Here is a 54726-nt window from a genome sequence, read left to right on the forward strand (position 1 = left end):
CTGCTCGTGCGCGACGACGCGGCGTGCGCGGCGTTGCCGCCGCTCGACGAGCTGTGGCGCGGGCTGCTGGCCGAATCGCCGGGTCACGTGGCCGAGCTGACGCTGCTCGCGCATTGCGGCGCGGCGTTGCCGGACGTGCTGAATGGCGCGAAGGACGGCGCCCGCCTGCTGTCGCCGACCGGCCACAGCCTGGTCGAACAACTCCTTGCCGCATCGCCGACGTGGCAGCACGTGCACGCGTTGCTGACCGCAAGCGTCGAGCAGGCAGTCGGCGCATGGCAACCGGCACGCCGGTTGCGTGTGCTCGAGCTGGGCGCGACGGACGGTGACGTGCTGCAGACGCTCGGCATGCATCTCGCGGCCGCGCGCTGCGATCACACAATTGCGGCGACTGCCGGTCAACTCGCCGGGTTCGACGCCGATGCGGAAGCGGCGGTGCGCACGGTTGCGTTGCAGTCGGGCGAGCGGTTGTCGCTGGCGGCTGACGAAGCCGGCCCTTACGACCTGATCGTCGCGAACCGCGCGTTGAGCGGCCGGCACGATGTGGCCGACGCGCTGAATGCAATGCGGTCATGGCTGGCGCCTGGCGGATTGCTGCTGCTGGCCGAATCGCGTCGCGGCCGTTTCTCCGACATCGTATTCGGCGCGCAGGCTTCGTCGACGGAAGCCGATGCGCCCGTGCCGCTGGTGCCCGCGGATCTCGATGCGGCGCTCGAACGCGCGGGCTTCGTCGACATCGTGCGGCACGTCGAGCAATCGCTCGATCTGGACGGCACGCCGACGTTCGTCATCGCGCGCAACCCCGCGAGCGCCGTTGTCGCGCAACGCGGCGAGGAACCGAGCGATCTCGATACGCTTGCACGCAGCGAGCAATGGCTCGTCGTGCACGCACCGGATGCCGCCGGCAGTTTCGGCGGGCGGCTCGCCGATGCACTGGCGCGCGCGGGCTATCCGGCCGATATCGTCGACGTCACGCACGCGGCCGATGCGATCGCGTCGTTGCCGGCCGGGCGGCCGGCGCATGTCGTGTTCTGCGCGCCGGAAACGCCGCTCGCCGAATCGGCGACGGGCGATGGCCTGATGGCCGCGCAGCGTAACGGCGTGATCGCTCTTGCGGAACTCGTTCGCACGCTCGGTGCGCAGCCGAACGCGGCCACGCGGCTGACCGTCGTCACGCGTGGCGGCGCGCCGTTCGCCGGGACCGCGAATGCGCATCCGGAACAGGCCACGCTGTGGGGTCTCGGTCGCGTGCTGGCGAACGAGCATCCCGAACTCGCGTGCCGCCTGATCGACGTCGATCGAGCGGCGGACCGGATCCCTGACGCGCTGATTCGCGAGCTGACCGGCGCGGCGGTCGAGGAAGAAGTCGTCCTGGGTGCACACGGGCGGCAGGTGCCGCGTATGTTGACGGCCGCGCAGGCCGCGGCCCGCAACGATGGCGCGATCGCGCGTGCGGCCGTGCTCGCGTTCGACGCGCCGGGTTCGTTGCGCAATCTCGAATGGTTCGCGTTGCCGGAAAGCCCGCTGGGCGATGACGAGGTGGAGATCGAGCCCGTTGCCACCGGCCTCAATTTCCGCGACGTGATGTATGCGATGGGGCTCTTGTCCGATGAAGCAGTCGAGACCGGCTTCGCGGGCGCGACGATCGGGATGGAACTGTCCGGCCGCGTCGTGCGGGTGGGCAACGCCGTGACGGCATTCGCGCCGGGCGACGCGATGCTCGGCTTCGCGCCGGCTTCGTTCGCGACGCGCGTCAGGACGCGCGCGCAAGCAATTGCACTGAAACCCGAGCGGCTGTCGTTCGAGGAAGCGGCGACCGTGCCGACCACGTTCTTCACCGCGTACTACGCACTCGTCGAGCTTGCGCGGCTGCGTCGCGGCGAGCGTGTGCTCGTGCACGGCGGCGCGGGTGGAGTCGGGATCGCCGCGATCCAGCTCGCGCGCCACTTCGGCGCGGAAGTGTTCGCGACGGCCGGCAGCGACGAGAAGCGCGAGTTCGTGCGTCTGCTCGGCGCGGACCACGTGCTCGATTCGCGCAGCCTCGCGTTCGCGGACGAGATTCGTGCGCTGACGGGCGGCCAGGGCATCGACATCGTGCTGAATTCGCTCGCCGGCGAAGCAATGGTGCGCAGCATCGATACGCTGCGGCCGTTCGGTCGTTTCCTCGAGCTCGGCAAGCGCGATTTCTACGAAAACAGCCATATCGGGCTGCGGCCGTTCCGCAACAACATCAGCTATTTCGGCATCGACGCCGACCAGCTGATGGGGGCGCTCCCGGAGCTGACCGCGCGCCTGTTCGGCGAAGTGATGGCGCTGTTCGAGGCAGGCGTGCTGCATCCGCTGCCGTATCGCGCGTTTCCGGCCGAACGGGCGGAAGATGCGTTCCGCTACATGCAGCAGGCGCGCCAGATCGGCAAGGTGCTCGTGACCTATCCGTCCGGCACGCCGGCCCCGACGCGCGGCGTCACGCGCGCGGGTTCGCTCGCGCTCGATCCGCTTGGCACGTACCTGGTGGTCGGCGGCACGGGCGGGCTAGGTTTCGCGAGCGCGCGCTGGATGGTCGAGCGCGGCGCACGCCGGCTGACGCTGGCGAGCCGTTCCGGCGAGCTCGCTGCGGCCGCACGCGAGGAAGTCGAGCGCTGGCGCACGACGCTCGGCGTTACGGTCGATGTCGTGTCGTGCGATGTGACCGACGCCGCGGCGGTCGACGCGATGATCGATGCGATCGTCCGGCGCGGCAGTCCGCTCAAGGGCGTGCTGCATTCCGCGATGTCGATCGATGACGGCCTCGTGCGCAATCTCGACGATGCGCGCATGGCCGCGGTGCTCGCACCGAAGGTGGCCGGCGCGTGGAACCTGCATCGCGCGACGCGCGCGTTGTCGCTTGACCTGTTCGTGGTCTATTCGTCGGCGACGACCTATCTCGGCAATCCGGGGCAGTCGAACTACGTCGCGGCCAACACCTTCCTCGAGGCGCTCGTCGAACATCGTCGCGCGGCGGGATTGCCGGGCACGTTCATGGCCTGGGGGCCGCTCGAGGACGTCGGCTTCCTCGCACGCCACGCGGATACGCGCGAGGCGCTGCAGTCGCGGATCGGCGGTGCGTCGATCACCTCCGACGAGGCGATGGTCGCGCTCGAACGCACGCTGGTCGCGGGCGCGGCCGGCGAGGCCGTGGTCCGGCTCGACTGGCACGCGGTAGCGCGCGGGATGCCGGCCGCGAAGGCGCGCCGGTATTCGCTGCTGCAATCGCACGCGAGCGGCGGCGATGCGCGCGATGGCGGCACGCAGTTGCGGGAAGAAGTGCTGGCGTTGCCGCGCGACGAGGCGATCGCGCTGGTGGCGCGGACGCTGCAGGCGCAGATCGCGCGGATTTTGCACATGACGCCGGACCGCATCGCGCTCGACAAGTCGGTGCTCGACATGGGCATGGATTCGCTGATGGGGATGGAACTCGGTCTCGCGGTCGAGGAAGCGTTCGAGGTCAAGCTGTCGGTGATGGCGATTGCCGAAGGCGCGTCGGTGACGACGCTGGCCGGACGTATCGTCGATTCGATCGGCGCGTCGACCGATGCGGATGCCGGTTCCGCGACGGATGCCGCGCAGGAGGCCGTCGCGGCGCTCGCGGCGAAGCATGCGATCGACGGCGAAGCGCGCGCGATGCTCGATGCGCGGCAGGCGCCCGTGGCGGGCCAGGCGTCGCCGACGCTGGAGGTCGCGCGATGAGCGCGCCGTCCGGGTGGGCGACGCGTCAGGGCACGCTGGCACGGCCGCTGGCGATCGACGGTCACGGGCTGCACACGGGGCGCCGGGTGGGTGTGCGGATCCTGCCCGGGCGTCCGGAAGAGGGCGTGACGGGCATCGCGTTCCGTCGCGTCGCGCAGGGGCGCACGCTCGCGACGCTGCCGGTCGATCCCGCGCTGCGCCGCGCGCAGCCGCTGTGCACGATGCTGCGCAATGCCGACGGCGTCGGCGTTCGCACGATCGAGCACCTGCTCGCGTCGCTGCTTGCATGCGAGATCGATCACGCGATCGTCGAGATCGATGCGGAAGAAGTGCCGATTCTCGATGGCAGCGCCGCGCCGTGGGTGGACGCCATCCGCGCGTGCGGCCGTGTCGCGCTCGATGCGCCGAAGCGCTTCATCCGCGTGCTGCGGCCAGTCGTCGTCACGGACGGCGACGGCGACCAGCGGCGCGAAATGCGGATCGAACCGGCGCCGCGTTATGAGTTGAGCGTGCGCAACGACCTGCGCGGCTTCGGCGACATGCACTGGGACGGGGCGCTGACGCCGGCCGCATTCGCGACCGAAATTGCGCCGTCGCGCTCGTATGGCCGCGTGAAGTGGGCGGTACCCGCGATCGTCGCCGGCTATCTGCGCGGGGTGCCGATCCTGCGCGGCGCGCGGCCGTCGTGCACGGCGTCCATCGTCGGCAATCGCGTGCTGGGCGGGATGCGGCTGCCGGAAGAGTTCGTCCGGCATCGCGTGCTCGACCTGGTCGGCGATCTCGCGCTGGCCGGCGCGCCGCTGCTGGCGCGCGTGAGCGCACTGCGGCCGAGCCACGAGATGAATTTCCGGCTGGTGGACGCGCTGCTGGCCGAACCCGATGCGTGGCAGTGGGCCGAGTTTCCCGACGCGTGACACCACGCTTTTTCATGATGCGCGGCGTAACATAGCGCCTTTTCGAGATACAGCGAAGGAAGCAATGGCACTGGGAGAGCATCTTCGCCAGCAACTGGCGGCGAAAGCGCTGAAACGGCAACTGGAGCGCGCGACCGATGCGGCTGCGGCACCGGGCGTGCCCGGCACGCTGGCCGCGCAGACCGCATCGGCGCGCAGCCGCTTCGAATCGATGCCGCAGTATCAGCAGGTCCGGATCATGCGCGAGATGGGCGAGAAGCTGCGCGTCGACTCGCCGTTTTTCCGCGTGCATGAAGGCGTGGCCGGTGCGACGACGCAGATCGGCGGCCGCGAGTACCTGAACTTCGCGAACTACAACTACCTCGGCCTGGCCGGCGATCCGGCCGTGTCGTCGCGCGCGAAAGCCGCGATCGACCGTTACGGCACGTCGGCCTCCGCCAGCCGGATGGTCGCGGGCGAACGTCCGGTGCAGCGCGATCTCGAGCGCGCGCTGGCCGCGTTCTACGAGACCGACGATTGCGTCGCGTTCGTGAGCGGCCATGCGACGAACGTGACCGTGATCGGCGCGCTGTTCGGCCCGGGCGATCTGGTCGTGCACGATTCGCTCGCGCACAACAGCATCGTGCAGGGCGCGCAGCTGAGCGGCGCGAAGCGGCTGAGCTTCGCGCACAACGACTGGCAGGCGCTCGACGAACTGCTGTCGCGCGTGCGCCGCGAATACCGGCACGTGCTGATCGCGATCGAAGGGCTGTACAGCATGGACGGCGATTTCCCCGACCTGCAGCGTTTCGTCGACGTGAAGACGCGCCACGGCGCATTCCTGCTGGTCGACGAGGCGCATTCGCTCGGTGTGCTCGGCGCGACCGGCAAGGGCATCCGCGAGCACTGCGGCGTCGCGCCCGACCGGGTCGACATGTGGATGGGCACGATGAGCAAGACGCTGGCCGGCTGCGGCGGTTTCATCGCCGGCTGCCAGCCGCTGGTCGACATGCTGCGGCACCTGGCGCCGGGCTTTCTGTACAGCGTCGGGCTCGCGCCGACGCTCGCCGAAGCGTCGCTGGCCGCGCTCGAGCGTCTGCAGGCCGAGCCGGAGCGCGTCGCGCAACTGCAGGCGCGCGGGCGGCAGTTCCTGACCGAGGCGCGCGCCGCCGGGTTGAACACGGGCACGAGCGCCGGGTTCGCGGTCGTGCCGGTGATCACGGGGAGCTCGCTGAAAGCCGCGCAATGGGCCAATGCGATGTTCGACGAAGGGATCAACGTGCAGCCGATCTTCTATCCGGCCGTCGAGGAAAAGGCCGCGCGCCTGCGCTTCTTCATCTGCTCGACGCATGAGCCGGAGCAGATCAGCCGGACGGTCGCCGTGTTGTCGCGTCTCGCGGGGCGCAGCGCGTGACGCTGGCCGGTGCGTTCGCGCACGCGGTGCCGCGCGCCGGTGAGCGCGTGCGGTTTCGCGCGGCGGATGCGGATGATGCGGTTGCGTGCGGGCCGCTCGTGTTTGCGTCCGGCGTGGCCGAATTCGGGTTCTTTCTCGGCGAAAGCGATGCACGCGGCGTTGCGTTTTTGCAGCAGGCGTTTCGGTCGCGTTACGGGCGCTTCTCGTGGCGCCGGCATCGCGTCGCAGTCGCCGACGACGGCACCGTGCTCGCCGTGATGGCGATCCACGACGGACAGCAGACGATGTTCGACGATTTGCATGTCGTGTGGGCACTCTCGCGCTTTTTCGGCGTGCGCCGCACCATCGGCCAGTTGCTGCGCGGGCTGATCCTCGAAACGGAAATTCCGGCGCCGAAGCGTTCGCAGATCCTCGTCGCGCATTGCGCGACCGATGAGCGTCAGCGCGGCACGGGGATCTTCAGCGCACTGTTTCGCGATGCGCTGGACACCGGCGCATTGCCCGCCAACGGCAGCCGCGACGTCGTGCTCGACGTGCTGACGCGCAATGTGCGGGCCCGGGCGCTGTACGAGCGGTTGGGGTTCACTGCACTGCCGCGGCCGCGCGCCCGTTCGCGCCGGCTGCCCGCCGAACTCGATTCGATCCGGATGCGATTGTCGCGCCGCGCCTGACGGCGCGAGTGACAGCCCGCCGCGCTACTTGTGCCGCGGACTGAACGGCCGGCGGTGGGTATGTTGGTATCTTGTGCGAGCGTGGTTGCCATTCGCACGAACAGCACACCGACGCGCGTGGGATGACGTTCGATCGCGACGGCGTCAGCCGCCCAGCGGCAGTTTCCGGATGATCGCGTCCACACACTCCGAGGGACTTGCCTCGGCCGTCCTGACATGAACGTCAGGGGACTGCGGTGGCTCATAGACGGAATCGATGCCGGTAAATTGGCGAATCGCGCCTTGCCTTGCCAACGCATAGAGTCCCTTCGGGTCGCGAGCCTCTGCGACTTCGAGTGCAGTATCGACAAAGACCTCGATGAACGTACCGGCCGCAAAGCGCGCCCGCGCTTTGGCGCGCGCCTCCTGGAATGGTGAGATCAGCGCAGCGATGACGACGAATCCAGCATCCACAAGCAGCCTCGCCACCTCGGCGGTTCGCCGGATATTTTCATGGCGATCGGCATCGCTGAATCCGAGATCCCGGTTCAGCCCCTCGCGCAGGCGGTCGGCATCCAGCAGATAGGTGCGAAGTCCGCGGCCATCGAGGTGTTCCTGTAGCAAAGTCGCCAGCGTCGATTTGCCTGCGCCGGAGATACCGGTCAGCCACACCACGAAGGCGCGATCCTGTTTTCCGTCCGGACTGGTGGAGCAACCGTTCGTCGGCGTGGCGGGTGACAAATTCTTGAAATCCTGGGGCATTTCCGATGTGAGGTGCGGGCGACCGTGAAGTTGCATTCTTGGGTTCGGTTTACTCCTGGGGCGGATTGTAACGCGACGGAAAGTTTGTAATCCCTTCCTTTTTTAACGAATTGCTTCGTGCGCGTGTGTCTGATACCGCCGTCTCGATGCGGTCAACGGTATCAATGCGCTACTTGTGCCGCGGCCCGAACGGCCGCTGCTGCACATCGGCCCCCTGCGCAACGATCGCCGTGCTCTCCGGTACTTCCTCCCACGCGCCCCGCAAGTCGACGAGCGGCTCGGACACGACCATGAACGCGTCGTCGCCGGCTTCGGCGATGCGCGGGTTATGCGGATACAGCTCGTGCAGGTGCTTGAACGACGTACTGTGGAACAGCGAGCGCGACTGCCGTTCGCTCGAATAGCGCACCGCGATGATCCGTTCGCCGTCGGTCGCGCAGATCGTCATGTTGAGTGGGGCGGCCACGCGATGCCGCGCGGCGCTTTCCTCGACCACGCCGACCATCCGCTCGAGCGCCGGCAGCGGCGTCTGCTCGAGGCCGTAGGTCAGCGCAAGGCGGAACATCAGTTCGGAGTCGGTCGAGCCTTCGAGCGTCGGGAACAGCGCGGGATCGACCTTCATCGTCAGGTCGCGGCGCAGCTTGTGGAAATCGCGGATCAGCCCGTTGTGCGCGAACAGCCAGCGGCCGTGGCGGAACGGGTGGCAGTTGGTTTCCTGCACGGGGGTGTCGGTGGCCGCGCGGATGTGCGCGATGAACATCCGCGAGCGGATCGCGCGCGCGGCTTCGCGCAGGTTGCGGTCGTTCCACGCGGGATGCACGGAGCGGTAGCGGAACGGGAGTTCGTCGGGGCGCCCGTACCAGCCGATGCCGAAGCCGTCGCCGTTGGTGGTCGTCGCCCCCAGCTCTGAATGCAGGCTCTGGTCGATCAGCGAATGCTTCGCGCGGAACAGGACGGTCTCGAGATGAAGCGGATTACCCGTATAAGCGAGCCAGCGGCACATGGAGCGCTCCTTCACGATGGATCGTTCGCAGCATGGTAGCCGACTTCGCGGCGCATCCGTGCCTGGGCGCACGCGGCCGGTCATTCGGGCAGGTAGGCTGGCCAATCTTCATACATCGGGTGCTTCCCCGGATGCGCGATGCGCAAGCGCGCGGCCATGCAGCCCATGCGGCCAATGCGGCCGGGCGCCACCGCCTGACGGCGGCGCCGCGGCCGCCAGGTTCACTCGCCGAGCGCGTCCATCACCCGCGCCGAATAGACGAGCGCCGCACCCGCGTTCAGCGCAATCGCGACGCCGAGCGCTTCCGCCACTTCCTCCTTGGTCGCGCCATGCTTGGCCGCTTCCGCGGTGTGCACGGCGATACAGCCGTCGCAGCGCGTCGTGACGGCGACCGCGAGTGCGATCAGTTCGCGCGTCTTCGCGTCGAGATGGCCCGTCTTGGCGCCGGCGCCCGACAGCGCCTTGTAGCCGGCCAGCGTATCGGGCGACAGCTTGGCGATCTCGCCGATGCGCGTCGAGAGTTCCTTCCGGTATTCGTTCCAGTTCAGCATGATGCGTCCTTTCGAGTAGGGGTGAGGAGGGCGGCGGGGGCCGCGATCTCGGGCGATGCAGGGCTATTCTGATCGCTCGCGCTGAGGGTTTCGATACGCTAGAGTGTCAATTTTTAGCGCAATCGTCTCATGGACGCGTTGAGTCAACTCCTGTCGCTGGGCCGCAGCCATGTCGAGCTCGACGTGCGCTGCCTGCTCGACGGGCCGTTCGCGATGCCGCACGACCCGCTGCCGTCCGGCGAGGCGGCGTTTCACCTGGTGCTGGCCGGAACCTGCCGGCTGCGTACCGCGGACGGGCGCACGCTGCAGCTCGCCGACGGCGATTTCGTGCTGCTGCCCGCGGGGGGCGCGCACGACCTGCTCGACGCAGGGGCCGGCCGATCGCGGCCGGCTGCGGCGCTGCGTGAACAGGGCGCCGGCGGCGGCGCGGTGCTGCCGGTCAAGTCGAATCTCGATCCGGCCGAACCGGGCGGCGCGAGCGTGGACCTGCTGTGCGGGCGGTTCGTCTATGCGCGCGGCGCGGGCGAACTGCTGATGCGCACGCTGCCGCACGTGCTGCATGTCGGGTTGCGCGAGGCGTCGGGGTTCGCGCCGCTGCAACTGCTGACGAGCGTGCTGCGCACCGAGGCGTCGAACGGGCAGCCGGGCGCCGGCGCGATCGTGAACGCGCTCGGCCAGGCGCTGCTCGCGTACGCGTTGCGCGCATACGGGCGGGGTGCGCGCGTGTCGTCCGGCTGGCTGGCACTGGCGGCCGACGCGCGGCTCGGCCCGTCGGTCCAGGCCGTGCTGCAGGCGCCGGAAAAACCGTGGACGGTCGAGTCGCTCGGCGACGCCTCCGCGATGTCGCGCGCGACGTACGCACGCCATTTCCGCGAGCGGGCCGGGATGAGCGTCGGCGCGTTCGTCGCGCAGATCCGGATGATGCACGCGTGCGCGCTGCTGCAGGATACGCAGCGCGGGCAGGCGGAAATCGGTCAGGCGGTCGGCTACCAGTCCGAGGCTGCGTTCGGCAAGGCGTTTCGCGCGGTGCTCGGCACGACGCCGGGACGCTGGCGGCGGGCGCAGCGCGGCATGTAAGACTGCAAGCGACGCTGTCGTGGCACGCGCCAAAGCTGCTACCATGCGCGAAACGCAGTTCAACGAAAACGATTTCGAACAAAAAGAAAGAGAGGGCAAAGCAATGAACCAGACCACCATCCAGCAGCCGTCGTTCGCGTTCGTGGCCGCGTCGTGGGCCGCGCTGCTCGCCGGTTTCGCGGCATTCCTGATCGGTCTCTGGAACGCGGGCATGCAGCTCAACGAGAAGGGCTACTACTTCACCGTGCTGGTGTTCGGTCTCTATGCGGCAATCTCGCTGCAGAAGAGCGTCCGCGACCGCGCGGAAGGCATTCCCGTCACCGGCATCTACTACGGCCTCAGCTGGATCGCGCTGCTGCTGTCGATCGCGCTGCTGGTCGTCGGCCTCTTCAACGCGACGCTGCAGTTGAGCGAGAAGGGCTTCTACGCGATGTCGTTCGTGCTCGCGCTGTTCGGCTCGGTGGCCGTGCAGAAGAACACGCGTGACTTGCAGAACGCGAAGCCGCGCTATCCCGACGCCGAATCGGCACCGTCCGTCCAGGAGTGATGTCACGCGAAGCGGGCGCCTTCGAGGGCGCCCGTTTTGCGACGACGGTCGCGAGCGACCCGCATTCGCCGATGCGCGGCGGGCTCCCCGCCCATTCGTTTCATCCATGCCGGTGCGCATGACGATGGAGATATTCCGGATGCCAGACTTCACAGAAACCACGCGGCATACCCGCGCGGCTGCCCGTGCCGTGGCGGCGCGGGCCGCGCTCGTGCTGGAGACGAACAACCTGCGCGGCGGCGCGGGGCTCGTGCAGGCCGTCGACAGCCTGAAGCGCCTCGTCTCGGCGCTGTCGAAGCAGACCGTGCCACCCGCGGCACTCGCGCAATGGATCATCACGCATGACGGGCTGCCGGCCGATGCGTGCGCGGAGATCGCCGCGCTGGCCGGCCGCCCGATCGACTTCGTCGAGATCGGCGCAAGCACCGGCTACTACGATGCGAAGAACGACGGGTTCGACCGCGTCGACGCGGCCCGTTGCGACATCGTCGTGTTCGGCGATGCCGATTGCAGGCCGGCCGACGACTGGCTCGAGCACCTGCTCGCACCGTTCGCGCGCGAAGCCGACGATGCGCCCGTCGCGGTGGCGGGGCGCACCAGCTATGCGCCGAACGTGCTCGGCATCGCGCTGACGTCGATCGATTTCATGTATTTCCCGAGCCCGCTGCGTGACGGTGCGACACGCAATTTCTACGCGAACAACGTCGCGTTCCGGCGCGACGTGTTCGCGCAATTCCGCTACGAGCCGCTCGACGGCGTCTATCGCGCGCATTGCCAGGTGATGGGGCTGCGGATGCAGGCAGCCGGCGTGGCCGTCGAGTTCGCACCGGCCGCGCACACCGAACATCGGCTGCCGGACACGCAACGCGAATCGCTGAAGCTGCGCTGGATGCGCGGCGAGGACAGCGTCGGGCTGACGCCGTATCTCGTGAACGCGTACCTGCCGCGCGGCTGGCAGTGGCTCGGTCGCAGCGGCCCGCTCGGCCCGTTCTGCGTGATGGCGATGCGGCTCGGCTACAGCCTGCGTGCGCTGAATCACCAGCAGTTGCCGCAGCTTGGCGTCGTCCGCTATCTCGCGGCCGTCGGCGTTACGATCGCGGCGTCCGCCGTCGATACGCTCGGCGCACTCGCACGCGGTTTCGGTCTCGCCGGGCGTGCATCGGCCCGGCGCGATCTCGACGCGCTGTCCTATCACCGTCATTGAGCCGGCGCCGCGCATCACGCGCGGCCACGACACGCCGACACCCAGCATCCATCCTGACAACGACCATGCCCACGCTCGCCACCCGTGTTGCCTGCCTCGCCCTGTTTGCCGCCAGCGTTGGCGCCCATGCCGCGCCGGTCGACCATGCGGGGCGCGGGATCTACCACTTCGCATCGCAAAGCGGCTGCCCGTTCATGAACGCGGCAGCCGCGGACTGCAATCGCGTCGCGCTCGATGCGCCGGACGTTCACGCGAGCATCGATACCGATGCGCACGCGATCGTCTTCTCGAGCGATGCGACGCGCCGCACGAAGGACGTGCTCGGCGACGTGCTGCTGCAGGGCACGGGCGTCGACGGCGAAGGCCGGCGCGTGCCGCTGAGCGTGCACGTGCTGCTGCGTCGCGACGGCGCGAAATGGGACCGCGACGTGTATGTCCATGCGCCCGTGCACGGCACGTTCACGGAGGTCCGGATCGATCCGTATCGCGTGCGGGTGAAGGAGGGTGAGGGCGAGCGCGACGTGCTCACGCCGGACGAAACGCTGGCACTGTTCGCGCATCCGTCGCTGGCATCGCGTCTCGCGCGGCATCTCGTGAAGGTGAGCGCGACCGATCCGAAGCAGCCGTTCGCGGACGACATCACGATTGGGCTCGGCGTCGGCGGACTGACGAAGTCGGTCGCGCGTGCGAGCTTTGCATCGAACGCGCCGCACGATGCCGACGTCGATCGCGCACTCGCATCCGGCACGTGGACGATTCGCTTCGATGCACTGAGCAATCACATTCCGGTGTGGGTCGCCCGGCGCGAGCTGTTCCTGTTCGGCCTGGACGGCAGCGCGCTGGTGAAGGACATGCTTACGCGCGGCTTCAGGAAGAACGACCGGATCGAGTTCGGTGCGCGTGACGGTAATGGCTATCTGCGCGTCAACGGCCGCGAGGAAGCATTTGCGGGTGCAGCCGCATCCGCGCACGCGTTCATGCAGGAAAGCTTCATCGGCCTGATCCTCGGATGGCGTCGCGATCCGGCTGGCGCCGCGGCGGCTGCGACGAAATCCGCGTCTGCACGAGGCGAGCCGGCATGAGCGCGGCAGGCGAACTGCCGGCGTCGCCGCAGGCAGCGCACGATGCACGCTTCGATTGTCTCGAGGCGCCCGTGCCGCGCGGGGCGGCGCGGGTGCGCGCGTACCTCGTCGATCGCCTCAAGCGGGCGGCGATCCGGCAGTTGCATCGCAGTGTGCATGGCGAGCGCTGGGTGCTGCGCATGTACCTGATCGGCGAGGAAGCGACCGAGTGCGCGTTGCACGAGGACTGGACCGGACAGCCGCCGGACTGGCTTGCACCGCGGATCGAGCAGCACCTCGCGGACGAGCGTCGCCACGCAGCGGCGTTCGCCGATGCGCTGCGCGAGCGCGGCGTCGCGCCGTCGACTGCACCGCATGAGCCCGACTGGTTGAGCCGGCGCAAGATCATGCGATGGCGCCGGCTTGCGCAGCGTCATGCACCGCATTTCTCGCAAGGCGTGCTCGTGCCGGCCTATGCGACGGGCCTGTGCGCGGAACAGATGGCGATGCGCGTGCTCGCGCGTCACTGCGCGACGATCGGCGATGCCCATCCGTTGTACCCGCTGCTCTCGCGCGTGCTCGCCGACGAGACGCGGCATGTCCGGCTCTGCTCGGACACGCTGCGCCGTCTGGTTGCGCCGTCCGAGGCAGCGCATCTCGCCGCGTTGCTAAACGAGATCCGCGCGATCGAGGCCGGTTTCGGCGTGACGGGCGCGCTGGCGATGGTCGCGGCCGGCTGGTTCCAGTCGCTTCGTCCGCGCGCATGATGCCGCGGATCGTCTATCTCGCGACGGCCGACGCACGCGGCCACCTGATGCGCGCGCAACTGCTCGTGCATGCGCTGCGTGCGGCCGGCGCCCAGGTCGACGTGCTGACGACATCCGATGCGGGGCAGGCGTTCCTGGCTGCGTTCGACATCGACGCGGCCGTGCTGTCCCGTCACTACGCGGTGCAGTTCGACGAACGACAGAACATGCTGCGCGACGCGACCGATCGCAATGTCGCGCACTACGTGTTCAGGCCGACGCGCATGCTGCGAGACATCGCGCGGCTGCGTGCGATCGTCCGCGATGCCGATCTCGTGGTCAACGACTCGTTTCATCCGGCGCTGCTGTTCATGGGGGCGATGCCGGGCTGGCGGCGCCGCATCGTCCACGTGTATGGCGGCAGCCTGCGCCGCGCGTTGACCGAGAATTTCGATGCACGGCTGCCGCGCGCACTGGCGCGTGCATTTGCACGGATCGTCGACTGGCAAATCGATTCGGCGCGGTGCTGCATCGAACACGACTTTGCGTACGATGCCGCCGATGCCGTCCGGCGATCGTGCGCGCATTACCGTCTGCCGACGCCGGTGCCGATCGTCGCCGGGCAACCCGCTTCGGAACCGGCTGCAGCCGCCATTTATCTGAACCCGCACTTTCGCGATATCGCGCTCGCCGATGCGTTGTCCGCCGGCATGCGCGACGCGGGGCTCGCCGCCCATCGTGTCGGCGAGGGCTATGCCGGACACGACGGCTGGACCGGGGTCGACGCCGACTGGGTGACGCGCGCCGCCCATGCACCGCTGATCGTGTCGGCGCCCGGCATGGCTGCGCTGTCGATCGCACGCGTGTATCACCGCCCGATCCTGCTTGTTCAGTCAGACCAGCCCGAGCAGGCGAGCAACGCCGCGCGCGCCGCGCAACTGCAACTCCTGCATCGCGTCGTCACGTGGCGCGGCGATGCGGGCGCGTTCCGGCGGGACGTCGGGCAGGCTGCAGCCGAACTGATGCGCCATCCCGGTACGCAGGCAGGAACGATCGCCGGCCGCGAGCATGCGCGTGCGCGCGTCGACGCGTGGACGTCGCGCCTCCTCGCGCTGCGTTCGCATGTGCAGGTGGCCGATGCGGATACGCGATGCGAGGCGCCGGCACCACGATGAATTCGCTGTCGCTTCGAGACGATCGCCGGCCCGATATCCGGCAGATGCTGGCCGCGACGTTCGGCATGGCAGCCGGCCTCGCGATCTTCTTTCTGCTGGAGCGTAGCGTCACGCCGCGCTACGTGTTTGCCACGTCGATCGATGCGCGGATTCCGTTCATCGCATGGTCGTGGTTCGTCTATGTCGGCTTCTTTCCGTTCGTGATTGCGCTTGCCGCGTATGCGCGGCCGCTTGCGTTCGCCGCATTCAAGGAGGCCGTGTTGATCGCGTTCGTGCTCGGTGTCGTGTGCTTCCTGCTGTTTCCGGAAGCCGTGCCGCGGCCCGACGTCGCGGAGATCGGCAATACGTTCGTACGCCACCGTCTCGCGCGCATGTGGCAGCTCGATCTCGCGGCCAATGGCTTTCCGAGCCTGCATGTCGCTGTAACGTGCCTCGCCTGCCGGATGCTGGTGGATCGGCGACGGCTCGTGACTGTGGCGGTCGGCCTGCTGATCTGCGCGTCGACGCTGACGCTCAAGCAGCATACGGTTGTCGACGTGCTGGGTGGCGTGGCGCTCGCGATGGTCAGTGCGCTCTGGGTCGAGCGGCGATCGCTGCGCGGGAGGCTCGCGTGACGGATGCCCATGTTCATCATGCCGGGCCGGATGCCGAGCTTGCGCGGTTCGTGCCCGATCCCGCGCTGTTTCGCGTGAGCGCGTTGCGTGTGGGCGCAGCGTTGGCAGGCGACTGGCTGATGATTGCCGTCGCGTTCGCGGTTGCAATCGCGTTTGCGCATCCGCTCGTGTACGCGTTGGCCGCGATCGTGATCGCGCGCAGCCAGCTTGCGCTCGCGGTCATGATGCACGAAGGCGCGCATGGTCTGCTGGCGCGGAACCGGCGCGTCAACGATGCGCTGGGCCAACTGTTCGCGGCCGGCCCGCTATGGCTGTCGCTGCGGACGTATCGTGCCGGCCATCTGAAGCACCATCGCGCACCGATGGCGGCGGACGATCCCGTCGCGCTGCTGTTCGGCGTGCACGACTATCCGGTGACGCGCCGGCGGCTGATCGGCCGCCTGCTCGCGTACGCATGCGGGATCGGCTACGTGACGAGTGTCGTGAAGCTCGCCCGCGGCGAGTTCGCGCATGCGTTGCCGAAGGTCGGGAAGTCGCGCGCGTACGCCGCGTGGGAAGTCGCGTCGATGCTGGCCGGCAACGGTGTGCTGTTCGGCGCGCTCGCATGGGCCGGGCATCCGCTGCTGTACGTCACGTTGTGGATCGTGCCGTCCGTCACGCTGCTGCCGCTGGCCGGGCAGGTGCGCGCGATCTTCGAGCATGCGGGGCTGCCGGCCGCTGCCGACCAGAGCCGCAACGCGCGCACGATCGTCCGGCGTTCGTGGCAGACGTTCCTGTTCGGCCCGCACGCGATTCATTTTCATATCGAACATCACCTGTTCGCGCGGATGCCTTTCCATCACCTGCCGGTCGTGCATCGGCAGCTTGCGCAGCGGCAGTTGCTGCCCGACGGCAATCTGTACACGGGATATGGTGGCGTGCTGCGCGACGTGAGCGTGCGCTGACGCACGGGCGGGGCAGGGTGCGTGCGCTGTCTGGTGGCGGAGTGGAGAGAGTGCGGCCGAGTGTGTCGCAGACATCACCGGGATGCCGCGCTTCGATACGGATGCGGCAGACGCAAAAAAGCCTCCGCTTGGGAGGCTTTAATTTGCACTATCAAAGATAGTTGGTAGGGTGGGAGGGACTCGAACCCTCGACTCTCTGATTAAAAGTCAGATACTCTAACCAACTGAGTTACCACCCCACGTTCTTGAAACCTGTTGGTTCGTTGCTTCAACAACTTGGGCAACGACCCAAAGAGCAAAAGATTATAGCGACGGGTTGTCAGGCTGTCAACAACCCGCCGCGATAATTATTTGATCGTCTCGAGCTTGCCCTGCGCGGTCTGCGCTGCGTTCGACCCGGCGTACTGCGACACGACCTGCTCGAACGTCTTCTTCGCGGCCGCCTTCTGGCCTTGTTCGAGCTGGTTCGTGCCGATTGCCACCAGGGCGTCGGCTGCGCGCGGATGTTGCGGGAACTTGCTGACGATCCCTTGCCACGTTGCAGTCGAACCGCGGTAGTCGCGCAGCGCGTATTGCGCATTGCCGTACCAGTACTGCGCGGTCGGCTGGTAGGGGCTCTGCGGATACTTCGCGATGAACGCGCGGAACGAAGCCGCGGCCGCCTTGAAGTTGCCGTTGCGGAACTGCTGCTGCGCCGCGCTGAGCGCATCCGTTTCACCCGGCTGCACGGTGCCTTCGACACCATCGATCGTCGCCTGCTGCGGCTCGAACTTCTTGAGCCGCGTGTCGAGATCCTGGTAGTACTCCTTCTGCTGCCGCTCGAGCGTCGTCAGCCGGTTCGTCAGGTCCTCGTTCTCGCCGCGCAGCGTCGCGACCTGCTGGTTCAGCTGGTCGAGACGGCCGGATTGATCGAGGATCGTACGCTGGGCGGCGGACAACTGGCTCGCCAGGTTGTCGGTTTTGCTGCGCAGATCGAGCACGGCGCGGCGCGCTTCGTTGTCGTCGAACACGCCGGCGTGCGCCGGCGCGGCCGACCACGCCGCGCCGGCGACGCAGAATGCTGCGGCAACGCGCAGCAGGGATACACGGTGCGTCATACGGCGATTCTTCCGTTACTTACTGTTGGTAGACGAGGTCGGCGCGACGGTTCTGCGCCCACGATGCTTCGTCGTGACCCGCTGCCTGCGGCTTTTCCTTGCCGAGGCTCACGGCTTCCATTTGCGAATCGTTCACGCCGAGCAGTGCCATCGCGCGACGGACGGCTTCCGCACGCTTCTGGCCCAGCGCGAGGTTGTACTCGCTCGTGCCGCGTTCGTCGGTGTTGCCCTGGATCAGCACGTGGCGCTGCGGGTGGCTCTTCAGGTACTGAGCGTGCTGCTGCATCAGCGGCTGGTACTCGTCCTTCACCGAATAGCTGTCGAAGTCGAAGTAGATGCTGCGCTTCGCGAGCGGGCTGTTCGGGTCGTTCAGCGGATCGACGTTCACTTGCGCGACGTTGTCGGCGCTCGGTTGCGTGCTGACCGCACCGCCGGCATTCGCCTTGTCGTCGAGCTTCACGCCCGACTTGCACGCTGCGAGCGCGCTGATCATCATCACGGCCAGGGCCAGACGAGCTTTATTCGACATCATGTTTACTCTCCTTGTGGTCATTGCATGAAGGGCCCCCACGACGGCTCACGTACGGAGCCGCCCTGGACGGACAGGATTTGCGGCGGCGCGCTGCCGTCCGAGGGCACTGCTGCCAGAACATTGCGACCACCCGACTGGGTAGCGTACAGAAGGTACTGGCCGTTTGCCGCGAAGCTCGGCGATTCGTCGCGATTCGTATTCGTGATGGCGTTCGCCGCGCCGGACTGAAGATCCTGAACGTACAGCTTGAAGCCCCCACCCGTGCGGGAGATGTAAGCGAGCAGCTTGCCGTCCGGGCTGATACGCGGACTCGTGTTGTAGCTGCCGGTGAAAGTCACGCGCTGCGCGGCACCGGCGCTTTCACCCTGTGCCGGCATCCGGTAGATCTGCGGCGCGCCGCCGCGATCGCTCGTGAAGTAGATCCAGCGGCCGTCCGGCGAGTAGAACGGCTCGGTGTCGATCGAGCTGCTCTGCGTGAGGCGGCGCAGGCCGCCGCCCGTCGAGTTGACCGTGTAGATTTGCGTGTTGCCCGTCAGCGACAGCGCGACGGCCAGCGTGTTGCTGTCCGGCGACCAGGCCGGTGCGCTGTTGTTGCCCTTCTGGTCGGAGACGATGTAGCGACGGCCGGTCGGCAGGTCGTGGATGTAGACGATCGGCTTCTTGCGCTCGAACGAGACATACGCGACCTTCGTGCCGCTCGGCGACCAGGACGGCGAGATGATCGGTTCGGTGCTTGACAGCGCGATGCGCGCGTTCTGGCCGTCCGAATCCGAGATCTGCAACTGGTAGCGGTTGCCGGTCTTGATCACGTACGACAGGCGCGTGGCGAACACGCCGCGCACGCCGAGCAGCTTCTGGTAGATGTAGTCGGCGATTTTGTGGCCGGCCGTGCGCAGCGTGGTGTCGGTGGCCGTCAGGGACAGGCCGCCGAGGCTTTGCTGCTTCACGGTGTCGTACAGGATGAAGTTGACCTTGTACTGGCCGTTCGCCTCGCGGTTCACGCTGCCGGCGACGAACGCATTCGCGCCCTTGGCCTTCCATGCGCCGAGGTCGACCGATGCGCTCTCCGGCACGGGCGTGCTGCCGGCGTCGATGTTGGTGAATTTGCCGCTGCGGGCGAGGTCGGCGCGGACGATCGACGTGACCTGCTGCGGCAGGTTCGCCTCATTCGCGAAATTCGCCGTGGCGATGGGGAACTGGGTCGACCCGACACCGGTGATCAGCACGTTGACCTGGGCGTTAGCGGCGCTGCCCGCCGTAATCAGACACGAGGCCACGAGTGCCCTGAAACCTAGCTTTGTCATCAAACTCATGCTTCTTGCTTCCCGTATGGCTTGGATCGCTGCGCAACGGCAGAGACAGTAAAAATACCCGATTCGTTCCCGTCCGACAGCGACGCCCGGAGTGTAAGCGCAATTCTTTTCACTCCGCCGCCTTGAAGGTAATCGTAATGTCAGACGGGGTACGACCGTTAGAATCGGGCGGCAACGGGACCGATGCGTGGATTGCACTCACCACGGCTTGATCCCACCCCGAATTCCCGCTGGAGCGGGAAACCGATGCGCTCAATACGTCACCGGACGGCGTGCACCGAATCTTGACGACGGTGGTCAGGCCTGCTCGCTCGCCGCCCCAAACGATGTTCGGCTTGACGCGGCGGCGCACCTTGTCGGCATAGCCGGGCGTCGCGGCATTGCCGCCTGAGCCCGTGCCCGTGCCGCTTTTCGCGAGGCCTTCGCCGCCGCCTTCACCGGCGCCGGACAGGCCCTGCATCTGTGCCAGGCGTGCGCTGCGCTCGCGGTCGAGCTTCGCGTTCGCTGCCGCATTGGCCTTCGCGCGCGCCGTGGCTTCGGCCTTCGCCTTGGCCTGGGCTTCCGCCTTTGCCTTCGCGGCCGCGTCGGCCTTCGCCTTCGCCGCCTGCTGCGCTTCGAGCTGCGCCTGCTTTTGCTGCTGGAGTTTCTGCTGCTCGAGCTTCTGCTGCTCGGCGAGCTGCTGTTGCTTGAGCTTGTCGGCCTGCTTCTGCTTGTCGCGTTCCGCGGCCTTTTGCGCGGCGAGTGCGGCTGCCTGCTGCGCCGCGAGCTGCGCGCGCCGGGCTTGCTCTTCCTGCTGGGCCTTCAGTTGCTGCGCGCGACGCTGCTGCTCGAGCAGTGCTTCACGCGCGGCCGCTTCCTGCTGCCGCTTCTTCTGCTGCAGCGCGATGTCGGCCTGCTCGTCGCGCACCGGGGGAGGGGGCGGCGCGACCTTCACGGGCGGTGCGGGTGTGACAACGGGCCGCGGCGCGGGGACATCGGGCACCTCGGTCCACAGCTCGGCTTCGGCGCCGGCCGGCGTGCTGTTCTGCCACTGCACGCCGTGATACAGGAACAGCGCGAGCAGCACGTGCATCAGCGCGGCGAGCGCGAATGCGCGCCAGGTGCCGCGCTCGCGGGGAGGCTGAGGCGGGTAGGCGGAGCTGCGCGTGGATTGCTGCCGGTTCATTGCGATTTGACGAGGAGGCCGACGCGCTTGACGCCGCGCGCCTTCAGATCGGACATCACGGTCATGACGGCATCGTACTGCACCGTCTTGTCGGCCGCGATCACGACCGGCTGGTCGGGATGGTCAGCCTGCCGGGCCACGATGAAGCTGTCGAGCTCGGCCTTCGTCATCGTGTCTTCCTGGGTCGCGCCCGAGTCGCCCTTGTACTTGACGCTCATCGTGCGGTCGGCCTTGATATTGACGACGACGGGCGGTGTCTGCTCCTGCGGCGCGGCGTTGCCGACGGTCGGCAGGTTGATGATCGACGGGGCGACGAGCGGTGCGGTGACCATGAAGATCACGAGCAGCACCAGCATCACGTCGATGTACGGCACGACGTTGATGTCGGCCATTGCGCGGCGCGAGCGGCCGCCGCGCATGCTGGATCGGATGGGGCTTCCTGCCATGGCGCGCTCCTTACTGGGCCTGACGCTGCAGGATGTTCGAGAACTCTTCGATGAAGGTCTCGAAGCGGATCGCGAGGCGGTCGATGTCGTGCGCGTAGCGGTTGTACGCGACCACCGCCGGAATCGCGGCGAACAGGCCGATCGCGGTGGCGACGAGCGCCTCGGCGATGCCCGGTGCGACGTTGGCGAGCGTGGCCTGCTGCACGTTCGCGAGGCCGCGGAACGAGTTCATGATCCCCCAGACCGTGCCGAACAGACCGATGTACGGGCTGACCGAGCCGACCGATGCGAGGAACGCGAGGTTCGCTTCGAGCACGTCCATTTCACGCTGGAACGACGCGCGCATCGCGCGGCGCGCACCGTCGAGCACGAGGCCCGGATCGCTGATGCGCTTTTCCTTCGCCTTCAGGAATTCGCGCATGCCCGACTCGAAGATCCGCTCGAGCGCGCCGATCGTGTGGCGGTTGTTGGCTGCGCTCTGGTACAGCGCCTGCAGGTCGCCACCCGACCAGAAATCCTTCTCGAAGCGTTCGGTCTGCGCGCGCGCACGGCGGATCGCAAACCACTTGCGGAAGATGAAGGTCCACGACATCAGCGACAGCAGCAGCAGCAGCCCCATCACGGCCTGGGCCAGCACGCTCGCGTTGAGGACGAGGGAAATGATCGACAGGTCTTGAGAAGTGTTCATAGAGGTTTGAGTAACGTCCCTTCGGGGCGCCCGGTATGCGTGTGGCGCGGCGCGCCGGCCATGCCTGGCGCCGAACCTTGCTTAGTATCGAATCAGAAAGGCAAGTTCATAGGCTTTGTCTAAACGGCGCTCATGCGAGCTTCGTTGACAGTGCAGTCTGCCCGTCGTCGATGACGGGCCCGCGCTGCAGCGCGTCGAGCACGGCCGGCGGGATGGCCGCGGGCCGGATGCCGGTACGGTCGACGCAGCCGAGACGGATGTGCCCGGATACGAGCAGCGTGTCTCCGCACCAGGCTTCCTGCGCGAATTCCACCGACGCGCGGCCGATGCGTCCGGGCCGGCTCGTGATCGCCAGCGTGTCGTCGAGTCGCGCCGGGGCGCGGTAGTCGAGCGACGTGCTGCGGACGACGAAGATCGCGTCGGTGTCGTCGGCGAGCTGGCGCTGGTCGATGCCGCATGCGCGCAGCCACTCGGTGCGGGCGCGTTCGAAGAACTTCAGGTAGTTGGCATAGAAGACGATGCCGCCTGCGTCGGTATCCTCGTAGTACACGCGCACCGGCCAGATGAAGCCGGACGGCGCTTCCGGGGAGCGGGTAGGCTGGGTCATGGCGCGCATTCTACCGGAAGGCAAGAGCCTGATTCGTAACCGATTCGTAACGGAATGTAGTATGCCGTAGCACACCGCGGGCCGGCCCGGAGGGGCCGGGCCCGCGTGGCTTCAGCCGCGGTGGACGGTCGGGCCGCCGGGGGCTTGCGCGATCGGCATCAGCTCGATCGTGTTGACGTTGACATGCGCCGGGCGCGTCGCGATCCAGTAGATCGTGTCGGCGATGTCCTCGGGCATCAGCGGCTGAACATTGTTGTAGACGTTCGCCGCCTTGGCGTCGTCGCCGCGATAGCGGATGTTCGAGAATTCGGTGCCGCCGCACAGGCCAGGCTCGATGTCGGTGACGCGCAGCGGCGTGCCGAGCAGGTCGGCGCGCAGGTTCAGGCTGAATTGTCTGACGAAAGCCTTGGTCGCGCCGTAGACGTTGCCGCCCGCATAAGGGTACGAGCCCGCGACCGAGCCGATATTGAAGATGTGGCCGCGGCCGCGGTCGATCATGCCGGGCAGCAGCGCGTGCGTGACCGTGACGAGGCCCGTGCAGTTCGTGTCGATCATCGTGTGCCATTCGTCGAGACTGGCCTTTTGGGCCGGCTCGACGCCGAGCGCGAGGCCGGCGTTGTTGACGAGCACGTCGAGCGCCGCGAATTCGGCGGGAAGGGCGGCCGGCACGGCCTCGACGGCCGCGCGATCGCGTACGTCGAGCTCGAGCGGCAGAAGGGAATCGCCGAGTTCGGCGGCGAGCGCATCGAGACGATCCTTGCGGCGCGCGGTCGCGACGACGCGGTGGCCTCCCTTGACGAAGGCACGGGCGATGGCGGCGCCGAAGCCGGCGGACGCGCCTGTGACGAACACGATCATTGCTGCTCCTGGTGGATGACAAAATAGCGAGTGATATCCCGCAAGCCTACTGAGATTGCCGCACCGCGGCAAGGCGGCACAGCGTTCCCGCACGGGCGCGTAGAGTCTGGCCCCAATTGCTTCCGGCGCACCGCCGTGCGGTTGCCTATTCATGACGCATCCAATACACTAACGCGCTCATCACCCCTGCGTGACTGGCGATAGAACCCTTCGGGTTCAAGGTGGAGCATCCCACCGTGAAGCGCGGGGCGCCGTTTTTGCCGTTCGCCTGGGCAGCCGTTGTGCGCCGTCGCGTGCATCGCCGGTGGCTGTCCTGCCTCGCGTCATACGGATTCTTCCGCCACGTCGAGCTGGTCCCGCCAGCAGCGCACCGTACTCGGCCGCTCCGGTCAACCTGTACACACTTAACGGAAACCGTATGTTTGACAGAGCCCAAAGCACCATTGCGAACGTCGATCCCGAAATCTTTGCCGCGATCGAGCAGGAAAACCGCCGCCAGGAAGATCACATCGAGCTGATCGCGTCGGAAAACTACACGAGCCCGGCGGTGATGGCCGCACAGGGTTCGCAACTCACGAACAAGTACGCGGAAGGCTATCCGGGCAAGCGCTACTACGGCGGTTGCGAATACGTCGATGTGGTCGAGCAGCTGGCGATCGACCGCGTGAAGCAGCTGTTCGGCGCGGAAGCCGCGAACGTGCAGCCGAACTCGGGCTCGCAGGCGAACCAGGGCGTGTTCTTCGCGATGCTCAAGCCGGGCGACACGATCATGGGCATGAGCCTCGCGCACGGCGGCCACCTGACGCACGGTTCGCCGGTGAACATGTCGGGCAAGTGGTTCAACGTGGTGAGCTACGGCCTGAACGAGAACGAAGACATCGACTATGAAGCGGCCGAGAAGCTGGCTCAGGAGCACAAGCCGAAGCTGATCGTCGCGGGCGCGTCGGCGTTCTCGCTGAAGATCGATTTCGAACGTCTGGCGAAGATCGCGAAGTCGGTCGGTGCGTACCTGATGGTCGACATGGCCCACTACGCGGGCCTGATCGCAGCGGGCGTGTACCCGAACCCGGTGCCGCACGCGGACTTCGTGACGACGACGACGCACAAGAGCCTGCGCGGCCCGCGCGGCGGCGTGATCCTGATGAAGGCCGAGTACGAGAAGCCGATCAACTCGGCGATTTTCCCGGGGATCCAGGGCGGCCCGCTGATGCACGTGATCGCGGGCAAGGCGGTGGCGTTCAAGGAAGCGCTGTCGCCGGAGTTCAAGGCGTACCAGGAGAAGGTGGTCGAGAACGCCCGCGTGCTGGCTGAAACGCTGGTGAAGCGCGGCCTGCGGATCGTGTCGGGCCGCACGGAAAGCCACGTGATGCTGGTGGACCTGCGCGCAAAGAACATCACGGGCAAGGCAGCGGAAGCGGCACTGGGCGCGGCGCACATCACGGTGAACAAGAACGCGATCCCGAACGATCCGGAAAAGCCGTTCGTGACGAGCGGCGTGCGCCTGGGTTCGCCGGCGATGACGACGCGCGGCTTCGGTCCGGCGGAAGCGGAGCAGGTGGGCAACCTGATCGCGGACGTGCTGGACAATCCGGAAGATGCAGCGACGATCGAGCGCGTGCGCGCGCAGGTCGCCGAGCTGACCAAGCGTTTCCCGGTCTATCGCTGATCGACGATGCGCTGCCCGTTCTGCCGGCATGACGACACGCAGGTCGTGGATTCCCGCGTGTCCGAAGATGGCGCCGCGATCCGGCGGCGCCGTCGCTGCTCGGCTTGCGACAAGCGCTTCACGACGTACGAGCGGGTCGAGCTGTCCCTGCCGTTCGTCGTGAAGAAGGACGGCAGCCGCACGGAATTCGACCGTCGCAAGCTCGTCGCCAGCATGCAACTCGCGCTGCGCAAGCGGCCGGTCGCTGCCGACGCGATCGACGCGGCGGTCGCCCGCATCGAATATCAACTGCTCGCGACAGGCGAGCGCGAAGTGCGTAGCGAGAAACTCGGCGAACTCGTGATGAACGAGTTGCGCGGGCTCGATACGATCGCTTATGTCCGCTTCGCATCGGTGTATCGCCGGTTCGAGGACGTTTCCGAATTTGCCGACGTGATCGAAGAGTTCCGTCGCGCCTCTCCCGCCAAGACTCCACGTAAGCGCTGACGCGCTGCGTTCGTTCATCGTCTACTCCGTTGGGTCAGTTCGCGCCGATTGTGTCGGTCGCGATCGCATGCCGCCAGTCAGCCATTCGGCAAATGGTGCGTGTCCGCACGTGTCGCTACAGTCGTCGCATCACCTTGGCGACGGACGACTGCGATGGGACTGCACGCTCAACCCCTGAAGAATGTATTGCGACGCGCGGGCGGATTCACGCTCGTCGAACTGATGGTCGCCATCTCGCTGGCGGCCGGGCTCGCGCTTTATGCTGCGCCTGCGTTCGACCAGTGGCGCATGCGCGAACGCGTGGATGCACGCTCGCGCGCGTTGCTCGGTGCGCTGTCGTTTGCACGTAACGAGGCGACGCGTCTCGGCGTGCGCGTCACGCTGTGCCGGGCGGGTGGCGGCGGCACCTGTCTGCGTGCGGGTGAGCGGTGCGATCCGGCTGAATGGTCGTGTGACTGGATCGTCAGCGGGCAGGTCGACGGGCAGTCGCGCGTGCTGCGGCGCTATCCGCGCGATGCCGAAGTGGCTGTCGCGGGTGCCGCGCACGATCTCGCGTTCGCACCGCCGGTCGGACAGGCAATCGGTGGCATCCGGCGCTTCGAATTGCGTCCGCGACGCGACGTGCCGGGGGCGGACGACGCGCATACGTCGCGCTGCGTGCGGATCGCGGCAGGCGGCCGGGCGCGGGTTGTCGCCGGCCGTTGCGACGCGGCGTGAGCGTCATGCGCAACGCCATGCGCGGCACGTCGCTGATCGAATCGATGCTGGCCATCGCGCTGCTCGCGACCGTCATGCTGGCGGTAGCGGGCAGCCAGCTTGCGATGGCGCGTGCGCAGCGCGCGACGATCTGGCGTGAGCGCGCGCTGTGGCTGGCCGATGCGCGTATCGAGCGCTTGCACGTCGCTGCGGTGGCCGACGATGGCCTCGCGGCGCGAGCCGCAGCGTCGCTGCCCGGCGGCACGATGACGCGCGGTGACGGGCCGGATGGCGTTCGCTACACGGTTGTCGGCTGGCGCGGCGCCAATGCGGCCACCGGGCCGCGATGCGAAGCGGCGGGAAGCTCGGCGCAGCCGCCGTCGTGCGTCCGGATTCCGTATCGGGAGGCTGAAGCCGATGAACGCTGATCGCCGCATGCGTGCGCATACGTTGCTTGAAGTGCTGATTGCGATGACCGTCGGTCTGCTCGTGCTCGCGGCGGCCGGTGCGCTGTACCACGCGCAGCGCGTCGCACAGCGGCGCGCGGACGACGGGTTCCGGATGCGCGATGCGGCTGGCACCGCACTGATGCTGATCGGCCAGCAGGTCCAGATGGCCGGATTTCGGCCGCTCGATTTGGAAGGCGTCTCGTCGTTGCCACCCGTATTCGGCTGTTCGATGGCGCGCGTGAGGGGAGAGGGCGCGCAGGTACGGTGCGAGCCGGTGCGCGGTGCGTCGGACGCTTTGCTGATCCGGTATGTCGGCGATGCCGTGTCGACGTGGCTCACCGTTAGCGGCCAGGTGTCGGATTGCCTCGGGCAGGGTGTCGGCGTGTCCGGCGAACGTGCGCCGGTGGAGAACCGCTTCGATGTGCACACCAGTCCGTCGACGGGCGAACCTGAACTGTATTGCGAAGGAAGCGGCCGTCCGGGCACGCCGCAGCCGGTCGTGTCGGGAATCGATCAGTTGCGGGTGCGCTATCTTCGCCGCGGCGCCACGCAGTTCATCGATGCCGATGCATTGCGCGGCGACGACTGGCGCGATGTCGTGGCGGTGCATGTCTGCGTGCGGGCGCGCGGCGAACCGACGGGCGAGCCGGTGCGGCACGTCGACTGCGACGGCCGCATTGTCGTTGCGCAAGACGGCCGCGTGCGTCTGACGCTCGATCGCATCGTCGCGTTGCGCAATGCCGCGCGCACATTCGACGATACGTCGCGTGATGCTACGGATGAACGCGAGGTGCCGCGATGAACGGAGCGAGGCAGTATGCGCGCAAGAGGTCGCGGTGCGTTGCGACCCGCAACATGCATGCGCGAATCGAAACACGCAGTGACGGTCCGCGGCAGGCTGCAGGCGCGAAAGTCCAAACCGCGAGCCGGCAAGCGCCGCACATACGTTTGCGGTCAGCCAGCCGCGATTGGCGTCGCGACGCGGGCCTTGCATTGCCTGCGGTGATCGCGGTTGGCGCAGCGGTGGCGGCGCTGACCGGCACGTGGTTCGAAGCCGCACTGACGGAGTCGCGCCGCACGCGCGCATTGTCCGATCGGCTGGTTGCATTCCACGCGGCCGATGCCGCGCTGGCAGCGTGCACCGCGCGATTGCGCCGGGGCGCGGTGCCGTACGTGAGCGAAGGCGAGTCGCACGCGGAGCCCGACGCGTGGCGGCGCATGCCGGCGCTGGTGGCCGCCGAAGCGTTCGCGCCGTTCGCCGGATGGCCGATGGCCGTTCAACCGCCGCGATGCCTGATCGAAGCGTGGCGCGGGGCGGGGCCGGCCGGCGGCCGCGCATACGTCGTCACCGCGCGTGGCGTCGGTGCACATGCATCGAGCGCAGTCTGGCTGCAGCACCAGGTCGCGATCCGCGATGGACATATCGTCGCCCTGCACTGGCGTCGCGTCGCGACGGTGCTTCGATGAACGGTCGCGCGTCCGTGTACCGCTCGGCGGGATTCACGCTGATCGAACTGATGATCGTGCTCGCGATCGTTGCGGTGCTGGCCGGATGGGGCATCCCGTCGTATCGCGAGCATGTCGTGCGCATTCATCGCGCGTCGGCGGTCGCCGCGTTGTACCGTGCGGCCCAATATCTTGAAACACTGGACGGTGTGCCCCCTTCGGCATTGCCGATGGCGCTCACACAAGCGCCGCCGGACGGGCGCGCGGTCTATCGACTGGCGCTCAGGCGGCCGGACCGCGACGATTCGCCGGCGAGTTATGACCTGGAGGCCATCCCGCTCGACACGGGCCCGATGCACGACGACGCGTGCGGTGCATTCACGCTGCGTTCGGACGGGACGAAAGGCAATGTGCGAAGTGACGGCGCCGACGGACAGGTCGCGGCGTGCTGGGGCGTGCGTTGAATGCGGCGGGAGGGCGCGCCACGGCGCTTGGCCGTGCGCGCGGGATGCCGACGACGGTCAGTCGTCGTGCGTGTCGAGTCCGCGCTCGTCGCGGGACTGCTTCCAGATCCGGTAGACCTCCCATGCCGCGAAACCGAGGGTGCCCCACTTCAGCGCGGGGCCCGCACTCGCGCGCAGCAGCGAGCGAACGGGTTTGGCGAGGACGAGCGATGCGAGCGAGCTCAGCATCGGATACTGGTTGACGAGCTGTCCGAGGTTCGCGTTCAGGTTCTTGGCAGACTGGCTGAACTTGCTGCTGGACAGGCCGGGGATGAACACCTTGAGCCAGCTGAAGCGCGTCACCGCGCGGCGCATGTCGCCGGCGGCTTCCGCGAGTTCGAGCCGCTCGACTTCGGATCGCAGGATCAGCAGTTCCTTGCGGAGCGCGCGATGCTGCGACGCGCTCCAGTTCGATCGCGACGAATGGGAGCGGGGTGAATTGCCCGTGACGTTCTGGCTCATGGCGCGTCGGCGAAGTAGGTGGGAAGGGTGAGCGCGACTGCGTTCACGGCTTGCCGCGGAACAGTTCGCGGTCTTTCTCGAGTTCGGCGAGCGTCGCCTCGAATACGGTCGGCGCGTCGCGCAGGCCCGAGCGGGCCTTCAGTGCGCAAGCGATCCCGCCCGCGGCATACAGCGCGGTGATCGCCGCGAGCGACTGCCAGCGGTAGGTATCCCAGAACGCGATCGCGATGAGCACGGTCAGGCTGATGAGCGCCATCGTGGCGAGCATCATCGCGGCGAGCCCGAGGAACAGCACGCCCATCAGGCGCTCCTTCTCCTCGGCAAGCTCGATGCCCACCAGTTCGAGGCGCGTTTGCAGAAGGCCGATCGCGGAGCCGACGAGGCGGCGCAGCGGTCCTTGGCCGGACGGCTGCGAGGTGGTGTCTGTCGTCATGGGTGAGGTGCGTGCGCGTGCAGTGTGCAGCTAGGACAAAGCCGGCCGGCGGAAACCGCCGGCTGGCTTCGACGCCCGCAGGCCGCGCGACGCGGCCAACGGGACGAAACGGCGCAGAGCGCGTTACTTGCGGTTGATCAGCAGGCCGATCAGCACGCCCACGCCGGCGGCAACGCCGATCGACGTCCACGGATGCTCGTGCACGTAGTCGTCGGTCGCGCGTGCGGCCTTCTTGCCTTTCTCGACCACCACGACCTGGACGTCGGCCGCCTTTTCCTTGGCCTGCTTGAGGCGCGACATGGCTTTCTCGCGCAGCTCGGCCGCACGGTCGCCCGTGCTGCTCGCAGCTTGCTTGAGCAGGTCTTCGGCGTCCGAGAGAACGGTTTTGATATCCGACATCAGTTTCTCCTTGTTGATTTCCGACATTGCAACTCCCTTCGTGCTGTCATGCTGCAGGTTCATATCCTAGCGAAACGCCTGCCTGCTGGCGAGCCGGGAAGACACACGGTGGCGGTGCAAGACTGCATGGTAAACGACTCGCAATCATGAACAGAGCGACAAACGGGTTGAAAAGTTTCCCTTTCGGCCGGTTGTCCCGCCCCGACACCAGGCAAAAATGACAAAAAAGTATGAATATCAAACGGAATAATCGTTCGCATGCCCCATTGCTTCCCGTAAGCTGACAGACTTTCCCGCGCCGATCCGGGCGCGGTTTCAACCAGCATCGTTCGAGGAGGGAACATCATGAGTCTGCGTCTTGGCGACATCGCACCGGATTTCGAGCAGGAATCGAGCCTGGGCCCGATCAAGTTTCACGAATGGCTCGGCAACAGCTGGGGCGTCCTGTTCTCCCATCCGGCCGACTACACGCCGGTGTGCACGACCGAACTCGGGCTGACCTCGAAGCTGAAGGGCGAATTCGAGAAACGCAATGTAAAAGTGATCGCGCTGTCGGTCGACGGTGTCGAGTCGCACAAGGGCTGGATCAACGACATCAACGATACGCAGTCGACGGTCGTCGGCTTCCCGATCATCGCCGATGCGGACCGCAAGGTTTCGCAGCTGTACGACATGATCCATCCGAACGCGAACGAAACGCTGACGGTGCGTTCGCTGTTCGTGATCGACCCGAACAAGAAGGTGCGGCTCACCATCACGTATCCGGCCAGCACGGGCCGCAACTTCGACGAAGTGCTGCGCGTGATCGACTCGCTGCAACTGACCGACAACTACAAGGTCGCGACGCCCGGCAACTGGAAGGATGGCGACGACGTCGTGATCGTCCCGTCGCTGCAGGATCCGGAAGAGCTGAAGAAACGCTTCCCGAAGGGCTTCAACGCGGTGCGTCCGTATCTGCGCCTCACGCCGCAGCCGAACAAGTAAGCATCGGCTGCAGAGGAACGCGCTACCGGGCCGGCGGCCCGGGGCGCGGATCCGATGAAAAACGGCCCGCCCGGCATGACTGCCGGGTGGGCCGTGTCTTTTGCGCGAGCACGGCGCGGCGTGGCTGCCGCGCTCGCCGCATCCGGACGATCAGAAGAATGCCTGGATGCCCGTCTGCGCGCGGCCGAGGATCAGTGCGTGGATGTCGTGCGTGCCTTCGTACGTGTTGACCACTTCGAGGTTCACGAGGTGGCGCGCGACGCCGAATTCGTCGGAGATACCGTTGCCGCCGAGCATGTCGCGCGCGAGTCGTGCGATGTCGAGCGCCTTGCCGCACGAGTTGCGCTTCATGATCGACGTGATCTCGACGGCCGCCGTGCCTTCGTCCTTCATCCGGCCGAGGCGCAGCACGCCTTGCAGGCCGAGGGTGATTTCGGTCTGCATGTCGGCGAGCTTCTTCTGGATCAGCTGGTTCGCGGCGAGCGGCCGGCCGAACTGCTGGCGGTCGAGCACGTACTGGCGCGCGGTGTGCCAGCAGGACTCGGCGGCGCCGAGCGCGCCCCATGCGATCCCGTAGCGCGCCGAGTTCAGGCACGTGAACGGGCCGCGCAGGCCGCTCACGTTCGGCATCAGGTTCTCTTCCGGCACGAACACCTCGTCGAGGACGATCTCGCCGGTGATCGACGCGCGCAGCCCGACCTTGCCGTGGATCGCGGGCGCCGACAGGCCTTTCCAGCCTTTCTCGAGGATGAAGCCGCGGATCGCGTCCTTGCCGTTCTCTTCGAGCTTCGCCCACACGACGAACACGTCGGCGATCGGCGAGTTGGTGATCCACATCTTCGCGCCGGACAGCGAGTAGCCGCCGGGCACCTTTTTCGCGCGGGTGACCATGCTGCCCGGATCGGAGCCGTGGTTCGGCTCGGTCAGCCCGAAGCAGCCGATCCATTCGCCGGTGGCGAGTTTCGGCAGGTACTTCTGCTTCTGCGCGTCGGAGCCGAATTCGTAGATCGGGACCATCACGAGCGACGACTGCACGGACATCATCGACCGGTAGCCTGAATCGACGCGCTCGACTTCGCGGGCGATCAGGCCGTAGCTCACGTAGTTGAGGCCGGGGCCGCCGTATTCCTCGGGAATCGTCGGGCCGAGCAGGCCGACTTCGCCCATCTCGCGGAAGATTTCGGCGTCGGTGCGTTCGTGGCGGAACGCTTCGGTGACGCGCGGTGCGAGCTTGTCCTGCGCGTACGCCTGCGCGGCATCACGCACCATCCGCTCTTCTTCGGTCAGTTGCTGGTCGAGCAGCAGCGGATCGTCCCAATGAAAAGTTGCAGCACTCATCGTCTCATCTCCTGTCGACCCGAGTTAGCGCTTTAGCGCTTACTCGGGTCCCATGCTTTGCGGTCAGTCCCTGATTCAGCCGGGTTTGTTACCTGAGAGTTTGCTTGACTGAAGTTCCGCTGTGCGGAACAATGTTTTGCAAATCGAACCCAGTGTAGCACCAGATGACACTTTCAACCATCGACGAAACCACGATCGACGAACGCAAGTTCGTCGTCGCGCTCGCGCGCGGGCTCGACCTGCTACGCGCATTCCGGCCCGGGGAGACGATGCTCGGCAACCGCGACTTCGCGGAGCGCACGGGGCTGCCGAAGGCGACGGTGAACCGGCTCGCCTACACGCTGACCGTGCTCGGCTACCTGCGCTATGACGAGACGCTCGGAAAGTATGCGCTCGACGCCGGCGTGCTGTCGCTCGGCTACGCGCTGCTGTCGGGCTCGGGCACGATCGACCTCGCACGGCCGCACATGCAGGCGCTCGCGCGCGACATCGGCGCGGCCGTGTCGCTCGGCTGCCGCGACGGGCTCGACATGATCTACCTGGAGACGATCCGCAGCGAGACCGCGCTGACGCTCGGGCTCGCGCCCGGTTCGCGGCTGTCGATGCTGACGAGCTCGATGGGGCGCGCGTACCTGGCCGTGCAGCCGGAAGACGCGCGACGCGCGCTTTATGCGGAGCTGCATCGTGCGGCCGGCGGCGCGGCCGACGCCGATGCGCTCGTCGCCGCCGCGCAGCAGGCGGTGGCCGAGTTCTCGGCGGGTGGCTGTTGCTATTCGTTTCGGGCGTGGCACATGGACGTCAACGCGGCGGCCGTCCCGTTTCGCGAGCCGCGCGAGGGGCGCTGGCTGATCCTGAGCTGCAGCGGCCCCGCATCGTCGATGGACGAGGACGTGTTCCGTACGCAGGTCGGGCCGAAGCTGAAGGCGCTCGCGCAGCGGCTCGGGCCGACGGCCTGAGCGACGGGCGCGCGCGGTAGGGGGCCGTCGCCGGTACGGTCGGCAGCGCCCGAGCGTGACACCGCCGCCGGTTGTGCCACGAACGAACCGCGCGCATGATCGTTCGCCAGCTCACCAACGAAGAGGCTTGCCATGTCTCACGCAGAATCGATGGAAGGCGGATGCGCATGTGGCGCGATCCGGTACCGGATCACCCATGTCCCGGCCGACGCCGGCTTTTGCCACTGCCGGCTCTGTCAGCGCACGACCGGCGCGGCGGTCGTCGCGTCGGCGTCGGTGCCGATCGACGCGTTCGAATACCTGCAAGGTGAGCCGACGGTGTATGCGTCGAGCGCGTGGGGCGAGCGGCGCTTCTGCGGTCGTTGCGGCGCGCAGCTCGAATACCGGCTCAGTGATGCACCCAGGACGGTCGAGATCAATTACGCGACGCTCGACGAGCCGTCGCGGCTACGTCCGGCCTGGCATGTCTGGTATGGGGATCGCTTCCCGGGCATCGAGATCGACGACGATCTGCCCAAGTACGATGACGGTGGAAGGGCGTAAGCGGTAGGTCGCCGCCGACATCGACCGTGCCGGCAACGAGGCGCGCGCGTTCCCGCTAAGCCGGTCTTTCCACGAGGCCGGCAACCGCCGGCCGGACCTCGGACGACGGGGCGAGCCAGGCGGCCCGATCCCCACGTTACATCACCTGCATTCCACTGTCGGCACGCGACGCCCCGCGTGTGCGAACCCCCTCATGCACCGAGGCTCAGGCCGTCACGACCTTCGCAAACACGGGCCCCTGCATGAACCGGACGTCGTACTGGCGCAGCAGCTCGCACTGCGTTTCGTCGACGACGCCGTCGAAGATCAGCGGAATCCGCACGCGCTGCGCATAGGCGACGAGCGCCTTGACCATCCCGTCGCGCAACGCGATGCCCGCATCCATCTTGATGTAGTCCGGGCGCGCCATCTCCGATTCGACCGCGAGGATGCGGCCCGGGTCCGGCAGCTTGTCGGCGACCTTGAAGCCGTGATGCTGATAGCTGCGCGTCAGGTAGCCGAGGAAGGTCTTGTGCGCGACCGCGACCGCCGGCAGCTCGATCACGATCCGCTCGGCCGGCAGCCCGAAGCGCTGCAGCACCGACGAGAAATGCTTGCCGTGGTCGTACTTCACGCTCTTCAGCAGCCGTTCGTGCACGCGCAGGAACAGCAGCCCATGGCGCTGCGCGCCAAAGAAATTGATGGCATGCAGCGCGCGCGACAGGCGGTCGATCGCGACGAGCGTCTGGTCGTCGACGGCCGAGTCGACCGGATCGTGCGGCGCGCCCGTGACGACCGTCACGGCCTGGAAGCCGAGTTCGTCGCCGTAGCGCTCGATCGCGTCGGCGAACGACGTCGATTGCGGTGCGCCCGGCATCGTCACGTCGTAGATCGGTTCGTAGGCGCTGCCGAGCGTGCGCTCGGGCAGGTTCGCGCTTGCGGTGCCGCCATCGGCGAGCGCGAGGTGATCCCGCAGATACGGCAGTTGCCCGGCACGGGCGACCAGCTCGGGAATGGTGGGCGGAATCATCGGCGTAAGAAGGAAAAACGGCGGCCGAACGGGCCGCCTCGTAGCTTGATATTAGCAGTGCCGGCCAAGCTCGGCTCGGCGTTTCGTTCATATGGTTATCCCGTCGTCGACGCTTCGCCTAGGGTTTACGTTGATTTCACTATTCGTAATTGGTTTTACTATTCGTAAATCCAGGATTTGTCGCCGATCAAGAAATGCGGCATGCGGGCGCCGCGAAACGGCGCCGTTCACGAATCAACAGGAAGCAAGGAGCGAGACGTGGCGGTTGACAGGAATGGCACGCGGGAGAGCGGCGCGGCGCGCCGGCAGGCGACGGGCGGGAAGACGGGCGTGCCGGCCCGCGCCCGGCAGGGTTGAGGAGCGGATGGCGACCATGAGCATCGATTACCAGACGCTGAAGTTCGACTACCGCCCGCGTGCGCAGGACACGACCGTTCACCCGGTGATCGTCGTCGGCGCGGGCCCGGTGGGCCTCGCGGCCGCGATCGACCTCGCGCAGCAGGGCGTGAGCGTCGTGCTGCTCGACGACGACGACACGCTGTCGACCGGCTCGCGCGCGATCTGCTTCGCGAAGCGCACGCTCGAGATCTTCGACCGGCTCGGCTGCGGCGAGCGCTTCGTCGACAAGGGGGTGAGCTGGCACGTCGGCAAGGTGTTCCTGCAGGACGAGCAGCTGTACGCGTTCGACCTGCTGCCCGAGGAAGGGCATGCGCGCCCCGCGTTCATCAACCTGCAGCAGTACTACGTCGAAGGCTACCTGGCCGACCGCGCGTTCGAGCTGCCGAACATCGACATCCGCTGGAAGCACAAGGTCACGGGCATCGACCAGTCGGCCGAACACGCGGTGCTGACGATCGAAACGCCGGAGGGCGTCGCGACGCTGCGCGCGCAGTACGTGATCGCGGCCGACGGCTCGCGCAGCCCGATGCGCACGATGATGGGCCTCGAAAGCCACGGCCGCACGTTCAAGGACCGTTTCCTGATCGCCGACGTGAAGATGAAGGCGGAGTTTCCGACCGAGCGCTGGTTCTGGTTCGACCCGCCGTTTCACCCGAATCAGTCGGTGCTGCTGCATCGCCAGCCCGACAACGTATGGCGCATCGACTTCCAGCTCGGCTGGGATGCCGATCCCGTCGCCGAGAAGCAGCCGGAGCGCGTGATCCCGCGCGTGCGTGCGCTGCTCGGGCCGGACGTCGAGTTCGAGCTCGAATGGGTGAGTGTCTATACGTTCCGCTGCCAGCGGATGGAATCGTTCCGGCACGGCCGCGTGCTGTTCGCGGGCGATTCCGCGCACGGCGTGTCGCCGTTCGGCGCGCGCGGCGCGAACAGCGGCGTGCAGGACGCCGACAACCTCGCGTGGAAACTGAAACTCGTGCTCGACGGCCGCTCGGCCGACAGCCTGCTCGACACGTATGCGAGCGAGCGCGAGTTCGCGGCCGACGAGAACATCCGCAACTCGACGCGCTCGACCGACTTCATCACGCCGAAGAGCCCGGTATCGCGCGTGTTCCGCGACGCGACGCTGAAGCTTGCGCGCGACTGCGAGTTCGCGCGCAAGCTCGTGAACAGCGGCCGCCTGTCGGTGCCGGCGGTGCTCGCCGATTCGCCGCTGAACACACCGGACCGCAACGGCGACGCCTTCGCGGGCGCGATGCGGCCGGGCGCGGCGGCGGCCGATGCGCCGGTGCGTGCGCAGGGCGCGTCGGGCTGGCTGCTGCAGCATCTGGGCAGCGGCTTCACCGGCGTGCTGTTCGGGTTGCCGGGCGATGCGGCCGCGCTCGCGCAGGCGCTCGACGGCCTCGCGCTGCCGGTGCGGCCCGTGCTCGTCGTGCCGGCCGGGCACGCGCAAGCGGTCGCGGGTGTCGTCGTCGTGGAGGACGTCGACGGCTTCGCCGCGCAACGCTACGACGCGAAGCCCGGCACGTTCTACCTGCTGCGTCCCGACCAGCACGTGTGCGCGCGCACGCGCACGCTCGACCGTCAGGCGCTGGCCGACGCACTGGCGCGCGCGACCTGCGCACGCTGAAAACGATAAAGACACCGGAGACTCCGTCATGCCCCCACTCGACACCCGCCCGCGCCTGGCTGATCCGGACGCGTTCTACGAAGCGCTGATCGACATGCATCGCGACCTGTCCGACGCCGACAGCCAGCTCGTCAACGCGAAGCTGATCCTGCTGCTCGCGAACCAGATCGGCGACGCCGACGTGCTGCGCGAAGCGATGGCGCTCGCGCGCCAGGGCGTGACGCCGCCCGTGCATCCGGCCGCCGAGGTGACGCAATGAGCGCGGCGCCGGCCGACGCGCGCGTGCTCGAAGTCGAGCGCGTGATCGACGAGACCCATCGCCCGGGCTTCCACTGGATGCTGCTCGTGTTGTGCGGGCTGTGCCTCGTGATCGACGGGTTCGATGCGCAGGCGATGGGCTACGTCGCACCGAGCGTGATCGCCGAATGGGGCGTGCCGAAGCAGGCGCTGGGGCCCGTGTTCAGCGCGAGCCTGTTCGGGATGCTGCTCGGCGCGCTCGGGCTGTCGGTGCTGGCCGACCGGATCGGGCGGCGCCCGGTGCTGATCGGCTCGACGCTGTTCTTCGCGGTGACGATGCTCGCGACGCCGTTCGCGGGTTCGATCCCGGTGCTGATGGCGCTGCGCTTCGTCACGGGCCTCGGCCTCGGCTGCATCATGCCGAACGCGATGGCGCTGGTCGGCGAGTTCAGCCCGGCCGCGCATCGCGTGAAGCGGATGATGATCGTGTCGTGCGGCTTCACGCTCGGCGCGGCGCTCGGCGGCTTCATCAGCGCCGCGCTGATTCCGGCGCTCGGCTGGCGGTCGGTGTTCTTCGTCGGCGGCGCGGTGCCGCTCGTGCTGACGATCGCGATGGTCGCGCGGCTGCCCGAGTCGCTGCAGTTCCTGGTGCTGAAAGGGCGCGTCGCGCAGGCACGCGCGTGGCTCGCGCATTTCGCGCCGCAGGCCGGCATCGACGCGAACACGCGGATCGTCGTGCGCGAGCGCGCCGCGACCGGCGCGCCGGTCGCCGAGCTGTTCAGCCACGGCCGCCTGCCGGTCACGCTGCTGCTGTGGGCGATCAGCTTCATGAACCTGATCGATCTGTACTTCCTGTCGAACTGGTTGCCGACCGTGATGCGCGACGCGGGCTATGCGCAGGGCACGGCGGTGATCGTCGGCACGGTGCTGCAGACGGGCGGCGTGATCGGCACGCTGTCGCTCGGCTGGTTCATCGAACGCTACGGCTTCGTGCGCGTGCTGTTCGCCTGCTTCGCGTGCGCGGCCGTGTCGGTGGGGCTGATCGGCTCGGTCGCGCATGCGCTGCCGTGGCTGCTGGTGGTGGTGTTCGCGGGCGGGTTCTGCGTGGTCGGCGGGCAGCCGGCCGTGAACGCGCTCGCGGGCCAGTATTACCCGACGTCGCTGCGCTCGACGGGTATCGGCTGGAGCCTCGGCATCGGCCGGATCGGCTCGGTGCTTGGGCCGCTCGTCGGCGGACAACTGATTGCGCTCAACTGGTCGAACGGTGCGCTGTTCCACGCGGCCGCGGTGCCCGTGCTGTGCTCGGCGCTGTTCGTCCTCGGGCTGGCCGGTGTGACGAGGCGCAACGGCGCGCAGGCGCCGAACGCCGCGATGAATTGAGGGAGAAAGGAAACGATGACGCTTGACCTGTCGAAACCGGCAACCGCCGGCTACCAGAGCGGTTTCGCGAACGAATTCGCGACCGAGGCACTGCCCGGCGCGCTGCCGCACGGCCGCAACTCGCCGCAGCGCGCGCCGTACGGGCTGTACGCGGAGCAGCTGTCGGGCACGGCGTTCACCGCGCCGCGCGGCCACAACCGCCGCTCGTGGTTGTACCGTATTCGCCCGGCGGCCGTGCACCGGTCGTTCGAGCCGTATGCGGGCCCGCAGCGGCTCGTGTCGGAATTCGCTGATTCGGCCGACGTACCGCCGACACCGCCGAACCAGCTGCGCTGGGATCCGCTGCCGATGCCGGTCGAGCCGACCGACTTCGTCGACGGGCTCGTGACGATGGCCGGCAACGGCTCGGCCGCTGCGATGAACGGCTGCGCGATCCACCTGTACGCGGCGAACCGCTCGATGCAGGACCGCTTCTTCTACAGCGCGGACGGCGAACTGCTGATCGTGCCGCAGCACGGGCGGCTGTTCATCGCGACCGAATTCGGCCGGGTCGACATCGAGCCGTTCGAGATCGCGGTGATCCCGCGCGGCGTGCGTTTTGCCGTCACGCTGCCGGACGGCGACGCGCGCGGCTACATCTGCGAGAACTTCGGCGCGCAACTGCGCCTGCCGGACCTCGGCCCGATCGGCTCGAACGGTCTCGCGAACCCGCGCGACTTCCTGACGCCGCAAGCCGCGTACGAGGACCGCGAAGGCGCGTTCGAACTGATCGCGAAGCTGAACGGCCGCCTGTGGCGCGCGGACATCGGCCATTCGCCGCTCGACGTCGTCGCGTGGCACGGCAACTACGCGCCGTACAAATACGACCTGCGCCTGTTCAATACGATCGGCTCGATCAGCTACGACCATCCCGATCCGTCGATCTTCCTGGTGCTGCAGTCGCAGAGCGACACGCCGGGCGTCGACACGATCGACTTCGTGATCTTCCCGCCGCGCTGGCTCGCGGCCGAGGATACGTTCCGCCCGCCCTGGTTCCACCGCAACGTCGCGAGCGAATTCATGGGGCTCGTGCACGGCGCGTACGACGCGAAGGCCGAAGGCTTCGTGCCGGGCGGCGCGAGCCTGCACAACTGCATGTCGGGCCACGGGCCCGACGCGGACACGTTCGAGAAGGCGTCCGCGAGCGACACGACGAAGCCGCACAAGGTCGACGCGACGATGGCGTTCATGTTCGAAACCCGCACGCTGATCCGGCCGACGCGCTACGCGCTCGACACCGCGCAGCTGCAGGCCGACTACTTCGAATGCTGGCAAGGCATCAAGAAACATTTCAACCCGGAGCAAAAATGAGCGATACCCAAGACTGGCGCGCGACGCTCGACCCGGCCCGCAAGAGCTGGGTCGAGACGGCGAACGATCCCGCCTGCGATTTCCCGATCCAGAACCTGCCGTTCGGGATCGTCAGCGATGCGAAGCAAGCGTCGCGCCGTGCGGGCGTGGCGCTCGGCGACCAGATCGTCGATCTCGCTGCGCTCGCGCGTGCGGGCCTCGTGACGCTGCCGGCCGGCGCCGACGTGTTCGCCGCGCCGACGCTCAATGCATTCATCGCGCTCGGCCGCGACGCATGGCGCAGCGTGCGCGTGCAGCTGTCCGACCTGTTCTCGCGCGACAACGCACGGCTGCGTGACGATACGGCGCTGCGCGCACAGGTGCTCGTCGCGCAACGCGACGCGACGCTGCATCTGCCGGTCGAGATTCCCGGCTACACCGATTTCTATTCGTCGAAGGAGCACGCGACCAACGTCGGCTCGATGTTCCGTGATCCGAAGAATGCGCTGCTGCCGAACTGGTCGGAGATGCCGATCGGCTACAACGGCCGCGCGTCGTCGGTGGTCGTGAGCGGCACGCCGGTGCGGCGCCCGAACGGGCAACTGAAGCTGCCCGACCAGGAGCGCCCGGTGTTCGGTGCCTGCCGCAAGCTCGACATCGAACTGGAGACGGGTTTCATCGTCGGGAAGGGCAACGCGCTTGGCGAGCCGATCGCGTGCGAGGACGCGGAAGCGCATATCTTCGGGATGGTGCTGCTGAACGACTGGAGCGCGCGCGACATCCAGCAGTGGGAATACGTGCCGCTCGGGCCGTTCAATTCGAAGGGCTTCGCGACGACGATCTCGCCGTGGATCGTCACGCTCGACGCGCTCGAACCGTTCCGCGTCGCGCAGCCGGAGCAGTCGCCGCAGCCGCTCGCGTATCTGCGGCACGCGGGCAAGCATGCGTTCGACATCGCGCTGGAAGTGACGCTACGTGAGGAAGGGGCGGCCGAAGCCACGTCGATCAGCCGCACGAACTTCAAGCACATGTACTGGACGATGGCGCAGCAGCTCGCGCATCACACGGTCGCGGGCTGCAACACGCGCGTGGGCGATCTGATGGGTTCGGGCACGATCAGCGGGCCGACGAAGGATTCGTTCGGCAGCCTGCTCGAACTGACGTGGAACGGCAAGGAGCCGGTTGCGCTGAACGGTGGCGGCAGCCGCGCGTTCATCGAGGACGGCGACGAGCTCACGCTCGCCGGATGGTGCCAGGGCGACGGTTATCGGGTCGGCTTCGGCGCGTGCGTCGGCAAGATCCTGCCGGCGTTGAAGGCGTAACGCGCAACGTGGCGCACACGTGAGCATGACGGCCCGCATTGCGCGGGCCGTCGTCGTTTTCGCAGTGTGACCGGTGTATCGGTGGACGGGCGGCGCGTGTTCGTGTCGTCGTCGTTTGGGCGGCGCGCGGTGGTATGCTCGCGCCCCGGTGTCAGACCGCGCGTTGGGGCGCGACGCGGCGCTCCCACAGCGCGGCCGCGACGAACGCCGCGACACAGACGACCAGCACGCCGACCAGCGCGTGGCTGCCCAGTTGTTCCATCAACGCGCCGGCGACCAGCGGGCCGCCAAAGCTCGCGGCGCTCCATGACGCCGACACGAGCGAGCTCGCGGTGACGAGCGCCGCGCCGCGAAAGCGTTCACCGCACGCGACGAGCGACAGCGTGTAGATGCTGCCGGCCGCCGCGCCGAGCACGAACAGGAGCGGCCAGCACAGCCACGGATTGGCGATCACGAACGGCAGCAGCGGCAGGCCGGCGAGCACGATCCAGCCTGCGCCGAGGTGCACGCGTTCGCGGCCGAGCTTGTCCGCGAGCCAGCCGATCGGGAACTGCATCGCGGTATCGCCGAACAGCATGATCGACGCGAGCAGCACGGCGGTGGCGCTCGCGACGCCGTGATCCATCGCGTAGAGCGGCAGCAGCGACAGCGCGAGCGTATCGAACAGCGCGAAGAAGCCGGTGCCGATGATCAGCGCGGGCATGCGCGGCAGGATGTCGAGCCAGCGGCCGTGCGCTTCGTGATGCGCGTCGTCGCCGGCGAGCGGCGCGCGCCGGATCGTCGCAAGCGTCGGCAGCGCGAGCAGGAACAGCGCGCCGCACAGCGCGAAGCGGATGCTCGTCGCCCCGGCGATCTGGCTCACGAGCACGGGGCCCGCCATCTGGAACAGCGTGAAATTGGTCGCGTAGATCGCGACGACGCGGCCGCGCGTCGAATCGTCGGCGAGCTGGTTGACCCACGCCTCGCCGATCGTGAACAGCAGCATCAGCGCGGCACCGCACAGCACGCGCAGCGCGCCCCACAGGATCAGGTTCGACGTGAACTGCATCAGCGCGGTGGCCGCCGCGAGCAGCACGACCGACACGACGATCGCGCGGCGCGAGCCGATGTGCCGCGCGAGCGCGGTGACGAACGGGACGATCGCGAGGCCGCCGAGGGCCTGCGCGGCCGTCAGCATGCCGACGACGTTGGTGCCGTGTCCGGCTTCGGTCAGCGCGAGTGCGGTGAGCGGCAGCGTGGCGCCGGTGCCGAGACCGACGACCGCGACGCTCAGAATGAGTGCGAGGAAATCGCGATTAAGAATGGCTTTCATCGGCGGGGATGCTACACCGCGGACCTTGAAAGGTCCATGAAGGCCATCAGGTATAGGGCCTGTTCCCGCTAATAACGGGCTTGCGAACGTGCCTTGCCGGTCGTAACGCAAAAGGAGGAGCGCCGTTTGGCCGAGCCAAACAAGCGACGATCGCCGCCGCAATACGGCCGGCAAGGCACGTTCCCCTGTTTGGAAAAATCACTCGTGGGGCTGGCCGCCAGAAGGGCCGATCGCGGCGTCATGCTCCTCACGAATACGTCGAGTATTCGCTTCGTCGCAATCCTTGCGCTCGGCCCTTCTGGCGGCCAGCGCAAGCCCGTTATTAGCGGGAACAGGCCCTATAGGAGTTGTGCTCGCAACGATTTCAGCAGGGTTGCTTCAGACGTACTCGGTCGGCACGGCCACCGGTCGACGTTCGAGCGACGCCGACCACAGCGTGAGCGCGAGCGCCGCGACGGCCATCGCGACGCCGACCCACGGCAGGTTCACGAGCGACACGCCGGAGCCGATCGCCATCCCGCCGAGCCATGCGCCGGTCGCGTTGCCGAGGTTGAACGCGCCCTGGTTCAGCGTCGACGCGAGGTTCGGCGCGTCGCTGGCGCGGTCGACGATCAGGATCTGCAGCGGCGGCACGATCGCGAACGCGAGGATGCCCCACACGAAGATCGTCGCGAGCGCGGCGAACGGCAGGTGCATCGTGCCCGCGAACAGCGCGAGGACCACGCCGATCAGCGCGAGCGTTGCGATCAGCGACGGCATCCGGCGCCAGTCGGCGAGCTTGCCGCCGAGCGTGCCGCCGACCGTCAGCCCGAGGCCGAACAGCAGCAGCACGTAGGTGACCTGGCGCGGCGAGAAGCCCGTCACATCCTCGAGGATCGGCGTGATGTACGTGAACACGCTGAACAGGCTGGCCGAGGCGAGCACGCTGATGCCGAGCACCATCAGCACCTGCGGATGTTTCAGCACGCTGAATTCGCGCGTGATGCTGGTGTCGGGCATCGCGAGATTCTTGGGCAGGCAGACGGCGAGCGCGGCGGCCGCGGCGATGCCGATGCCGGTGACGGCCCAGAACGTCGCGCGCCAGCCGTATGCCTGGCCGAGCGCGGTGCCGAGCGGCACGCCGAGCACGTTCGCGAGGGTCAAGCCGGTGAACATCAGTGCGATCGCCTGCGCGCGACGGTTCGGCGCGACGAGGTTGCTCGCGACCACCGAGCCGATCCCGAAGAACGCGCCGTGGCAGAACGCCGTGACGACGCGCGCGGCCATCAGCACCGCATAGCCCGGGGCGATCGCGCAGAACAGGTTGCCCGCGATGAACAGGCCGATGAGGCCCATCAGCGCGCGCTTGCGCGGCATCTTCGCGGTGACGATCGCGAGGATCGGCGCACCGATCGTCACGCCGAGCGCATAGCCCGACACGAGCATGCCGGCGGCCGGGATCGACACGCCAAGATCGCGCGCGACATTGGGCAGCAGCCCCATGATCACGAACTCGGTGGTACCGATTCCAAATGCGGCGACGGCGAGGGCGAAAAGAGGTAAGAGCATCGCGGTGGGCTCGGGAAAAGCCGCCGCTCGGGCGGGCGCAGGATGCGCGGGACGGGCGGGCGGTAAGGCGAACGACAGCCGCGATTCTACTTCAGTGAAAACCCCTATGCTTGGGGCCAAAACGGTTGTTGCCGGCGTGCGACGGGATTGCCCGCGTGGCGCTCACAGTGTGGGATTCGGCAGCCTTTGCGGCGGTGAAATTGCGGTGGCCGGAACGATGACGGCGGGGGGCTCGTCAGGCGATGCGTTCGGGGGTCCCGCCAACGCTCGTGGTCGAAGCGCTTGCCGAGCCGGCCCCGGTTTCCGTGGCCGCGTCCGCCGCGTCGGCAGGGGACGAAGGCGAGCCGGCGGTATTGATCGCGGCCGGATCGTCCCAGCCGTTTTCGAACAGGCACGCTTCGATCGGCATCCGTGCGGCCCAACGTTCCTGCTCGAGCATCGGCTTCGCATAGAACGCGTCGACGTGCCCGACACACAGCACCGCGATCGGCTTCGCGCCGTCGGGCATCCGCAGCAGCGCGCGCAGCGCATCGACGTCGAACAGCGATACCCAGCCCATCCCGAGCCCTTCGGCGCGGGCCGCGAGCCACATGTTCTGGATCGCGCACGCCGCGGACGCGAGATCCATCTCCGGCAGCGTGCGACGCCCGAACACGTGGCGCTCGCGGCCGTCGGCGAGCGCGACGACCAGCAGTTCGCCGCATTCGCGCACGCCTTCGACCTTCAGCCGCATGAATTCGTCCTGGCGCTCGCCGAGCGCGTCGGCGGTCGCACGGCGCTCGGCCTCGACCAGCGCGTGGATCGCGGTGCGCAGCGCCGGATCGGTGATGCGGATGAAGCGCCACGGCTGCATGAAGCCGACGCTCGGTGCGTGATGCGCCGCGCGCAGCAGGCGCGCGAGCACGGCGGGATCGACGGGCGCCGGCGTGAAGTGGCGCATGTCGCGCCGTTCGAAAATGGCGCGGTAGACGGCGGCGAGGTCGGAATCGTCGAAGCGCATGGACGGGTGGGGGCGGGATAACGTCGGCGCAACGATAGCAGACGGCACACGCGCCGCGTTACATCATTTGAAACAAAGCGCGAAATTGTTGATGCAAAAGGTCGTGTTTTCAGCGGCGATCAAAAGCAAACGATTGCGGTATCGCTTGCGGCCATGAAATGAGCCGGTTTCGTCGATTTCTCAGCGATTCGCGGTTACGACGTTCTGCGGCGTGCCGGCATGCCACGCCTCGATGTTCAACAGCGTGGTGTGCGCGATCTCGGCGAGCGCCTCGCGCGTGAAGAATGCCTGGTGCGACGTGACGATCACGTTCGGGAACGTCAGCAGCCGCGCGAGCACGTCGTCCTGCAGCGGCAGGTCGGAGTGATCCTCGAAGAAGAGTCCGCTTTCCTCTTCGTACACGTCGAGCCCGAGATGGCCGAGCTGGCCGCTCTTGAGCGCGTCGACCAGCGCCTGCGCATCGACGAGGCCGCCGCGCCCGGTGTTGATCAGCATCGCGCCGTGCTTCATCCGCGCGAGCGTCCGTTCGTTGATCAGATGGTGCGTCGACGGCAGCAGCGGGCAGTGCAGGCTGACGATGTCGGCGTGGTGCAGCAATTCGTCGAGCGCGACATAGCGCGCGCCGAACGCGATTAGCTCGTCGTTGTACGGCGGCACCGAATGCGCGAGCACATGCATTCCGAAGCCCATCATGATCTTCGCGAACACGCTGCCGATGATGCCGGTGCCGATCACGCCGACGGTCTTGCCGTGCAGGTCGAAGCCGAGCAGGCCGTTCAGCGAGAAGTCGCCCTCGCGGGTGCGCGCGACGGCGCGCGGCAGGCGGCGGTTGAGGGCGAGGATCAGCGCGACCGCGTGCTCGGCAACCGCGTGCGGTGAATAGGCGGGCACGCGCACGACCGTGATGCCGAGCCGCTCGGCGGCGGCCAGGTCGACGTGGTTGAAGCCCGCCGAGCGCAGCGCGATCAGGCGCGTGCCGCCGTCCGCCAGCCGTTCGAGGACGGCCGCGTCGACGGTGTCGTTGACGAACGGGCAGACGACGTCATAGCCATGCGCGAGGATCGCGGTTTCCGCGTCGAGATGCGACGGCTGGAAGTGCAGCCGATAGCCGAACCGCCGGTTGGCGGCAGCAAACGAATCGTCGTCGTACTGCCGGCTGCTGAACAGGATCACGCGCACGCTGCACCTCCGAAGGCTGACGCGCGCAGTTTACTGCAGCCCCGTGACGATGTCGGAGCGGTCGGGCCCGCGCGACGGCCGCAGGAAGCCGTAATCGGTGCGTTCGCGGGCGGGCTGCGCGCTGAAGTGATCGAGCGCGTGCTCGACGAAGCTGCGCGTGCGGGCCGGCACGTACTGGCGGTTCGGATAGACGAGCGACAACTGCGTGTCGGGATCGTCGATCCGGTAGCCGGCCATGAGCCGCACGAGCGCGCCGCTGGCGAGCGCGCTGGCGACGCACGGCTCGGGCAGCACCGCGATGCCCGCACCGGCCACGGCGGCCGCGTGGACGAGCGCGAGCTGGTTGACCGTGCAGGTCGGGCGCACCGTGACGGAATGCGCGACGCCGTCGTGGCCGACCAGTTGCCACGCGGGCGCATGCTGGTGCGGTGCGAGCGTGACCCAGTCGTGGCCCGGCAGGTCGTCGGGCAGGCGCGGCTCGCCGCGTCGCTCGAGATAGGCCGGTGCCGCTACCGCAACGAACGGGTTCGGTGAAAGGGCATGGCCGACCAGCGTCGGGTTGCCGTCGAACCGGTTGCCCGTGACGATGCCGACGTCGTACCCGGAATCGAGCACGTCGAGCGGCCCCTCGGCGACGGTCAGCTGCACGCGCAACTCGGGGTAGCGGCGCCGGAAGCTGCTGACGAGCGGCGTCAGCGCAAGCGGCGACAGCAGGCCCGACGCGACGACGCGCAGCGTGCCGGCCGGTTCGCGCACGGCATGCGCGACGGACGATTCGAGGTGATCGAATTCCTCGAGCAGCGCCCGGCACCCGTCGAGGTAGCGCACGCCGGCCTCGGTGAGCGACAGGTTCCGCGTGGTGCGGTGGATCAGCCGGGTGTTCAGGTGGCCCTCGAGCATCGCGATCGAACGCGTGACGAGTGCATTGGACACGCCGAGATGGTGCGCCGCGCGCCGGAAGCTCTGTTGCTCGGCGACGCAGACGAATACACGCATGGTCTGAATCTGGTTCATGGCTTGCGTATTTCTGGCCCGGTTGATTGATTATGGTTGTGGCTTTACGCCGCGCGACCTCGAAAGCGCATCGCGCGGCCCTCAGTTTTTCGTCGTATCGAAAAATCGTTTTCTTCGATTCCGCAGACGATTGTTCAATACAGAGCGATATCCGTCAACCTGAGAAAAGCGGCGGGTTGCGGAAAATCGAAATCGGGAGTAACGCGTTAAACGCAGTGCTGTCCGGCATGCCTGCCGTTCAAAGGTGGAACGATATTGGATAGGTATCTTTTGTGCGAATAATGTCTATTTAATTCAATGGGTTGTTGGCTATTTGTGTGGTTTTTTTCAGGTATTGCCAGGAAGCGCGCCCCATTTCATGCCGCAATAATGGGTGTTTTGGGTTGTGCGAGAGTTTTGCGTATCGGATTCTGGGTGATGATTTTCATCACGGATCGGGTCTATTTCAATCGATACGGAAGTCGCGCTGAAGCGTCGATGCCGACGGAGCGCGATGTTATTGACGGAGAAAATCGTGCGCTTGACGCACGAGTGGAACCGTTTCACACCCTGGCCGGCAATCCGTTTTCAATCCGGATGACTGGCGTGCGACCCGCGCACGGCCGGCTGGCCCGGTTCGGCGACCGGGCCACCGTCGCCCTGTCCGGCCGCGCGCGCCTCTTGCGCGAGGCGGCGGAACGCGGAATGATCGATCAGTTCGCCATGCAGCGCGGCGGGCGCCCGTGCACTTCCTTTCCTCACCTTTTACCAGCCATGTCCATCGATTACTCGCCGATTCCCTGTCCCGTCGTCGTGCCGCTCGACGCGATCCTGCCCGAAGAACCGCTGCTGATGATGGGGGCCGGCCCGGTCCCGATCCCGGCCGCCGTCGCGAAGGCGAACACGGTCGTGATCAACCACCTCGGCGCGACGATGGCGAAGATCATCGAGCAGGTGAAGGAGATGGCGCGCTACGTGTTCCAGACCCGCACGAAGTGGGTGCTCGGCGTCGCGGGCCCCGGTTCGGCCGCGATGGAAATGGCGATCTCGAACCTCGCGTGGCGCGGCACGCGCGTGCTGTCGATCCGCAACGGTTTCTTCAGCGCGCGGATGGCCGAGATGGCCACGCGCGTCGGCGCCGACGTCGCGACGCTCGAAGTGGCCGACCGCGCGGTCGCCAGTCTCGACGAGATCGCGGACGCCATCGCGCGCGAGCGGCCAGAGATCGTCACGATCGTGCAGGGCGAGACGTCGAACACCGTGTGGAACCGCGACCTGCGCGACATCGCGGCGCTCGCGAAGGCGGCCGGCGCGCTGGTCGTGGTCGACGCGGTGTGCACGCTGTCGACGATGCCGCTCGAGATGGACGCGTGGGGCATCGACGCGGTGATCACCGGCGGCCAGAAGGGGCTGTCGTCGATCCCGGGCGTGTCGCTGATCGCGTTCTCCGACGCCGCATGGGACCGCATGAAGCAGCGCCCCGAACCGAATGCGCACTGGTGCCTCGACATGGCGCTCGCGGAAAACTTCTGGCACAACGCGGGCTATCACTACACGGCGCCCGTGTCCGGCGTGCTCGCGCTGCACGAAGCGCTGCGGCTCGTCTGCGCGGAAACGCTCGAAAGCCGCTTCGCGCGCCACCTGCGCTGCTCGCTCGCGCTGCAGGCGGGCGTCGAGTCGATGGGGCTCAAGCTCTACGCGCCGAAGGACTGCCGGCTCAATTCAGTGGTCGGGATCGAGACGCCGGAAGGACTCACGCCGGGAATGGTCTGCGGCCATATCTCGAAGCAGTATCAGGTCGAGATCTCGGGCTCGTTCGGCTTGCCGATCGTACGGATCGGGCAGATGGGCGAACAGTGCCGCGAACACAACCTGTTCCGCACGCTGCATGCGTTCGGCCGCACGATGGTCGACCTGAAGGTGCCGGTCGACCTGCCGGCCGGCGTCGCGGCGCTCGAACAGGAGCTGTCGCGGCGCGGCGCGTAAGCGGGGAAACGAAGAAAGGGGCCGCGCTCAGCGGCCCTGCATCGCGCGCCGGTACGTGTTCGGCGTCGTGCCATGTGCGTCGCGGAAGCGATGGCTGAAGTGGCCGGCGTTCGCATAGCCGCAGTCGGCCGCGATCTGCGCGAGCGGCAGCGCCGTCGTGCGCAGCAGCTCGCGTGCCCGCGCGAGGCGCTGTTCGGCCACCCACGCGTGCGGCGCGCGGCCGAACGACAGCCGGAACATCCGCGAGAAGTGGTACTCGGACAGCGCGGCGACGTCGGCGAGTTCGCCGAGCGTCAGCGGTTGCGTCAGGTACGTGTCGATGTAGTCGCGCACGCGGCGGCGCACGGCCGGTGCGAGCCCGCCGCGGAACGACGTGTCGGTGCGGTTCGTGCTCTGCCCGCGCAGCAGCAGGCTCAGCACCTCGTGCGCGGTCTCGTTCACGCGCAGCCGTTCGTCGGCATCGTCCCAGCCGTCCAGCGCGAGCGAGCGCAGCAGCGCGGCGACGCGCGCATCCTCGAAGTAAGTGCGGTCGGCGAGCTTCAGCTCGCGCGGCTCGCGGTCGAGTTCGCGGATCGCGCGCTGCGTGAAGTGTTCGGGCAGGAAATACAGGTGGATGAAGTGCATCTCGCCGCGCACCCACCAGCGCGATTCATGGTCGCCCGGCAGCGCGCACAGCAGGCTCGGCGCGCCGTAGCGCGGCACGCGCTGGCGTTCGGTCCGGTAACCGCCGTCGAGGTAGCACGACAGCGTGTGGTGGCCCGGCTGCTCGTAGACCGTCTCGCTTTCGTCGGTGATCCGCGTCCATTCGGCGATCGCCAGATGGTCGCCGAGCCACGCGAAGCGCTCGAGCGTCGCGTTCGCGTCCGCGAGCGTGCGGCAGACCGACTGCAGGCCGAACGGCAGATCGCCGCCAGCCAGGGCGGCGGGGTGGTCGACGGGGGGCGCGGAAAGGGAGAGGCTCATGATGGGCCGAGTATAAGCGGGCGCGCGGCGCCGCGTGCGGCGGCCCGAAAAAGACCGCAATTCCGGACAATCGGCGCGCGCCGGGCGGCGGCATAGTCGGGATCCGTTTCACCTGCTTTTGGGATCGTTGCCGCCATGAACCTGTCGCTTTATTTCGTCACCGTGCTGATCTGGGGCACCACCTGGATCGCGATCAAATGGCAGCTCGGCGCCGTGCCGCCGCCCGTGTCGATCGCATGGCGCTTCTGGCTCGCGGCCGCCGTGCTGTTCGCGTTGCTGCGCGTGATGCGCCGGCCGGTGCGCCCGCCGCGCGAAGCGTGGCGCTTTCTCCTCGCGCAGGGCTTCGCGCTGTTCTGCCTGAATTTCCTGTGCTTCTACTATGCGGAGCAGGTCGTGCCGAGCGGCCTCGTCGCGGTGATCTTCTCGACCGCGCCGCTGCTGAACTCGATCAACGGCCGCCTGTTCATGGGCCGTCCGCTGCGGCCGTCGGCGATCGCCGGTGCGCTGCTCGGGCTGGCCGGCATCGCGTGCCTGTTCTGGCAGCAGATGGCCGGCCATCTCGACGACCACGCGACGTGGACGGGGCTCGCGATCGCGTTCGCGGGCACGATGTGTTTCTCGATCGGCAACCTGCTGTCGAGCCGGATGCAGTCGATGGGGCTGCACCCGCTCGCGACCAACGGCTGGGCGATGCTGATCGGCGCGGCAATCCTGACCGTCGGCAGCGTGGTGGCCGGGATGCCGTTCACGCTCGACACGAGCCCGCGTTATCTCGGCGCGCTCGTCTACCTGGCCGTGCCAGGCTCGGTGATCGGCTTTACCGCCTATCTGACCCTCGTCGGCCGGATCGGGCCGGAGCGCGCCGCGTACTGCACGGTGCTGTTCCCGATCGTCGCGCTGGCCGTGTCGACGGTGTTCGAGGGCTACCAGTGGTCGCCGCTCGCGGTGGTCGGGCTGCTGCTGGTGGTGGCTGGCAACCTGGTCGCGTTCGACCTGACGCGGCGGTTGTTTCTGCGGACGGCCTGAGAAGTACGGGGCTGCGCGAACGCACGATCGAGGAAAGGGACGAACGGGCAATTCGGTTGACACGGTTGACTTGGTTTCGCTTCGGGGCTACGCTTGATCATTCCGGTCGTGACGGGAGGTGATGATGATTGCGCGGGCTCATACGCTGGAAGGGACGGCCGTCGTTCTGGACGTCGAGACGGAGGAAGCGCTGCGCAGCGCTGTCGGCGCGGCGACCATGCTCGGCCCGGATCGCGCGCGGGCGCTGCTCAGCCTGTCTGACGAGCAATTGGGACACCTGTTCAAGGTCGGCATCGCGCAGGTCATCGATCTGGCCGGCACGATCACGTTCGGCATCGCTGCGGCCGCGACGCGCGACAGGAAGCCGACCGCCGGGAAGAAGCGGGCGGCGGGCGTCGTCGCCGATCCGGAGCGGCAGGTGCAGGCGGAACGGCGCATGCTGGTCGCCGACGGCAAGCTGCTGCCTGCCGCGCAGACATGGGTCGGCCTCGGCATGACGCGGCAGGCGCTCAGCAAGGCCGTAGCGTCCGGCCGGATCTTCACGGTCGATGTCGGCGCCGCACAGTACTACCCGGCCTTCTACCTGGCGGGGGACATCGATCGCAAGACGTTGGGCAAGGTGACCCAATGTCTGGGCGGTTTGCCGGGATGGAGCAAATGGCAGTTCTTCACGACGCCGAAGGCGTCCCTGGGCAACGTTACGCCGCTCGTCGCGCTGTCGCGCGGGAAGGTGGATGAAGTCGAGCGTGCCGCCACGGCGTTCGCCGAGCGCTAGGTGGTCGGTTTGCTGACGGCGCCGGGGGAACATTTCGCGAGCGCAACGCTGGTGACTCGCGAAGTTGCGCCGACGGCGCTGGTGCGTATCTCGCGATATGCGACCGGCGAGCCTTACTTCGGACAATCGGGCGGCAATCGCTTCGACGATCCGCGCAAGCGGCGGCGGTACGGCACGAGCTATTTCGGCTTCGATCTGCATTGCGCATTCGCCGAGACGGTGCTGCACGACGAAGTCGCCGATCTGGTGCTGGGCGGTTTTCCGCTCGTGACGACCGAACTCGATCGCTACGTCCTTTCATTTGACGGCGCGCCGCTGACCGTCGCCGTCCTGCACGGCTTGCCGCTGAAAAATCTCGGTGGTGACGGTGCGTTGTCGACCATCGCACCGTACGACGTTCCGCAATTGTGGTCGCTTGCCGTCCACCGGCATCCCCGTCGCGTCGACGGGTTTTTGTATATGTCGCGCCATCTCAACACGTCGGAAGCGCTCGTGCTGTTCGATCGTGCCAAACCGAAGCTCTCGCTCGGGCGCGCCGTTCCATTCAGGCGTCATCCCGATGCGGTCCGCGTATTGCGGGACTTCAACGTACTTCTGCGTTGACACCGCGTGGCGCGGGCGGCAACGCGCCTCCCGCTTCTCATGCCGCCGCGCCGCTTCCCTCGACCCGTGCCTGCCGCTGGTACAGCACCATCGACAGCGCGACGCCCGCGGCAGCCGCCACCGCCGCGAACAGGAACACCTGCGGATAGCCGAACGCGCCCGCGACATAGCCGGCGAGCGGGCCCGTGATGCCGAGCGACAAGTCGAGGAACACCGAGTACGCGGACAGCGCCGCGCCGCGGCTCGCGGGCGGCACGAGCGCGACGGCCTCGACGCCGAGCGCCGGGAAGATCAGCGCGAAGCCGAAGCCGGTCAGCGCGGCGCCGACGAGGGCGATGTGCGGCACCGGCGCGAGCCACAGCAGCAGCAGGCCCGAACATTCGAATGCAAACGACACGATCGCGACGCGGAAGCCGCCGTAGGTCTTGATCGTGTTCGCGAACAGCAGGCGCGCGCCGATGAACAGCGTGCCGAACACGGTCAGCGACAGGGCGGCGTTCGGCCAGTGGCGCGCCGCGTAGTACAGCGTGACGAAGGTCGCGATCGAGCCGAAGCCGGCCGAGCCGAGCGCGAGGCCGAGGCCGTGCGGCAGTACCCGCGTAAACACGCTCGCATACGACATCCGTTCGCCGTGCACGAGCGGCACCGAAGCGATCAGGCGCGCGAGGTAGAAGCCGATCGCGGCCAGCGCGATCACGAGCACGCCGATCAGCGCCGGATTCAGCGTATTCGCGATCGCGACGCCGACCGGCGCGCCGAGCGCGAGCGCGCCGTAGGTCGCGATGCCGTTCCACGAGATCACCTTCGCGTTGTGCGTGACGCCGACCCGGCCGATGCCCCACAGGATCGCGCCGGTGCCGCACAGGCTCTCGCCGACGCCGAGTACGAGCCGGCTCGCGACCAGCAGCACGAGGCTCGCGACCGGCCAGTGCGCGAGCAGCAGCGCGACGAGCAGCAGCACGCCCGACACGCCGCAACCGACCAGCCCGCGCAACACCGTCTGCTTCGGGCCGAGCGTATCGGCCAGGCGCCCGGCCAGCGGCCGCGACGCGAGCGTCGCGAAATACTGGACGCTGATCGCGCCGCCCGCGACGATCGCGGAAAAGCCGAGGTCGTCATGGACGAAGCCCGGCAGCACCGCGAGCGGCAGGCCGATAGTCAGGTAGCAGATGAACGTGAAGCAGACGACGGACACGATTTGCAGCGTGACCGCGAACCCGCTGCGCGGCGGTGTGGCGGAATCGGTTGACATGGGGTCGGAACGAATGAACGAAACGGGCAGAGGACGGCGAAAAAGGGAATCGGGATTTTCCCATGGAACCGGTTTTCACGCAGGTACCATTTAGTTAATCGCGACCTGATTTCGAGGATCCCGGGCGGTCGCGGGGAAGCAGGGAAGGGGCTGGGAGCACCGTGTGGAAAGGCCGTCGGGCCGGCCCGGCGCTCATATCGCGGCAGTTATATGGGCCCCATGCGTGATGGGCTATGGGTTGCGAAATTTGATGGTGATAGCGTGCAAACTGTCAGAAAAACGTCGGTCGAGCGCACAGCGCGGGCCGCCTTGCCCCCCATTTGAAGAACCATCGAGACATGAGTGAGCCGATCCGCTTCTACCATCGTCACGCGATCCGCGAAGTCAGCGGCGCCGACGTTACCCGCACCGTGCTGCAATACCTGCGCGAGGACGCGCATTGCACCGGCACCAAGGAAGGCTGCGCGGAAGGCGACTGCGGCGCGTGCACGGTCGTCGTCGGCGAGCTGACCGACGCCGGCGCGGTCGAGTTCAAGGCCGTCAACGCATGCATCCAGTTCCTGCCGACGCTGGACGGCAAGGCGCTGCTGACGGTCGAGGACCTGCGCCAGCCGGACGGTGCGCTGCATCCGGTGCAGCAGGCGATGGTCGACTGCCACGGTTCGCAATGCGGGTTCTGCACGCCCGGCTTCGTGATGTCGATGTGGGCGCTGTACGAGAAGCACGGCCACGAAGGCTGCGGCCGTGCCGGCACGTGCGCGAAGGCGAAGGACGTGCCGACGCGCACCGAGATCGCCGATGCGCTGACGGGCAACCTGTGCCGCTGCACCGGCTATCGCCCGATCGTCGATGCGGCCGTGCAGATGTTCGACGCGGCCGGCGAAGGTGCACCGGCACCGTCGGCGCCGGTCGACACCGCCGCGCTGGCCCGTACGCTCGCGTCGCTCAAGCGCGACGATACGTTCGACTACACGACGATCAACGGCGCGCGCTTCGCGGCGCCGCGCACGCTCGACGCGCTGGCCGCGCTGAAGGCCGAGCGGCCCGACGCGCGCATTCTCGCGGGCAGCACCGACATCGGCCTGTGGGTCACCAAGCAGATGCGCCGGCTCGACGACCTGATCTACGTCGGCCAGATCGCCGAACTGCAGAACATCGTGCACGGCGACGACTGGATCGAAATCGGTGCTGGCGTGACGGTCGAGAAAGGGTATGCGGCGCTGGCCGGCCCGTATCCGGAACTGACCGAGATGTGGAAGCGCTTCGCGTCGCTGCCGATCCGCAACGCGGGCACGATCGGCGGCAACGTCGCGAACGGCTCGCCGATCGGCGATTCGATGCCGGGCCTGATC

55 protein-coding genes, 1 tRNA gene, 1 pseudogene and 1 riboswitch (2 of these 58 only partly in view) are annotated in these 54726 nt (G+C 67.6%); of the genes and pseudogenes, 32 read left to right on the plus strand and 25 right to left on the minus strand.

Annotated features, from left to right (window positions below):
• The 4 genes and pseudogenes from CFB40_RS03895 to CFB40_RS03910 all read left to right on the plus strand — a co-directional run.
• Positions 1–3726, plus strand: a pseudogene (locus tag CFB40_RS03895) (SDR family NAD(P)-dependent oxidoreductase); it begins 3910 nt to the left of the window's first position.
• The gene (locus tag CFB40_RS03900) at positions 3723–4640 is read left to right on the plus strand and encodes a UDP-3-O-acyl N-acetylglycosamine deacetylase (protein WP_089430657.1); all 918 of its coding nucleotides are present in this window, start codon (positions 3723–3725) and stop codon (positions 4638–4640) included. The pseudogene CFB40_RS03895 and the gene CFB40_RS03900 overlap by 4 nt, the downstream one beginning before the upstream one ends.
• 64 nt (positions 4641–4704) lie before the next feature.
• Positions 4705–6033 carry an aminotransferase class I/II-fold pyridoxal phosphate-dependent enzyme gene (locus tag CFB40_RS03905; protein WP_089430658.1) on the plus strand — a complete coding sequence of 443 codons (1329 nt, stop codon included), beginning with the start codon at positions 4705–4707 and terminating at the stop codon, positions 6031–6033.
• Positions 6030–6704, plus strand: coding sequence for a GNAT family N-acetyltransferase (locus CFB40_RS03910; protein ID WP_089430659.1), 675 nt, complete (start codon positions 6030–6032; stop codon positions 6702–6704). Before CFB40_RS03905 ends, CFB40_RS03910 begins: the two co-directional genes overlap by 4 nt.
• Positions 6705–6848: 144 nt before the next feature.
• Here CFB40_RS03910 and cysC read toward each other — a convergent pair whose 3' ends face one another.
• The 3 genes from cysC to CFB40_RS03925 all read right to left on the minus strand — a co-directional run bounded on the left by cysC (position 6849) and on the right by CFB40_RS03925 (position 8999).
• Entirely contained in the window at positions 6849–7445 is a 597-nt protein-coding gene (cysC, locus tag CFB40_RS03915) for an adenylyl-sulfate kinase (protein WP_089430660.1), read from the minus strand.
• Positions 7446–7614: 169 nt separating this feature from the next.
• The gene (locus CFB40_RS03920) at positions 7615–8448 is read right to left on the minus strand and encodes a class II glutamine amidotransferase (protein ID WP_089430661.1); all 834 of its coding nucleotides are present in this window, start codon (positions 8446–8448) and stop codon (positions 7615–7617) included.
• A gap of 221 nt (positions 8449–8669) precedes the next feature.
• Entirely contained in the window at positions 8670–8999 is a 330-nt protein-coding gene (locus CFB40_RS03925; protein ID WP_011351062.1) for a carboxymuconolactone decarboxylase family protein, read from the minus strand.
• A 129-nt stretch (positions 9000–9128) separates the two neighbouring features.
• On the opposite strand from CFB40_RS03925, the gene CFB40_RS03930 reads away from it, so the two are divergent.
• The 8 genes from CFB40_RS03930 (at position 9129) to CFB40_RS03965 (ending at position 16367) form a co-directional block, all read left to right on the plus strand.
• The gene (locus tag CFB40_RS03930; protein ID WP_089424592.1) at positions 9129–10076 is read left to right on the plus strand and encodes a cupin domain-containing protein; all 948 of its coding nucleotides are present in this window, start codon (positions 9129–9131) and stop codon (positions 10074–10076) included.
• A 103-nt stretch (positions 10077–10179) separates the two neighbouring features.
• Positions 10180–10623, plus strand: a complete 444-nt coding sequence (yiaA, locus tag CFB40_RS03935) for an inner membrane protein YiaA (RefSeq protein WP_069249222.1) — start codon at positions 10180–10182, stop codon at positions 10621–10623.
• A gap of 139 nt (positions 10624–10762) precedes the next feature.
• Positions 10763–11827, plus strand: a complete 1065-nt coding sequence (locus tag CFB40_RS03940) for a glycosyltransferase (RefSeq protein WP_089431348.1) — start codon at positions 10763–10765, stop codon at positions 11825–11827.
• 65 nt (positions 11828–11892) lie between these two features.
• Positions 11893–12909: a hypothetical protein gene (locus tag CFB40_RS03945; protein ID WP_089430662.1), complete on the plus strand. Its 1017-nt coding sequence runs from the start codon at positions 11893–11895 to the stop codon at positions 12907–12909.
• Positions 12906–13655, plus strand: coding sequence for a hypothetical protein (locus CFB40_RS03950; RefSeq protein WP_089425853.1), 750 nt, complete (start codon positions 12906–12908; stop codon positions 13653–13655). The genes CFB40_RS03945 and CFB40_RS03950 overlap by 4 nt, the downstream gene beginning before the upstream one ends.
• Positions 13652–14809, plus strand: a complete 1158-nt coding sequence (locus CFB40_RS03955) for a hypothetical protein (RefSeq protein WP_089430663.1) — start codon at positions 13652–13654, stop codon at positions 14807–14809. Before CFB40_RS03950 ends, CFB40_RS03955 begins: the two co-directional genes overlap by 4 nt.
• Entirely contained in the window at positions 14785–15423 is a 639-nt protein-coding gene (locus CFB40_RS03960) for a phosphatase PAP2 family protein (protein WP_256976540.1), read from the plus strand. Before CFB40_RS03955 ends, CFB40_RS03960 begins: the two co-directional genes overlap by 25 nt.
• A complete protein-coding gene (locus CFB40_RS03965; RefSeq protein ID WP_089430664.1) occupies positions 15420–16367 on the plus strand; it encodes a fatty acid desaturase family protein in 948 nt (315 codons plus the stop codon). Before CFB40_RS03960 ends, CFB40_RS03965 begins: the two co-directional genes overlap by 4 nt.
• Before the next feature lie 162 nt (positions 16368–16529).
• Here the strand turns inward: CFB40_RS03965 and CFB40_RS03970 are convergent.
• From CFB40_RS03970 to CFB40_RS04010, 9 genes are all read right to left on the minus strand, one after another.
• Positions 16530–16606 (minus strand) — tRNA-Lys (locus CFB40_RS03970).
• Between the two features lie 108 nt (positions 16607–16714).
• On the minus strand, positions 16715–17464 hold the full coding sequence (gene ybgF, locus CFB40_RS03975; protein ID WP_011351071.1) for a tol-pal system protein YbgF: 750 nt from the start codon (positions 17462–17464) through the stop codon (positions 16715–16717).
• A 19-nt stretch (positions 17465–17483) separates the two neighbouring features.
• A complete protein-coding gene (gene pal / locus CFB40_RS03980; protein ID WP_089424598.1) occupies positions 17484–17996 on the minus strand; it encodes a peptidoglycan-associated lipoprotein Pal in 513 nt (170 codons plus the stop codon).
• Between the two features lie 17 nt (positions 17997–18013).
• The gene (gene tolB, locus CFB40_RS03985; protein ID WP_043189432.1) at positions 18014–19309 is read right to left on the minus strand and encodes a Tol-Pal system beta propeller repeat protein TolB; all 1296 of its coding nucleotides are present in this window, start codon (positions 19307–19309) and stop codon (positions 18014–18016) included.
• A gap of 109 nt (positions 19310–19418) precedes the next feature.
• Positions 19419–20474 (minus strand): cell envelope integrity protein TolA, encoded by a 1056-nt coding sequence (tolA, locus tag CFB40_RS03990; protein ID WP_089424599.1) that lies wholly within the window; start codon positions 20472–20474, stop codon positions 19419–19421.
• The gene (gene tolR, locus CFB40_RS03995) at positions 20471–20920 is read right to left on the minus strand and encodes a protein TolR (RefSeq protein ID WP_011351075.1); all 450 of its coding nucleotides are present in this window, start codon (positions 20918–20920) and stop codon (positions 20471–20473) included. Before tolR ends, tolA begins: the two co-directional genes overlap by 4 nt.
• A 10-nt stretch (positions 20921–20930) precedes the next feature.
• Positions 20931–21608: a protein TolQ gene (gene tolQ / locus CFB40_RS04000; protein ID WP_021157170.1), complete on the minus strand. Its 678-nt coding sequence runs from the start codon at positions 21606–21608 to the stop codon at positions 20931–20933.
• Positions 21609–21738: 130 nt separating this feature from the next.
• A complete protein-coding gene (gene ybgC / locus CFB40_RS04005; protein ID WP_089424600.1) occupies positions 21739–22224 on the minus strand; it encodes a tol-pal system-associated acyl-CoA thioesterase in 486 nt (161 codons plus the stop codon).
• A 102-nt stretch (positions 22225–22326) separates the two neighbouring features.
• Positions 22327–23073 (minus strand): SDR family NAD(P)-dependent oxidoreductase, encoded by a 747-nt coding sequence (locus CFB40_RS04010; protein WP_089430665.1) that lies wholly within the window; start codon positions 23071–23073, stop codon positions 22327–22329.
• Positions 23074–23253: 180 nt separating this feature from the next.
• A riboswitch (ZMP/ZTP riboswitch) is annotated at positions 23254–23354 on the plus strand.
• Between the two features lie 137 nt (positions 23355–23491).
• Between CFB40_RS04010 and glyA the strand changes: the two genes are divergently transcribed.
• The 7 genes from glyA (at position 23492) to CFB40_RS04050 (ending at position 28280) form a co-directional block, all read left to right on the plus strand.
• Entirely contained in the window at positions 23492–24739 is a 1248-nt protein-coding gene (glyA, locus tag CFB40_RS04020) for a serine hydroxymethyltransferase (protein WP_021157166.1), read from the plus strand.
• A 6-nt stretch (positions 24740–24745) separates the two neighbouring features.
• Positions 24746–25225 carry a transcriptional regulator NrdR gene (gene nrdR / locus CFB40_RS04025; RefSeq protein ID WP_089424602.1) on the plus strand — a complete coding sequence of 160 codons (480 nt, stop codon included), beginning with the start codon at positions 24746–24748 and terminating at the stop codon, positions 25223–25225.
• A gap of 153 nt (positions 25226–25378) precedes the next feature.
• A complete protein-coding gene (locus CFB40_RS04030) occupies positions 25379–25942 on the plus strand; it encodes a GspH/FimT family pseudopilin (RefSeq protein WP_089430666.1) in 564 nt (187 codons plus the stop codon).
• A gap of 5 nt (positions 25943–25947) precedes the next feature.
• A complete protein-coding gene (locus CFB40_RS04035; RefSeq protein ID WP_089431352.1) occupies positions 25948–26349 on the plus strand; it encodes a type IV pilus modification PilV family protein in 402 nt (133 codons plus the stop codon).
• Positions 26339–27172 (plus strand): PilW family protein, encoded by an 834-nt coding sequence (locus CFB40_RS04040; protein WP_089430667.1) that lies wholly within the window; start codon positions 26339–26341, stop codon positions 27170–27172. The genes CFB40_RS04035 and CFB40_RS04040 overlap by 11 nt, the downstream gene beginning before the upstream one ends.
• Positions 27173–27375: 203 nt before the next feature.
• On the plus strand, positions 27376–27837 hold the full coding sequence (locus tag CFB40_RS04045; protein WP_089431354.1) for a pilus assembly protein: 462 nt from the start codon (positions 27376–27378) through the stop codon (positions 27835–27837).
• On the plus strand, positions 27834–28280 hold the full coding sequence (locus CFB40_RS04050; RefSeq protein ID WP_089430668.1) for a type IV pilin protein: 447 nt from the start codon (positions 27834–27836) through the stop codon (positions 28278–28280). The genes CFB40_RS04045 and CFB40_RS04050 overlap by 4 nt, the downstream gene beginning before the upstream one ends.
• A gap of 57 nt (positions 28281–28337) precedes the next feature.
• Here CFB40_RS04050 and CFB40_RS04055 read toward each other — a convergent pair whose 3' ends face one another.
• The 3 genes from CFB40_RS04055 to CFB40_RS04065 all read right to left on the minus strand — a co-directional run bounded on the left by CFB40_RS04055 (position 28338) and on the right by CFB40_RS04065 (position 29640).
• The gene (locus CFB40_RS04055; protein WP_089424607.1) at positions 28338–28781 is read right to left on the minus strand and encodes a DUF3318 domain-containing protein; all 444 of its coding nucleotides are present in this window, start codon (positions 28779–28781) and stop codon (positions 28338–28340) included.
• A 43-nt stretch (positions 28782–28824) separates the two neighbouring features.
• Positions 28825–29214: a phage holin family protein gene (locus CFB40_RS04060; protein WP_011351086.1), complete on the minus strand. Its 390-nt coding sequence runs from the start codon at positions 29212–29214 to the stop codon at positions 28825–28827.
• A 123-nt stretch (positions 29215–29337) separates the two neighbouring features.
• Positions 29338–29640, minus strand: a complete 303-nt coding sequence (locus CFB40_RS04065; protein ID WP_006494044.1) for a DUF883 family protein — start codon at positions 29638–29640, stop codon at positions 29338–29340.
• Positions 29641–29958: 318 nt separating this feature from the next.
• On the opposite strand from CFB40_RS04065, the gene CFB40_RS04070 reads away from it, so the two are divergent.
• Positions 29959–30597, plus strand: a complete 639-nt coding sequence (locus CFB40_RS04070) for a peroxiredoxin (protein ID WP_069247250.1) — start codon at positions 29959–29961, stop codon at positions 30595–30597.
• Between the two features lie 150 nt (positions 30598–30747).
• Here CFB40_RS04070 and CFB40_RS04075 read toward each other — a convergent pair whose 3' ends face one another.
• On the minus strand, positions 30748–31935 hold the full coding sequence (locus CFB40_RS04075) for an acyl-CoA dehydrogenase (RefSeq protein WP_021157157.1): 1188 nt from the start codon (positions 31933–31935) through the stop codon (positions 30748–30750).
• Positions 31936–32099: 164 nt separating this feature from the next.
• On the opposite strand from CFB40_RS04075, the gene CFB40_RS04080 reads away from it, so the two are divergent.
• The gene (locus CFB40_RS04080; protein WP_089430669.1) at positions 32100–32891 is read left to right on the plus strand and encodes an IclR family transcriptional regulator; all 792 of its coding nucleotides are present in this window, start codon (positions 32100–32102) and stop codon (positions 32889–32891) included.
• Between the two features lie 132 nt (positions 32892–33023).
• Positions 33024–33434, plus strand: coding sequence for a GFA family protein (locus CFB40_RS04085; RefSeq protein ID WP_089430670.1), 411 nt, complete (start codon positions 33024–33026; stop codon positions 33432–33434).
• A 205-nt stretch (positions 33435–33639) separates the two neighbouring features.
• On the opposite strand, the gene CFB40_RS04090 is transcribed toward CFB40_RS04085, so the two are convergent.
• Positions 33640–34443, minus strand: a complete 804-nt coding sequence (locus CFB40_RS04090; RefSeq protein ID WP_089424610.1) for an EAL domain-containing protein — start codon at positions 34441–34443, stop codon at positions 33640–33642.
• Positions 34444–34807: 364 nt separating this feature from the next.
• Here CFB40_RS04090 and CFB40_RS04100 point away from each other — a divergent pair, with 364 nt between their 5' ends.
• From CFB40_RS04100 to fahA, 5 genes are read left to right on the plus strand one after another with little or no spacing between them, the layout of a single operon-like run.
• Entirely contained in the window at positions 34808–36469 is a 1662-nt protein-coding gene (locus CFB40_RS04100) for an FAD-dependent oxidoreductase (RefSeq protein WP_089430671.1), read from the plus strand.
• A gap of 28 nt (positions 36470–36497) precedes the next feature.
• Positions 36498–36728: a DUF2783 domain-containing protein gene (locus CFB40_RS04105; RefSeq protein ID WP_069247256.1), complete on the plus strand. Its 231-nt coding sequence runs from the start codon at positions 36498–36500 to the stop codon at positions 36726–36728.
• Positions 36725–38086 carry an MFS transporter gene (locus CFB40_RS04110; RefSeq protein ID WP_089430672.1) on the plus strand — a complete coding sequence of 454 codons (1362 nt, stop codon included), beginning with the start codon at positions 36725–36727 and terminating at the stop codon, positions 38084–38086. Before CFB40_RS04105 ends, CFB40_RS04110 begins: the two co-directional genes overlap by 4 nt.
• Positions 38087–38101: 15 nt before the next feature.
• Positions 38102–39436, plus strand: coding sequence for a homogentisate 1,2-dioxygenase (hmgA, locus tag CFB40_RS04115; RefSeq protein ID WP_089430673.1), 1335 nt, complete (start codon positions 38102–38104; stop codon positions 39434–39436).
• Positions 39433–40737 (plus strand): fumarylacetoacetase, encoded by a 1305-nt coding sequence (fahA, locus tag CFB40_RS04120; protein ID WP_089430674.1) that lies wholly within the window; start codon positions 39433–39435, stop codon positions 40735–40737. The genes hmgA and fahA overlap by 4 nt, the downstream gene beginning before the upstream one ends.
• Positions 40738–40888: 151 nt before the next feature.
• On the opposite strand, the gene CFB40_RS04125 is transcribed toward fahA, so the two are convergent.
• From CFB40_RS04125 to CFB40_RS38540, 6 genes are all read right to left on the minus strand, one after another.
• Positions 40889–42049 (minus strand): MFS transporter, encoded by a 1161-nt coding sequence (locus CFB40_RS04125; protein ID WP_089424615.1) that lies wholly within the window; start codon positions 42047–42049, stop codon positions 40889–40891.
• A gap of 378 nt (positions 42050–42427) precedes the next feature.
• The gene (locus tag CFB40_RS04130) at positions 42428–43597 is read right to left on the minus strand and encodes an MFS transporter (RefSeq protein ID WP_089430675.1); all 1170 of its coding nucleotides are present in this window, start codon (positions 43595–43597) and stop codon (positions 42428–42430) included.
• 235 nt (positions 43598–43832) lie between these two features.
• Positions 43833–44597: a 5,6-dimethylbenzimidazole synthase gene (gene bluB / locus CFB40_RS04135; RefSeq protein WP_089430676.1), complete on the minus strand. Its 765-nt coding sequence runs from the start codon at positions 44595–44597 to the stop codon at positions 43833–43835.
• Positions 44598–44777: 180 nt separating this feature from the next.
• On the minus strand, positions 44778–45776 hold the full coding sequence (locus CFB40_RS04140) for a 2-hydroxyacid dehydrogenase (protein WP_089430677.1): 999 nt from the start codon (positions 45774–45776) through the stop codon (positions 44778–44780).
• A 30-nt stretch (positions 45777–45806) separates the two neighbouring features.
• Positions 45807–46790 (minus strand): LysR family transcriptional regulator, encoded by a 984-nt coding sequence (locus CFB40_RS04145; RefSeq protein WP_089424619.1) that lies wholly within the window; start codon positions 46788–46790, stop codon positions 45807–45809.
• A 567-nt stretch (positions 46791–47357) separates the two neighbouring features.
• Positions 47358–47531: a hypothetical protein gene (locus CFB40_RS38540; protein WP_179255245.1), complete on the minus strand. Its 174-nt coding sequence runs from the start codon at positions 47529–47531 to the stop codon at positions 47358–47360.
• Positions 47532–47543: 12 nt separating this feature from the next.
• On the opposite strand from CFB40_RS38540, the gene CFB40_RS04150 reads away from it, so the two are divergent.
• Positions 47544–48755 (plus strand): pyridoxal-phosphate-dependent aminotransferase family protein, encoded by a 1212-nt coding sequence (locus CFB40_RS04150; protein WP_089424620.1) that lies wholly within the window; start codon positions 47544–47546, stop codon positions 48753–48755.
• Between the two features lie 27 nt (positions 48756–48782).
• On the opposite strand, the gene CFB40_RS04155 is transcribed toward CFB40_RS04150, so the two are convergent.
• Positions 48783–49718 (minus strand): AraC family transcriptional regulator, encoded by a 936-nt coding sequence (locus CFB40_RS04155; protein ID WP_089430678.1) that lies wholly within the window; start codon positions 49716–49718, stop codon positions 48783–48785.
• Positions 49719–49853: 135 nt separating this feature from the next.
• Between CFB40_RS04155 and CFB40_RS04160 the strand changes: the two genes are divergently transcribed.
• From CFB40_RS04160 to CFB40_RS04170, 3 genes are all read left to right on the plus strand, one after another.
• Positions 49854–50744, plus strand: coding sequence for a DMT family transporter (locus CFB40_RS04160; protein WP_089424621.1), 891 nt, complete (start codon positions 49854–49856; stop codon positions 50742–50744).
• A 124-nt stretch (positions 50745–50868) separates the two neighbouring features.
• Entirely contained in the window at positions 50869–51519 is a 651-nt protein-coding gene (locus CFB40_RS04165) for a hypothetical protein (RefSeq protein WP_089425856.1), read from the plus strand.
• Positions 51520–52122 (plus strand): RES family NAD+ phosphorylase, encoded by a 603-nt coding sequence (locus CFB40_RS04170; protein ID WP_254600198.1) that lies wholly within the window; start codon positions 51520–51522, stop codon positions 52120–52122.
• A gap of 37 nt (positions 52123–52159) precedes the next feature.
• Here the strand turns inward: CFB40_RS04170 and CFB40_RS04175 are convergent, their stop codons facing one another.
• The gene (locus tag CFB40_RS04175) at positions 52160–53374 is read right to left on the minus strand and encodes an MFS transporter (protein WP_089424622.1); all 1215 of its coding nucleotides are present in this window, start codon (positions 53372–53374) and stop codon (positions 52160–52162) included.
• A 338-nt stretch (positions 53375–53712) separates the two neighbouring features.
• Here CFB40_RS04175 and xdhA point away from each other — a divergent pair, with 338 nt between their 5' ends.
• Positions 53713–54726, plus strand: partial view of a xanthine dehydrogenase small subunit gene (gene xdhA / locus CFB40_RS04180; RefSeq protein ID WP_089424623.1) — the 5' portion only. The gene runs 552 nt beyond the window's last position; 1014 of the gene's 1566 nt are visible here — the first part of the coding sequence; its start codon is at positions 53713–53715; its stop codon lies beyond the right edge, outside the window.

Origin of the sequence: Burkholderia sp. AU31652 (genome assembly GCF_002223155.1) — a bacterium.
In the GTDB taxonomy this organism is placed as follows: Bacteria; Pseudomonadota; Gammaproteobacteria; order Burkholderiales; family Burkholderiaceae; genus Burkholderia.

What these genes read in the sequence shown, in the direction of transcription:
- glyA (WP_021157166.1), top strand. Translation starts at nt 23,492, where the DNA reads ATGTTTGACAGAGCCCAAAGCACCATTGCGAACGTCGATCCCGAAATC.
- CFB40_RS03960 (WP_256976540.1), top strand. Translation starts at nt 14,785, where the DNA reads ATGCGAGGCGCCGGCACCACGATGAATTCGCTGTCGCTTCGAGACGAT.
- CFB40_RS04100 (WP_089430671.1), top strand. Translation starts at nt 34,808, where the DNA reads ATGGCGACCATGAGCATCGATTACCAGACGCTGAAGTTCGACTACCGC.
- CFB40_RS03945 (WP_089430662.1), top strand. Translation starts at nt 11,893, where the DNA reads ATGCCCACGCTCGCCACCCGTGTTGCCTGCCTCGCCCTGTTTGCCGCC.
- yiaA (WP_069249222.1), top strand. Translation starts at nt 10,180, where the DNA reads ATGAACCAGACCACCATCCAGCAGCCGTCGTTCGCGTTCGTGGCCGCG.
- CFB40_RS04165 (WP_089425856.1), top strand. Translation starts at nt 50,869, where the DNA reads ATGATTGCGCGGGCTCATACGCTGGAAGGGACGGCCGTCGTTCTGGAC.
- CFB40_RS04065 (WP_006494044.1), bottom strand. Translation starts at nt 29,640, where the DNA reads ATGTCGGAAATCAACAAGGAGAAACTGATGTCGGATATCAAAACCGTT.
- CFB40_RS04145 (WP_089424619.1), bottom strand. Translation starts at nt 46,790, where the DNA reads ATGAACCAGATTCAGACCATGCGTGTATTCGTCTGCGTCGCCGAGCAA.
- CFB40_RS04125 (WP_089424615.1), bottom strand. Translation starts at nt 42,049, where the DNA reads ATGAAAGCCATTCTTAATCGCGATTTCCTCGCACTCATTCTGAGCGTC.
- ybgC (WP_089424600.1), bottom strand. Translation starts at nt 22,224, where the DNA reads ATGCGCGCCATGACCCAGCCTACCCGCTCCCCGGAAGCGCCGTCCGGC.
- tolA (WP_089424599.1), bottom strand. Translation starts at nt 20,474, where the DNA reads ATGAACCGGCAGCAATCCACGCGCAGCTCCGCCTACCCGCCTCAGCCT.
- CFB40_RS04090 (WP_089424610.1), bottom strand. Translation starts at nt 34,443, where the DNA reads ATGATTCCGCCCACCATTCCCGAGCTGGTCGCCCGTGCCGGGCAACTG.
- CFB40_RS04030 (WP_089430666.1), top strand. Translation starts at nt 25,379, where the DNA reads ATGGGACTGCACGCTCAACCCCTGAAGAATGTATTGCGACGCGCGGGC.
- CFB40_RS03950 (WP_089425853.1), top strand. Translation starts at nt 12,906, where the DNA reads ATGAGCGCGGCAGGCGAACTGCCGGCGTCGCCGCAGGCAGCGCACGAT.
- CFB40_RS04050 (WP_089430668.1), top strand. Translation starts at nt 27,834, where the DNA reads ATGAACGGTCGCGCGTCCGTGTACCGCTCGGCGGGATTCACGCTGATC.
- hmgA (WP_089430673.1), top strand. Translation starts at nt 38,102, where the DNA reads ATGACGCTTGACCTGTCGAAACCGGCAACCGCCGGCTACCAGAGCGGT.
- CFB40_RS04105 (WP_069247256.1), top strand. Translation starts at nt 36,498, where the DNA reads ATGCCCCCACTCGACACCCGCCCGCGCCTGGCTGATCCGGACGCGTTC.
- tolR (WP_011351075.1), bottom strand. Translation starts at nt 20,920, where the DNA reads ATGGCAGGAAGCCCCATCCGATCCAGCATGCGCGGCGGCCGCTCGCGC.
- tolQ (WP_021157170.1), bottom strand. Translation starts at nt 21,608, where the DNA reads ATGAACACTTCTCAAGACCTGTCGATCATTTCCCTCGTCCTCAACGCG.
- bluB (WP_089430676.1), bottom strand. Translation starts at nt 44,597, where the DNA reads ATGCGCTTCGACGATTCCGACCTCGCCGCCGTCTACCGCGCCATTTTC.
- CFB40_RS04055 (WP_089424607.1), bottom strand. Translation starts at nt 28,781, where the DNA reads ATGAGCCAGAACGTCACGGGCAATTCACCCCGCTCCCATTCGTCGCGA.
- nrdR (WP_089424602.1), top strand. Translation starts at nt 24,746, where the DNA reads ATGCGCTGCCCGTTCTGCCGGCATGACGACACGCAGGTCGTGGATTCC.
- ybgF (WP_011351071.1), bottom strand. Translation starts at nt 17,464, where the DNA reads ATGACGCACCGTGTATCCCTGCTGCGCGTTGCCGCAGCATTCTGCGTC.
- CFB40_RS04085 (WP_089430670.1), top strand. Translation starts at nt 33,024, where the DNA reads ATGTCTCACGCAGAATCGATGGAAGGCGGATGCGCATGTGGCGCGATC.
- CFB40_RS04070 (WP_069247250.1), top strand. Translation starts at nt 29,959, where the DNA reads ATGAGTCTGCGTCTTGGCGACATCGCACCGGATTTCGAGCAGGAATCG.
- pal (WP_089424598.1), bottom strand. Translation starts at nt 17,996, where the DNA reads ATGATGTCGAATAAAGCTCGTCTGGCCCTGGCCGTGATGATGATCAGC.
- fahA (WP_089430674.1), top strand. Translation starts at nt 39,433, where the DNA reads ATGAGCGATACCCAAGACTGGCGCGCGACGCTCGACCCGGCCCGCAAG.
- CFB40_RS04175 (WP_089424622.1), bottom strand. Translation starts at nt 53,374, where the DNA reads ATGTCAACCGATTCCGCCACACCGCCGCGCAGCGGGTTCGCGGTCACG.
- CFB40_RS03920 (WP_089430661.1), bottom strand. Translation starts at nt 8,448, where the DNA reads ATGTGCCGCTGGCTCGCTTATACGGGTAATCCGCTTCATCTCGAGACC.
- CFB40_RS03925 (WP_011351062.1), bottom strand. Translation starts at nt 8,999, where the DNA reads ATGCTGAACTGGAACGAATACCGGAAGGAACTCTCGACGCGCATCGGC.
- CFB40_RS03940 (WP_089431348.1), top strand. Translation starts at nt 10,763, where the DNA reads ATGCCAGACTTCACAGAAACCACGCGGCATACCCGCGCGGCTGCCCGT.
- CFB40_RS04075 (WP_021157157.1), bottom strand. Translation starts at nt 31,935, where the DNA reads ATGAGTGCTGCAACTTTTCATTGGGACGATCCGCTGCTGCTCGACCAG.
- CFB40_RS04080 (WP_089430669.1), top strand. Translation starts at nt 32,100, where the DNA reads ATGACACTTTCAACCATCGACGAAACCACGATCGACGAACGCAAGTTC.
- CFB40_RS04040 (WP_089430667.1), top strand. Translation starts at nt 26,339, where the DNA reads ATGAACGCTGATCGCCGCATGCGTGCGCATACGTTGCTTGAAGTGCTG.
- CFB40_RS03905 (WP_089430658.1), top strand. Translation starts at nt 4,705, where the DNA reads ATGGCACTGGGAGAGCATCTTCGCCAGCAACTGGCGGCGAAAGCGCTG.
- CFB40_RS04010 (WP_089430665.1), bottom strand. Translation starts at nt 23,073, where the DNA reads ATGATCGTGTTCGTCACAGGCGCGTCCGCCGGCTTCGGCGCCGCCATC.
- CFB40_RS04150 (WP_089424620.1), top strand. Translation starts at nt 47,544, where the DNA reads ATGTCCATCGATTACTCGCCGATTCCCTGTCCCGTCGTCGTGCCGCTC.
- CFB40_RS04035 (WP_089431352.1), top strand. Translation starts at nt 25,948, where the DNA reads ATGCGCAACGCCATGCGCGGCACGTCGCTGATCGAATCGATGCTGGCC.
- cysC (WP_089430660.1), bottom strand. Translation starts at nt 7,445, where the DNA reads ATGCCCCAGGATTTCAAGAATTTGTCACCCGCCACGCCGACGAACGGT.
- CFB40_RS04160 (WP_089424621.1), top strand. Translation starts at nt 49,854, where the DNA reads ATGAACCTGTCGCTTTATTTCGTCACCGTGCTGATCTGGGGCACCACC.
- CFB40_RS04060 (WP_011351086.1), bottom strand. Translation starts at nt 29,214, where the DNA reads ATGACGACAGACACCACCTCGCAGCCGTCCGGCCAAGGACCGCTGCGC.
- CFB40_RS04155 (WP_089430678.1), bottom strand. Translation starts at nt 49,718, where the DNA reads ATGAGCCTCTCCCTTTCCGCGCCCCCCGTCGACCACCCCGCCGCCCTG.
- CFB40_RS03930 (WP_089424592.1), top strand. Translation starts at nt 9,129, where the DNA reads ATGGACGCGTTGAGTCAACTCCTGTCGCTGGGCCGCAGCCATGTCGAG.
- CFB40_RS03955 (WP_089430663.1), top strand. Translation starts at nt 13,652, where the DNA reads ATGATGCCGCGGATCGTCTATCTCGCGACGGCCGACGCACGCGGCCAC.
- CFB40_RS04110 (WP_089430672.1), top strand. Translation starts at nt 36,725, where the DNA reads ATGAGCGCGGCGCCGGCCGACGCGCGCGTGCTCGAAGTCGAGCGCGTG.
- tolB (WP_043189432.1), bottom strand. Translation starts at nt 19,309, where the DNA reads ATGAGTTTGATGACAAAGCTAGGTTTCAGGGCACTCGTGGCCTCGTGT.
- CFB40_RS04130 (WP_089430675.1), bottom strand. Translation starts at nt 43,597, where the DNA reads ATGCTCTTACCTCTTTTCGCCCTCGCCGTCGCCGCATTTGGAATCGGT.
- CFB40_RS03900 (WP_089430657.1), top strand. Translation starts at nt 3,723, where the DNA reads ATGAGCGCGCCGTCCGGGTGGGCGACGCGTCAGGGCACGCTGGCACGG.